The organism is Micromonospora sp. NPDC047548, from assembly GCF_040642975.1.
In the GTDB taxonomy this organism is placed as follows: Bacteria; Actinomycetota; Actinomycetes; order Mycobacteriales; family Micromonosporaceae; genus Micromonospora.
Genome location: NZ_JBEYTI010000005.1, coordinates 224778 through 281943, shown reverse-complemented (window position 1 = coordinate 281943; position 57166 = coordinate 224778). Strand labels below are relative to the sequence as shown.

Here is a 57166-nt window from a genome sequence, read left to right as displayed (position 1 = left end):
CGCCAACCTGTTCGACATCCCCAAGGCCTGACATGGCCGAGTTCTCGCTCGACCTGAACGAGGACCAGCGGGACCTGCGCGACTGGGTGCACGGCTTCGCCGCCGAGATCGTGCGCCCGGCCGCGGCCGAGTGGGACGCCCGGGAGGAGACTCCCTGGCCGATCATCCAGGAAGCGGCGAAGGTCGGTCTGTACGGCTTCGAGTTCCTCGCCACCTGCTGGGCCGACCCCACCGGCCTGTCCCTGCCGATCGCCAGCGAGGAGCTCTTCTGGGGTGACGCCGGCATCGGCCTGAGCATCTTCGGCACCTCTCTCGCGGTCGCCGCCATCTACGGCGCCGGCACCCCCGACCAGATGGTCGAATGGGTGCCGCAGTGCTTCGGCGACGTCGACCAGCCCACCGTCGCCGCGTTCTGCACCAGCGAACCGGAGGCCGGGTCCGACGTCGGCGCGATGCGCACCCGGGCCGTCTACGACGAGGCCACCGACGAGTGGGTGCTGCGCGGGCAGAAGGCGTACGCCACCAACGGCGGGATCGCCGGGGTGCACGTGGTCACCGCCTCGGTCGAGCCCGAGCTGGGCTCGCGCGGGCAGGCGGCGTTCGTCGTACCGCCGGGGACCGCCGGGCTCAGCGCGACCCGCAAGCTACGCAAGCTGGGCCTGCGCGCGTCGCACACCGCCGACGTCTTCCTCGACGACGTACGCGTGCCCGGGCGCTGCCTGCTCGGGGGCCGGGACGCCCTGCTCGAAAGGCTCGACCGGGCCCGCTCCGGGCAGCGCGCCTCGGGGCAGGCCGCGATGCGCACCTTCGAGCTGTCCCGACCCACCGTCGGCGCGCAGGCGCTCGGCGTGGCCCGGGCCGCCTACGAGTACGCCCTGGACTACGCCAGGGACCGGGTCCAGTTCGGACGGCCGATCATCTCCAACCAGGCAATCGCGTTCGCGCTGGCCGACATGAAGATGGAGATCGACGCCGCCCGGCTGCTGGTCTGGCGGGCCTCCTGGATGGGCCGCAACAACCGCCCCTTCACTGCCGGCGAGGGCTCGATGTCCAAGCTCAAGGCGGGCGAGGTGGCCGTCGCGGTCACCGAGAAGGCGGTGCAGCTGCTCGGCGGCGCTGGTTTCCTACGCGACCACCCGGTCGAGCGGTGGTACCGGGACGCCAAGATCTACACCATCTTCGAGGGCACCTCGGAGATCCAGCGGCTGGTCATCTCCCGAGCGATCTCCGGCATGCAGATCCGCTGACCGTCACCCTCGGTGGCGGTGTCCGCGACTCCCGGGTGTCCACCAGGTGGCCGCGGCTCGCACCGGCTGGGCTCCGGAAAGCAACCGGTGCATGATCGAAGGGTGACGTCCCGGTGACGGGCCCCCACGGGGGCCCGTCAGCGCACCCTCGAAGGAGGCCGCCGCATGGACCTGCCGTTCGTCGTGGCCACGCTGACCCGGCGCGGGCTGCTCACCCCGGGCCGGCCGATCCGGGTCGCCTCCCAGCTCGGGGCGCTGCGCAAGTGGGGCTGGAGTCTCGCCGGCGAGCTGCGCCAGGCCGCCGCCCGGGACCCGGACCGGATCGCCGTCATCGACGAGCAGGGCGGCGAACTGACCTACCAGGAACTGCTGGAGCGGGCCGAGCGGCTGGCCCGGGCGATGCGTACCGGGCTCGGCGTGCAGGCCGGCGACCGGGTCGGGGTGCTCTGCCGCAACCACCACGGGCTGATCGAGGCGGTCGTCGCCGCCACCGTGCTCGGCGCCGACGCGGTGCTGGTCAACAGCGGCCTCGCCGCCGCCCAGCTGGCCACCGTGGCCGAGGAGCAGCGGCTGCGGGTGCTGGTGCACGACGACGAGTTCGCCGACCGGCTCCTCGGCCTGCCCGCCGAGGTGAGCCGGGTGGACGAACGCGGCCACGAGGAGCTGATCGCCGGCGCGCTCCCCGGCGAGCTGCAACCGCCCGAGCGCGACGGCCGGACGATCGTGCTCACCTCCGGCACCACCGGCACGCCGAAGGGCGCGCGGCGCCCCACGCCCAATGGCTTCGGCCCGCTGGTGTCCATCATCGACCGCATCCCACTGCACGCCCGGGACACCGTGCTGATCGCCGCGCCGCTCTTCCACACCTGGGGGTACGCCGCCCTCCAGATCGCCTTCGCGCTGCGCGCCACGATCGTGCTGCACCGCCGGTTCGAGCCGACCGCCACGCTGGCCGCGCTCGTGGCGCACCAGTGCCAGGCGCTCTTCGCCGTACCCGTGATGGTGCAGCGACTGCTCGACGTGCCGCCGCCGGACCCGCGGCCGCCGCTGAAGGTGGTCGCGGTCAGCGGCTCGGCGCTGCCCGGCGGGCTGGCGCCGCAGTTCATGGACGTCTACGGCGACGTGGTCTACAACCTGTACGGCTCGACGGAGGTCTCCTGGGCCTCCATCGCCGGCCCCGCCGACCTGCGCGAGGCCCCCACCACCGCCGGCCGGCCGCCGCACGGCACCCGGCTGGAGATCCTGGACGCCGACGGCGAGCCGGTGCCCGAGGGGCGGGTCGGGCGGATCTTCGTGGGTAACGAGATGCTCTTCGAGGGCTACACCTCCGGGGCCCGGCGGGAGACCCACGACGGGCTGCTCGACACCGGCGACCTCGGCCGGATCAACACCGAGGGGCTGCTCTTCGTCGACGGCCGCGCCGACGACATGATCGTCTCGGGTGGCGAGAACGTCTTCCCGTCCGAGGTGGAGGACCTGCTCGCCCGCCTCCCCCAGGTACGCGAGGCCGCCGTACTCGGGGTCCCCGACCCCGAGTACGGCCAGCGACTCGCCGCCTTCCTCGGCCTGCACCCCGGCGAGACCCTCGACCCCGAGGCGGTCCGCGAGTACGTCCGGCACTACCTGGCCCGGTTCTCCGTGCCCCGGGACGTGATCTTCGTGAAGTACCTGCCGCGCAACGCCACCGGCAAGGTGCTCACCCGGGAACTGCGCCGCTACTACGGCTGACCAGGTTTCCCCCGGTCAGCCGATCCGGGTACGCCGAGGGAATCTCCCCGATGCTCCCGGCCGGCGCCGGACGGCAGGCTCGACGTCATGAAGATCATGAATCGCGGTACCGTCCTGGCCGCGACGGCACTCGCCACCGCGCTGACCGTCGCGACCCCCGGCGCGGTCGCCGCCGCACCGCCAGCCCGCTCCACCGCCGACTGCCGCCCCGGCACCCTCGACCCCGGCCCGCTCCGGCAGGAGATCGCCGGATTACCCGACGCCGACGCCACCAGCGCCCAGGTCCGGATAGCCACCCCGGACGGCTGCTGGACCGGCGCCACCGGCGTCCGGGACCTGCACAGCCAGGCCCCCGTGCCGCCGCACGCACGGTTCCGGGTCGGCAGCGTCACCAAGGTCTTCACCGCCGCGCTGGTGCTGCGACTGGCCGCCGAGGGCCGGCTCGACCTGGACGGGTCGGTGCAGAGCCACCTGCCCGGTCTGCTGCCCGACCACCCCACCGTGACGGTCCGCCAGCTGCTCGACCACACCAGCGGGATCCCCAGCCCGACCGTGCCGGACGGGACCGAATGGCAGCTCGCCCACCGGTACGACCGGTGGACCCCGGAGCAGATCGTCCGGCTCGGCCTGCGCAACCCCCGGGAGTTCGAACCCGGGAAGAAGCAGCACTACACCAACATGGGCTACATCGTCGCCGGCCTGCTGATCGAGAAGGTGACCGGCCACTCGTACGCCGAGGAGCTGGACCGGCAGATCGCCCGCCCGCTCGGCCTGGCGGACACGTACGCGCCCGGCGACGACCCGCGCATCCGGGGCCCGCACGCACACGGGTACCAGGCCGTCGTCCGCGACGGGGTGACCGAACTGGTCGACGCGACCACCTGGAGCCAGACCTTCACCCCGGCCGCCGGCGACGTCATCTCCAGCCTCGCCGACCTGGACACCTTCATGACCGCGCTGTTCGCCGGCCGGGTGGTGCCGGAAACCCAGCTGGCCGAGATGTTCACCCTGCCGGCCGTCCCGGACGTCGCGGGCGGACCGGCCCGGCACAGCGCCGGACTCATCGCCTTCCCGCTTCCGGGAGGCGAGACCCTCTGGCTCAAGACCGGTGCCCGGTACGGCTACCTGGCGGGCGTGGCGTCCACCGAGGACGGCCGGTTCCGGGTCGAGTACTCGATCACGGGGACCGACGCCAAGGGTGGAGACCTCAACCGGACCGCCCAGGCCGTCGTCGCCGCCGCGCTCGGCCTGGCCTGACCGCCCGATGGTGGACGGGGCGCGACGGATCGCGCCCCGTCCGCCGTCACGGGTAGAGGCTCAGCCCGGGTGCCCGGGCGATCGCGACGAGCTGGTCCATGGTGAGCAGCGGCGCGTCGGCCGCCGTCGAGGTCTGCACCCGGTTGCCGCCGCGGAAGTTGTTGGTAATGGCCAGCACCGAGGTGCCGCGGCGGCGCCGGCGGCGAGGAGAGCCGTCGTCGGCGCGTACAACCGTTTCCGACCTACCGCCGTCTGTAGGGGGGAACTGACGGAGGTAACCGGATGCCCGACGCATCAGAACAGGAATACGTCGAGTACCTCAGCGGGCGGCTGCCGATGCTGCACCGCTTGGCGTATTCGCTGTGCGGAGACATCGACCAGGCCGACGACCTGGTGCAGGAGACGGCGGTCCGGCTCTTCGAGCGCTGGTCCCGGGCGTCGCGGGCCGACCAGATCGACGCGTACGTCAGGGTGATTCTGGTGCGGCTCTTCCTCGACGGCCGCCGGAAGGGCTGGTGGCGGATCCGGCTCTTCGGCGCGCCGCCGGACGTGCGCCGTACGGAGGACCACGGCACGGAGGACCGGACGGTTCTGCGCGACGCCCTGGCGAAGGTGGCCCCGCGTCAGCGGGCCGTCCTGGTCCTGCGGTTCCTGCACGACCTGCCGGTGGACGAGGTGGCCCGCACCCTGGGCTGCTCGGCCGGCACGGTGAAGAGCCAGACCGCACACGGTCTTGCCGCGATGCGCCGACTGCTCGGCAATCGGGAGTTGATGGAGAGAGGAGCAGTGCGATGACAACCGATGAGGAAGACTTCGCCGGACTGTTGCGGCATCTCGACGACGGCCCCGACCGGCCGTCCCGGGTGGACCTGTCCACGGCGATACGCGAGGCGCGCCGTCGTCGGCGCAACCGCCGGACGCTCACCGCCTCGGTCGCCGGGGTGGCGGCGGTGGCGGCGGTGGCGGTCGTGCCGCTGGCCGTACGGGCCGACCGGCCGGCCGAGCAGGGGCCGCCGATGGCGGCGGGGACGTCGGCCAGCGCCAGCCTTCCGCCGCCGTCGTCCGGGCCGACCACCTGCACGGCCGAGTTGCTACCCATCCCCGGGGGGGCCCACAAGAGCCAGGTCACCGGCGGCGACCCGACCGGCCGGTATCTGCTCGGCCGCTCGTACCCGAGCAGCAGCTTCTCGTACCCGGTGATCATCTGGGACGGCGACCAGGCCCGCGAGGTGCGGCTGCCCGGCTCCAGCCAGCAGTTGGTCGATGTCAGCCCGTCCGGCGTCGCCGTCGGTGAGGCGTATGTCGGTGATCGGCCGCAGCCGTACGTGGTGCGGGCGGGCAAGGCCACCCGGCTGCCCGGGGTGGCGGCGGGCGAGGCCACGGCGATCAGTGACGACGGCCGGATCGTCGGGGCCCGGCAGGACGGCGACCGGCGGCTGCCGGTGCTGTGGTCCGACCCGGAAAAGCCGGCCGTCGATCTGCCGCTGCCCGGCCCGAAGTGGCAAGGGATCGCCATCGGCGTCGACTCCGACGGCACGGTCGTCGGCAAGATCCAGAACGGCCCCCATGAGGCGCTACGGGCGGTCGTCTGGCGGTCCGGCGGAAAGCCCGAGCTGCTGCCGCTGCCGTCGGTCACCGGCGGTACGGCGACCGACTTCGCGCCCAAGTCGTTCCAGGGCGGGTGGATCACCGGAAGGGCGTACCGGCGCGAGGGCGACGGGCCCGTACACGCGGTCCGCTACCACCTGGCCCGCGGCGAGTACGTGCCGTTGCCGGCCGAGCTCAATCCGTCCGCTGGCAACGGTCGAGGATGGATGGTCGGCCTGGTCGACCACACCTGGCGCCCGAGCAGGTCGGCACCGGGGCCGGCCATCGGCACCGGACTGTTGACCGACGACGGGCTGGTGCGACTGCCCGACCTCGACGGGCGCACCGGCCGGTACGGCGCGGACGCGGTGAGCATCAGCGATGACGGGCAGGTGATCGGTGGGGCCCTCGACACGAAGCCCGGCCGGCAGACCATCGACATGCGCGCGGTCCGCTGGCGCTGCCGCTGAGCGGTGCTCCGGCGTTCGGGGTGACACCCGGGCGCCGGAGTCGCGGCGGCGCCGGTCACGCGCCGACGGCGATGGCGATGCCGAGAACGAGCATGCCGACGCCGGTCGCGGCCTGCATGAGACGTACTCGCGGTAACCCTCGATGTCGGCAGGCAATCCCGCCACCTCCTCACCTCACCGTTCAAACGGAGGTGGGAGCGGCGGGGGTTGCCCGTACCCGGGAGATTCCCCGCCGCGACGTCAGGCCCGGTCGACGGCGCGGCCGATCGCCGCCTCCACACCGCCGACCCGGTCGGCCAACAGGCCGAGCGCGCCCACCGCCCGGTCGACCGGGTCGTCGGAGGCGCCACCGAGCGCCCGGGCCCGCAGGTAGCCGACCTTGACCTCGGCCCACCGGCGGGCCTGCTCAGGGGTGAGGCGGCCGCGCAGCTCGGCCAGCTTCAGCAGGTTGGCCTCGGCGCCCGCGGCCAGGGTCTGCGCCTCGCCGAGGTAGTGGTCGTCGATGACCGCCTCCAGCTCCTCGTCGGTGAGCACCGGGACGATCCGCTCGGCCAGCTTGTTCATGTTCCGGTACGACCCCTGGAGCTGGAACGGCGGCTCGGTGCGGGAGGCGTCGGACTGCGCCGCCGAGGCGATGTACGCCTGGTTGTTGGCCAACACGACCTGCTGCACGCGCAGCAGTTTGCGCAGGACCGAGACGATCTGCTCCAGCTCGATCGGCGCGTACGGGTGGGAAAGCTGGTCGGCCCGGACCGAGTCGTCGCCCCGGGCGATGCGGACCAGCAGCTCGACGTCGCCGCGGTCCCGACCGGAGAGCGGTGCCAGCACCGGGTTCGAGGTGAGCGCGTTCTCGATGTAGCTGAGCGCGAACACCTCCACCCGCCCGGAGAGCACGTCACCGAGGTTCCACACGTCGGCCCGGTTGGCGAGCATGTCCGGCACCCGGAACCGCTGCCCCGACTCGGTGTACGGGTTGCCCGCCATGCACACCGCGAACCGCTTGCCCCGCAGGTCGTAGGTGTGGGTCCGGCCCTCCCACACGCCCTCCATCCGGCGCTGCCCGTCGCACAGCGAGATGAACTTCTGCAGCAGCTCCGGGGAGGTGTGCTGAATGTCGTCGAGGTAGAGCAGGACGTTGTTGCCCAGCTCCAACGCGAAGGAGATCTTCTCCACCTCCTGCCGGGCGGTCGCGTCGGGCGCGTCCGCCGGGTCGAGCGAGGTGACCGCCGAGCCCAGGGCCGGCCCGTTGACCTTGACGAAGACCAGGCCGAGCCGGCTGGCCACGTACTCCATCAGGGTGGTCTTGCCGTAGCCGGGCGGGGAGATCAGCAGCAGCAGGCCCATCTGGTCGACCCGCTTGGCGTCGCCGGTCGCGCCGAGCTGGCGGGCCAGGTTGTCGCCGATCAGCGGCAGGTAGACCTCGTCGAGCAGCCGGTTGCGGACGAAGGAGCTCAGCACCCTCGGCCGGTACTCCTCCAGCCGCAGCCGGTCCCGTTCGGCGGCCACCAGGGCGTTGCGCCGCCGCTGGTAGTCCCGGTATGCGGGCACCAGCTCGGTACGGAACCGGCGGGTGCGGGCCAGCGTCTCGTCCAGCCGCAGCGCGATCCCCGCCCCGGCGATCCGGGGGTGCGCACCGAGCAGCCCGCCGACGGTCTCCGACATCGCCGCCGTCGCCTCGTGCCGGGGCAGGTCGGCGCCGCACAGCTCCACCGCCACCGCCTCCGGCAGGTCGTACCCGGAAAGCGTCCCGTCGTCGGCGGCGAGAAACGCAGTCAGCCACGCCTCGACGAGCTGATGACGGCTGGTCAGGTCGCCGTCGAGCGCCCGCAGGTCGGCGTCGAACTCCCGCGCCGACGGCGACCGCGGGCCACCGAGAGCGCGGCGGAACCGGTCGAGCAGCGCCCGGGCCCCGGCGCCGGTGACGAACCCGGCAGGCGGTCGGGACAGCTCCTCGAACAGGTACTCGCCGGCCAGGTCGGCCTCCCCGGCCGGCCCGGGCAGCCCGACGCCGGTCAGGAAGCGACCCACCTCGTCGGCCAGCTCGGCGTACAGCCGGTCGATCGCGTCACCGCCGGCCTCTTCTGGCTGGTCGGCGGAGTCCGGCGACGGCACCGGCCGGCGGTCCGGGCGGCCGAACCGGTCCCGGGCCCGGGCCAGCGAGGCGGCGCGGGCGGTCCAGCCGGCGCGGGCCGCCTGGTCGGCGCCGAACCGCCAGAACAACTGCGCGGCGGCCCGGGCGGCCGGCGGATAACGGAGCAGGCCGGCCCCGGCGTGCAGGCGCAGCAACGCCCGCAGGATCTCGGTGCCGTCGTGGTCGTGCACGCCGCGCTCGTAACCCTCGTCGTAGCGGGCCTCAGCGAACCGGCGGACCAGATCCCGCAAGTCACCGGCGTCGGCCGCCGCCGCCCGCAGCCCGTCCAGGGTCAGCGCGTCCCGGCCCGCCTCGGCGGCGGCCAGGATCGACGTGGCCAGGTACTCCGCCCGGTAGACCTGCGGCGACTCGGAGACCAGCAACTGGTCCCAGAACCGGCGGGTGCGCGCGAACTCCTCGTCCCGGACCGGGGCGCGATAGTCGGTGCCGGTCACCGCGACCGCCATCGACCCGTCGTGCGGCACCACCGTGACGTCGGTCGGCTGGTTGTACACCGCGAACCGGTGCCGGCCCAGCCGGATCGTCTCGCCGCCGTCCGCGTACAGGTCGAGGCGGTCGCGCAGGCCGCGACCGGCCTCCTGGCGCGCGGCCCGGATCCGGCCGTCCAGCTCCTCGGCCCGCACCGGGTCGCCGAGGGTACGCAGCTCGTCGACGACCGCGCGCAGCTTGCCCACCATCGGGTCGGCCGCGAAGTACGTGTTGATCGCGTCCAGCGAGTCCAGCGTGCCGACGCGGCGGTGCACGCCGGCCAGGATGCGGTCCGCCGACGACACCAGCCGGTCGGCCCGCCGGGCCCGCTCGTCGAGCAGCGCCTGCTTGCGGGAGGAGAACGCCTCGTAGATCTCGGTCCGCCGGTTGGTCAGCTCGGTGAGGAAGTCATCGAACTCCCCGAACCGGGACTCCAGGTCCTCCACCCGCAGCAGCAGCCGGCCGAGCTGTTCGTCGCAGCGTTCGGCGGTGTCCGCCGCCGCCAGGGCCCCGGTCACCGCCTGCCCGAGCAGCGCGAACTCGGCCGCGAAGCCGGCCCGCCCCTCCACCTCCAACAGCTTCCGGCGGCGGTTGTCCAGCACCGCCCGCGCCCGGTTGACCCCGCCGAGCACCTCGCCGACCCGGGCCAGGATCCCGGTGCGGACCGTCGCGTCGGCGATGTCCAGCCCGCCGACCACGTCGGTGATGATCTGCAACCCCTCGGCGCGTTCGGCCAGCTCGCCCCGGACCGGGCCGGCCTCGGCCACCGTGCCGATCCCGGCCCCCTGCCCGGCGAGCCGGTCCACCTCGTGTTGGTAGCCGGCGAACGCGTCGTCCCGGCGCAGGAAGTCCACCGCCCGCCGGCCCGCGGCGGTCAGCTCCTCGTCGAGCCGCGCCGCCAGCTCGTCGACCCGGTCCTGATCGACGTACCGGGCTTCGCGCACGGTCTCCAGGTGACCGCGCGCCTGGCGCAGCCCGGCGAGCTGCCTCACCCAGTCGTCGGCGGTCAGCGGCACCTCGCCGCGGGCCCGACGGGCCAGCGAGGCGATCCGCTCGGCGCTCTCGTCCAGCGCCGCGCGCGCCTGCTCGGTGAGGGCACGGACGTTCTCGTACTCGTCGAGGACCGCGACGGCGGCGCGCCGCAGCTCGACCACCGGGGCGAGCAGGTCACCGAGGTCGGCGACGCCGAGCCAGTGGTAGTGGTCGACGATGCGGGCGCAGGCGGCGATCAACGCCTCGTAGACCCCGGCGGTCGGGACGGTGCCGTCGACCGTCCGGGCCACCGACAGGCAGTCGGAGATGCCCCGGACCAGGTCGGCGTTGCCCACCCGTTCCAGCGGGCCGGTGCCCGCCGGCTGCGCCGCCGCGTAGGCGTCGGAGACGAACGGCGTCTGCCAGATCTGCATCGGGTGGACCCGGGTCGGCTCTTCCGAGGTCGCCCGGAACACCACCAGTGTGCCGTCGTCGAACAGGGAGAAGCCATGGCACGGGATCGGCGTCGCCACCTCCTTGCGGATGGCGTTGTACGGCAGCAGCAGCGACCGGCCCTCCGCGCGGGCGTGGAAGACGTAGAGGACGTCCTCCCCGTTCGGGGAACGGACCACCCGCTCGAACTCCAGACTGGACACGTCGGTGTCGAAGGTGCGGGTGACCCCGGTGGCCAGGTGGTAGCCGCCGGGGAAGATGATCCCGTGGTCCTCCGGCAGCCGCTGGCAGGCCGGGCCGATGCCGTCGAGCCGGACGACCTCCCGGGTCAGCGTGTTGAAGACCAGGTGTCGCCACTCGGTCTCCTTGTACGGCCGCAGCCGCAGCAGGATCAGCGGGCCGACCCGGGCCCAGTTCACGTCCGCGTCGGCGAGGCTCTGCAACGGCTCGTCCACCGGCTCGTCGTAGATGCCCTCGCCGACCTCGGTGTTGTTCTCCAGCTTGACGGTCAGGGTCCCGCCGACCGTCTCCACGAAGACCTCGTCGGCGATGGAGATGTGCGGGTGCCGGCCGAGGACGTGGTCCTCCCGGGTCGTCTCGATCCACTCGAAGTCATGGGAGGCCGGGAAGACGTGGTCGCGCTCGCCTCGACTGTCGACGTACCCCACGTCGCCGCCCGAGTCGATGCGCCACCGCAGGACCCGGATGTCGTCGGTGCGCGGGCCGGTCTGGAACACCGCCAGCAGCCGCCCATCGAGCCGGCGCAACTGCAGCAGCCGGGTCTGCCGGTAGTAGCGGTACAGCTCGCCGAAGTCGCGCTGGAACTGGGGGTCGCGCAGCAGGCCGGGCATCTCGTCCGGGCCGACCCGGTCGAAGCGGAACGTGTCACCGCCCTGGCCGCCGGCGGTGTCGTCGCTCTCGTCGCCGGCGGTGTCGTCGGCGCGTTCCCGCGCGAAGTGGTGCAGCGAGAAGACATCGTCGACCGTCGTCTCCGGCTTGAGGCCGATGAAGACGTTGTAGCCGAAGAGCATCAACCCGCCCACCGACACGATGTCCCGGGGCACGCAGTTGTGCTCCGTACGGATCCGCTCGGTGCTGAGCAGCCGCAGTTCGGTGCTGCCGAAGACCTCCAGCCGCCGGGCGTTGAGCCGCTCCGCCCGCCGGGCCAGCTCGGCGGCCTGCCCGACGAGCCGGTTGCGCAGCACCTCGTAGCTGCCCGCGTCCAGCCCGCCCCCGCCCGGGGCCACCGCGCCGTCGGCGGCCGGCCCCGTGTTCCCGTCGGTCACCGGCTCACTCACCGGCACGCTGGCGCGGGCCGGTCAGGGCCCCGACCGGGGTGTCCGCCACGCCGAGCCGCTGCGCGGCCTTCAGCAGCTCCTGGAGCTTGCCCGCGTCGGAGCCGCCGGCCCGCATCTGCTGGAGCAGGAACGCGGAGAGGGTCAGGTTCTGCACGTCACCGGTGTTCAGCGAGGTGAGCATCCGGGTCAGGTCGTCGGTGAAGCTGGCGGTGCCATCCAGCCACGGCTGGGCGAGGCCACGGGCCACGTCGGAGTGCGCGACAAAGCCGTCCACGCTCTTGCCGAACGAGATCGAGCTGAGCAGCCGGTCGAAAAAGACGCTGTCCCCGCCGACGATGTCGATGTTCGCCTTCTCCAGACCGGTGGAGACCAGCTTCGCCTGCGCCTCGGCGACCTGCCGCTGGGCGTCGAGGCCGGCGAGGCGTACCTCCTTCTCCAGCTCCAACCGGAGCCGGTACTCCTCGTGCTCCCGGGTGGCGTCGTCCAGCGCGGCCATCGCCGCGGCCTTGTCGGTGAGGCCCTCGGCCTCGCCCTTCAGCTTCTCGCGGACCGCCTCCGCGGCCAGCAGGGCCTTGTCGCGCTCGACGGCGACCTCCGCGCGGCCGACCTTCTCGATCGCCTCGGCGCCGCGCTCGCGGACCTGCACCTCGGCCAGGCCGGCTGCCGCCGCCTCGGCCTGGAGCCCCTCGGCCAGCCGGATCTTGGCGCGGGTGTCCAGCTCGGCGGCCTGCTGCCGGGCCTCGGCGAGGACCAGCTCCTCACGGGCCTTGAACTTGGCCGCCGCCTCGGCCGCCTCCGCCGCCTTGATGTCCTTGACCAGGTTCTCCTGCGCCTCGGCCTCGGCCTGGATGACCACCGCCTGGCGGGTACGCTCGGCCTCCTCGACCACCCGCAGGCGCTTGATGTTCTCCTCCTGCTCGGCCACGGTCTTCTCCACCGCGATCCGCTCCCGGACGACCTCGGCGATGGCCCGCTTCTCCCCCTCGACCTCCTTGTCCTTGGCGATCGTGCTGAGTTCGGTCTCCCGCTGCCGGCCGATGACCTCCAGGAGGCGGTCCTTCTCGATCCGCTCGGTCTCGATCGCGATGACCCGCTCGCGGTTCTTCTCCGCGACCGCGATCTCCCGGGCCCGGTTCTCGTGCTGGATGCCCAACTGCTCGTCGGTGCGGATGTTCGCCGTCTCCGCGCGCAGCCGCTCCTCCGCCCGGACCCGGGTGATCTCGGCCTCCTCGCGGGCCCGCACCGTCTCGATCTCCCGCCGCTGCTTGGCCTCGGCGTCCGCCTGCCGTCGCTCCAACTCCAGGATCGCCTCCCGGGCGTCGACGTTCTGCCGGGTGATCTCCTTCTCCTCGCCGCGCTGGAACTCGTTGGTACGCACGTGCTCGATCGCGGTCAGCTCGGTGATTTTCCGGATGCCCTGCGCGTCGAGGATGTTCTTGGCGTCCAGCTGGGACAACGGGGTCTGCTCGAGGAAGTCGATCGCCGCGTCCTCCAGGCTGTAGCCGTTGAGATCGGTGCCGATCACCCGGATGATCTGGTCGCGGAACTCGTCGCGCTTGGTGTAGAGGTCGACGAAGTCGAGCTGCTTGCCGACCGTCTTCAGCGCCTCGGAGAACTTGGCGTTGAACAGCTCCTGGAGGGTTTCCCGATCACTCGCCCGGGCGGTACCGATGGCCTGGGCAACCTTGATGACGTCCTCGGTGGTCTTGTTGACCCGGACGAAAAAGGTGATCCGGATGTCGGCCCGGATGTTGTCCCGGCAGATCAGCCCCTCGTTGCCGGTCCGCTCGATGTCGATGGTCTTGACCGAGATGTCCATGATCTCGGCCTTGTGGAGCACGGGCAGCACGACCGCCCCGGTGAAGGTGACGTCGACCTGCCGGACCTTGGACACGATCAACGCCTTGCCCTGCTCCACCTTGCGGAACAGCCGGCTGACGAGCAGGACCACGCCGAGGGCGACGAGGAGCAGGACGGCGAGCAGTACGCCGATCCCGGTGGTGATGACATCCATGGCTGAGCGCGCGGGCCGGTCGGTGTGCTGGTGGACCGGTGGGTGCCGCGCATCCTCCTTTCAGGGGCTGGGGGCAGCGTGGGACGGACCGACGGCGGGGGGACCGTCCGGCCTGGATCGAGGGGTGACCCGCCGTCGCGGGAGGGTCACCGGCGACGGTTACATCGGTAAGTGGCGCGTAGGGTCGAAGGCGACGCCGGCGGGCATGACCCAGAAGAACTCGCCCTCGACGTCGTAGTCGTAGATCAGCGCGGAACTGCCGGCACGCAGCGGCTCGTCGCCGGGCTGGCGTACCTGCACGACCGCGGAGGAGCCGTCGGCCGCGGTCACCTCCGCCTGACCGAAGTCGGCGGTCACCCGGCCGGTGCGGATGGTGCAGAGGCCGCCGACGAAGGCGTGCCGGCTGGACTCCGTACCGGCCGGGAAGAGGCGGGCCAACGGCACGGCGACCAGCCGGGTCGCCAGCCAGGCGCAGAGCACCGCCGCCACCAGCACCCCGACCGACACGGCGATCCGCGCCGCCGCGCCGAGGCCGAGCCCGTCGAGCAGCGCGGTGCCGGCCAGGCTGACGAACCAGGCCACCGCGACGAGCAGGGAGAACACGATGGTGCTGGGCAGGTCGCCGAGCCCGAGACCGGCGAGGACACCACCCGGTACGCCGTCGACGTCGAGGTCGTCCCCGAGATCCAGCACCCCGGTCAGCACCAGCAGCCAGTAGCCGACGACGACCAGCAGCAGGAAGCTGAACAGCACGGTGGGGAAGCTGAGCGCCGTACCGAGGAACCCGGTCACCGCATCCACCTCCCCGTACCCCGGTGAGGCCGCACACCCACCGGCACGATGATCGTGACACGGGCTGTCAACGCCCGACGGCGGCCGAACGGCTGGTTCGCGGCGGCCGGGCGGTGGGGTCAGTCCGGAACGGCGATCCGGCCCTCGACCGCTGCGGCGGCGATGTCGGTGCGGTGGTGCGAGCCGGCCAGCTCGACGCCGCGTACCAGGACGTAGGCGGCGTCCCGCGCGGCGGCCAGGTCGGGGCCGGTGGCCGTACCGCAGAGGACCCGGCCCCCGGCCGAGAGCAACGCGCCGTCGGCGGCCCGGCGCGCGGTGCCGGCATGGATGATCCCGGCGCGCTCCGCGCCGGTGATCACGTCACCGGTACGCGGGGACGCCGGGTAGCCGTCGGCGGCGACCACGACGGTGACGGCGGCTCCGTCGCGCCAGCGCAGCGGCGGGTGCGCCGCCAGCGTGCCGGTGGCCGCGGCGTGCAGCAGCCCGGCCAGCGGGGTCTCCAGCAGGGCAAGGACCACCTGGGTCTCGGGGTCGCCGAAGCGGGCGTTGAACTCGATCACCCGGGGGCCGGCGGCGGTCAGCGCCAGGCCCACGTAGAGCAGCCCGGCGAACGGGGTGCCCCGGCGGCGCATCTCCGCCAGCGTCGGGTGCACGACGTCGGCCATCACCTCGTCGACCAGGCCGGGCGGTGCCCAGGGCAGCGGCGCGTACGCCCCCATGCCGCCGGTGTTCGGGCCGCTGTCGCCGTCGCCGACCCGCTTGAAGTCCTGCGCCGGGAGCAGCGGCAGCGCCGCCTCGCCGTCGGTGACCACGAAGAGCGAGACCTCGGGCCCGGCCAGGTACTCCTCGACGACGACCTGGCCGCACTCCTGTGCGTGCCGCAGGGCGGCGGCCCGGTCCTCGGTGACGACGACGCCCTTGCCGGCGGCGAGCCCGTCGTTCTTCACCACGTACGGCGGGCCGAAGTCGTCCAGGGCCCGGGCGGTGCTCTCGGCGTCCGTGCAGGTGTGGGCGCGCGCGGTCGGCACGCCGGCCGCCATCATGATCTCCTTGGCGAAGGTCTTGGAACCCTCCAGCCGGGCCGCCTCGGCCGACGGCCCGAACGCCGCGACGCCCTTGGCCCGCACCGCGTCGGCGACCCCCGCCACCAGCGGCGCCTCCGGCCCGATCACGACCAGATCGGCGGCCACCTCCACGGCGAGCCCGGCAACCGCCGCCGGATCGCTGGCGGCCACCTCCCGCAGCTCGGCGACCGAGGCGATGCCCGGATTCCCCGGCGCCGCAACCAGCCCCTCAACGGCCGGATCGCTGGCCAACCCGAGCGCGAGCGCATGCTCCCGCCCCCCACCGCCCACAAGAAGAACCCGCACAACCCGGCATCCTACCGACCCCGCCTCCACCCCCGTTGATCAAGAAGCTTGCGTCTCAATTACGGCCCTCAACGGACCGAACCTTCCTGGTCAACAACGGCTGTGGCACGGGTGAGCGGCCAGGATGCCGCCGGGCACCAGGACCCTGGCGATCTCGGGTCCCCGGCGGGTGGGTGGTCAGCGGGGGCGGAGGGCGGCCTTGACCGTCTCGGGGATGTAGTCGGGGCGGAGGGTGTCGGACCAGGTGAAGCGGAGGATCCGCCAGCCGGCGTTGACCAGGCGGTTCTGTCTCGTCCGGTCCTCGTAGACCGCCTGCGGTGTGCGATGGGGGCCCTGCCCGTCCGCCTCGGCGATCACCCTGGCCTTCCGCCAACCGAGATCTCCGATGCCCAGCAGGTAGCCGTCGTCGTCCCGTACCTCCAGCTGGAGGACGTCCGGTGGAACGCCTCCGTCGACACACCGCAGGCGGGCCCGGGTCTCAAGCGGTGACTGTGCGCGACCGTCCGCCTCGGCCAGGTGAGCACGGGCGGCGACAGCTCCCCGGCGGCCGGCGAGGAGGGCAGGGATCATCGACAGGTCGGCCACGGTCACCAGCTGCCGGTTCAGCGCCGAGTCGAGTGCGCAGACCGCCGGATACCGGTCGACCCGGAGGAGGACGTCGGCCAGCGTCCGGACCGGAGTCGTAACGGGTAGACCGCCGACCTCCGCGACATCCGCCGGTGCGACCGAGATCTGGTGCACCACGAGGTCCGGATCCGCCGGACGCTGGGGCCTCGGCCGGTCCGCCGGCACCGACACGTGGATGGCGGAGGTCGGGCGAAGCCCGCCGATCCGGTGCAGTTCGGCGGCCGTGTCGAGGACCACGAACGCCTGGGGGCCGAGACTGGTGACCGCCGCGCGGATGCGAGCGCGGCGCAACGCGAGATCACCCATCTCGGGACGCGGTACGAAGCAGCCCCGCGCCACCCTGACCCAGCGGCCGGAGCGGCACAGGTACCGGATCCGGTCCCGGCTGAGCCCGGCGGCAAGCGCCTGGGCCGTGGTCACCACCCCGTCCTGCCCGACCGCGATCCGGGCGAGGAGATCCGACTCCGCCATCCCCCCAACCTGCCCACCGCCCGTCCCGCCCGCTGCCCCTGTGGACAACCACCCCCACCCTGTGGACAACTCCGTGGCCACTGCTGTTGATCAAGAAGTTTGCGCACGGATTCGGGCTGAATATGTGCGCAAACTTCTTGATCAACCGGGCTGGGGTTGGGGGGTGCCCGGGGGGGTTAGGGGAGGAGGGGGTGGCGGAGGACGTTTTCTTCCCGGCCGGGGCCTACGCCTACGACGCTCACGCGGGTTCCGCAGAGTTCTTCGATGCGGGCGATGTAGCGTCTCGCGTTTTCGGGGAGGTCTTCCTCGGTTCTGGCCTTGGTGATGTCCTCCCACCAGCCGTCGAGCTCTTCGTAGATCGGGGTGGCGTGGTGGAAGTCGGTCTGGGTCATCGGCATGTCGTCGAAGCGCTCGCCGTTGATCTCGTAGCCGACGCAGATCGGGACCTTGGGCAGGCCGGTGAGCACGTCGAGCTTGGTGACCACCAGGTCGGTGACGCCGTTCAGGCGGGACGCGTACCGGGCGACGACGGCGTCGAACCAGCCGCAGCGGCGCTCCCGGCCGGTGGTGGTGCCGTACTCGTGGCCGACCTTGCGCAGGTGCTGGCCGTTGTCGTCGAAGAGCTCGGTCGGGAACGGCCCGGAACCCACCCGGGTGGTGTACGCCTTGCTCACCGCGATCACCCGGTTGATCGCCGTCGGCGGGATGCCCGCGCCCACGCACGCCCCGCCGGCCGTCGGGTTCGACGAGGTCACGAAGGGGTAGGTGCCGTGGTCCATGTCGAGCATGGTGGCCTGGGCGCCCTCCAGCAGCACCGTCTCGCCGCGGTCCAGCGCGTCCCAGAGCATCACCCGGGTCTCGGCGATGTACGGCTTGAGCCGCTCCGCGTACTCCAGGTACTCCTCGATCGTCGCGTCGACGTCGATCGCCTTGCGGTTGTAAATCTTGAACAGCAGCTGGTTCTTCTCGCGCAGCGCGAGCTCCAGCTTCTTGCGCAGGATGCCCGGGTCGAGCAGGTCCTGGAGCCGGATGCCCATCCGGGCGACCTTGTCGCCGTACGCCGGGCCGATGCCCCGGCCGGTGGTGCCGATCCGCGAGCTGCCGAGGTAGCGCTCGACCACCCGGTCCAGCGCCCGGTGGTGCGGCATGATCAGGTGCGCGTCGCCCGAGATGCGCAGCCGGGAGACGTCCACGCCCCGCTCGGCGAGCCCGTCGATCTCGGTGAGCAGCACCTTCGGGTCGACCACCACGCCGTTGCCGATGACGATCTTCGCGTTCGGTGACAGCGCCCCGGACGGCATCAGGTGCAGCGCGTACTTCTGCCCGTCCGGAGTGATCACCGTATGGCCGGCGTTGTTGCCGCCGGAGTAGCGCACCACGTAGTCGACCCGCTCACCCAGCAGGTCGGTAACCTTGCCCTTGCCCTCGTCGCCCCACTGAGCGCCGATGAGCACGATCGCTGGCATCTTCTCCGCCTCCAGAAGGCTCGGGTGCCAGGTGGCGACCGGTTGGCGAGCCCGGGGTGTCAGGCTAACAAGTAGTGGCGGCGGGACCGGCAGGGGTCGCGTCGAGAGGCAGGAGGCTCGGAGTGTACGACGTGGTGCTGCTCACCCTCAGCTCGGAGCGGGACGCTCCCGGTGGGGGCTGCGGCAGCGGCGGGGCCTGCTGCGGCGGCGGGGACACCTCCGACGGCGCGGGACCGCCGAAGCAGACCGAGGAGCGTTGCGACACGCCGCGCGTACCGGTGCTGGCCTGCGCGGACGCGCTGACCGCCCGGGGTGCCCGGGTGGAGACCGTCACCGCCCGCTCCGACGCCGAGATCGACGAGGTGCTGGCCCGGCTCGACGCCCCCGCCCGCCCCGACGGCCTCACCTGGCCCGACCCCGATTCCAAGACCCGGCTGGTCGTCGCCACGGCCAGTGACGCACAGTTGCGCGCCGTCCTGCGCCGGCTGGTCCGGCGGTACGCCCCACCGCCCAGCCGCCGCCCGGCGGAGCTGGCCGGCAACCGTACGGTGCCGGACCTGCCGCCGATCGGCGTACTCCCGCTCGACCCGGCCCGCAGCGGGACCCGGCGTGACCTGCCCGCGCAGCTCGGGCTGCCCCGCGACCCGGCGGCGGTGGCCGCCGCGGTGCTCGACGGCGCTCCCCGCCGGCTCGACCTGCTGCGCAACGACGCCGGCTCGGTGACCCTGGACGGCGCGCTGCTCGGCGCGGCCGACGACGCGGGCCGGCCACTGCACTGGCGCGGGCGGGTCGAGGTGGACGACGCGGTGCTCTCCGACGGCGAGGAACCGATCCTGGCCTGCGCGATCGGCAACGCGGGCGGGTACGCGATCCTGGACGGGCTGCCGCTGCTGACCGGCCCGGACCCGACCGACGGCGTGGTCGAGGTGGCGGTGGCCGTGCCCGTGGTCACCCGGTCGGCGTTGGGCAGGAAGCGGATCCGGTTCGAGGTCCGCCGGGCCCGGGGGCGGGCCGTGGCGGTCGTCCCCCGGGACGAGAAGGTCCCCTTCCTCGACGACGGTGTCGGGGGCGAGCTGAGCCGTAAACGGTCCTGGTGGACCGAGGCGGGCGCCTGGGCGGTCTGGACGGGCTGACCCCGGAACCGCGTTCCACTACGTTCCGTCACCGGAACGGGACGGCCTATCCTCGGCAGGAGGAATGGGGAGGAACCGTGGTGGACGAGAACGCCGACCGGGGCCAACCGCCCGGCCAGCATGCGGTGCCGGAGCGGGACATCGAACCGCTCTGGCCAGCCGACGCGACCGCCCCCGCCCCGGCCTGGGGCGTCCCGCCCTCGCCGCTGTACCCGTCGCTGACGGCCGAGGTCACCGCCGCACCGGTGGGCGACGGCGCTGCCGCACCGGTGGGCGACGGCGCTGCCGCCGGACACGGCGTCCCGGCCACGAACGACACGGCCACCGGCCCGAGCGCCCCGGCCACAAACGGCACGACCGGCGGACACGGCGTTGCGGGGGCCGAGGCGGGAGAAGCCTGGCCGCAGGCCGAGCCGCGGCCGGCGGAGGACGCCGGGCGGCCACAGCGCGTCGTGCCGGCGCCCCGGGTGGGGCAGCCCGCCCCGGTCGACCTCAACCTGCCGTTCACCCTGGACCAGCCGATCGCCGCGCCCGCGCCGCACGCCGCGCCGGGCACCCCGGTCGTACCCGTGGCGAGCACCGCCGAGGCGGGCGGCGGGCGGGCGCAGGGCGAGTCGCCGTGGGCCCAGCCGCCGCAGCGCTCCTCCGCCGGCGGCGACGAGGCGCACGGCGAGGAGACTGTGCGCAACGGCGAGACCACCGGCAGCGGCGCGGCGGTCGGCAGCGCGGCGGTCCCCGGGCAGCCGGCGGAGGCCACGCCCCCGGCGCCGAAGCTGGGTCCGTTCCCGCCCTCGCCCGGGACGCCGCTGGCACCGCGCGGCCCACACCCGCCGACGGAGTACCCGCCGGGGCCCACGCTCGCGGTGCCGCCGCCGCACGCCGGCCCGCCACGGCCCGGGCCGGCGCCGGTCCCGCCCACGCCGCCGGGGCCGCAGGCGCCCGCCGGGTGGTACCAGCCGTCCTGGCAGGAGGGCACCCCGCCGGCCGGGCTGCCCCGGCAGCCGTACCCGGAGCAGGCCGGCTACCCGGACCCGGGGTGGACGCCGGACGGCGGGACCGCGCCGACCGCCGAGGACTTCGCCCGCCGCCGGCAGGCCCGTCCGGCCGACCCGGTCGCCACCATGGGGGTACGGGCGGTGGTCAACCGGATCGGCCTGGTCAAGCTGCCACCGGGACGGCACGAGCAGGAGGTCAAGCGGGACGTCGAGATGGTCCGCCGCAACTTCGGCGGGCTGCGGCAGGTGACCGTGGTCAACCCGAAGGGTGGCGCCGGCAAGACGGTGGCCATCCTGCTGCTCGCGATGACCTTCGGGCAGAAGCGCGGCGGATACGTGCTGGCCTGGGACAACAACGAGACCCAGGGCACCCTGGGCATGCGCGCCCAGCAGGACTTCCACTCCCGTACGGTCCGGGACATGCTGCGCGACCTCGGGCAGTTCCAGGGTGCGCACGGCCGGATCGGCGACCTGTCGCAGTACGTCCGCTCGCAGGGCGAGGGGATGTTCGACGTGCTCGCCTCGGACGAGTCGGCCACCGGCGGCGAGATGCTGACCGCGGCGGCCTTCGCGGAGATCCGCGAGGTGGTCAGCCGGTTCTACAAGCTGATCTTCGTGGACACCGGGAACAACGTCCGGGCGCAGAACTGGCAGGCCGCGATGGACGCGACCGACCAACTGCTGGTCACCATGTCGGCCCGGAACGACTCGGCGGAGACGGCCGCCCGGATGCTCGACCACCTGGAGCAGAGCGGCCGGCAGCGGCTGGTCCGGCAGGCGGTGACGGTGGTGTCGATGCCGCCGTCGCGCAAGGAGATCGACCTGCCGGCGATCCAGGAGCACTTCGCGGCCCGCACCAGGGCGGTGCTGCTCGCCCCGTACGAGCGCCTGATTGACACCGGGGAGCCGATCCGGTATGGCGGGCTCTCCTCGGCCACCCGGGACGCCTGGCTGAAGATCGCCGCCGCGGTGGCTGAGGGGCTGTAGGCGCGACGGCCGGCCCGGTGCCCCCGGACCGGCCGTCGCGACGGTTCACTCGCTGCCGAGGGCGTCCCCGGCGGCCGGGTCGCAGTCGCGCAGGAACTGCGCGCAGCGGGCCGCCTCGTCCGCCTCGCCGATCTCGCCGGCAGCCCGGGAGAGCACGTACAGGCAGCGGAGGAAGCCCTGGTTGGGCCCGTGCGACCAGGGCACCGGGCCGTGACCCTTCCAGCCGCTGCGGCGCAGCTGGTCCAGGCCCCGGTGGTAGCCGGTGCGGGCGTAGGCGTACGCCGGGATGACCTGGCCGGCGTTGAAGGCCCTGGTCGCCAGCGCCGCCCAGGCCGCGCTGTAGGTCGGGAAGCGGGCCGCGACCTCGGCGTTCGCCTCGTCGGTGCCCTTCTCGGCGGCCGCCGCCAGCATGGCGTCGGCCTCTTCGTGCGCGGGCAGGAGGGTGGCCGGTGGCTCAGGCAACAGGTTCTGCATCGCCCCATTCAACCGGCTTCGCCCCGCGTCGCGCGAGAGGATCGGCCCGGCGCGCTGGCTGAACGGGGGAGGCGTCCGTCACGCCTGCAGCCCATGCCGCCGCGAGATGTTTTCCATTACAACTGGTGGTCCGGAGCCTCCCCAGGACCCGGTTACGCAGGAGCCCGGCGGTCCCGACCGCCGGGCTCCTGTCGTGCCGGCCCCGGCTCGGCGGGTTTGCGCCCTTGCCCGGCCCGGGCAGGATGGCCTGGTGCCGACCCCACCTCCCGCGGACGTCATCGCGCCGCACGACACCAGCCACGACGAGATCGAGACGCGCGCCGAGTTCGACCGGCGCCTGGCCACCGGCGGCCTCGCCGGCCTGACCGTGCAGGGGCTCCGCCTCGACCTGGAACCGGTCCCCGACCTCACCCGCACCGAGGTAGCGGGCACCCTCTTCGTCGGCTGCCGGTTCGCCTCCCGCGAGGTCGGCGCCGACCTGGTCCGGCGCGGGGCGAACGTGGTGCCGCCCTTCTCCGGCCTGCCGTACCCGACCCAGCCGTCGCACCTCTACACGCCGGAGGACCTGGCCGCCGGGTTCGCCGAGGGCGGCTTCGCCGGGATGTACGACACCCGGGTGTACGCGCACTTCCGCGAGCACGGCGGCGCGCTGCCGGACGTCCGGGAGGCGCTCGGCCAGCGGCTGCACGACCACGGCGTCGACAACGCCCTGGTCGACGCCACCCGGTCCTGGCTCGCCACGCACGGGCCGCAGTCGGTGGTGGGGGTGATGGGCGGGCACGCCGTGCTGCGCGGCAGCGTGCCGTACCGGATGGCGGCGGTGCTGGGGTGGGAGCTGGCGCGGGCCGACCGGTTGGTGGTGACCGGGGGCGGACCGGGCGTGATGGAGGCGGCCAACCTGGGCGCGTTCCTCGCCGCCTGGCCGGCGGAGGAGCTGACCGCCGCGATCGACCTGCTCGCCGTGGCGCCGGACTTCACCGACCACGACCGCTACACGGCGGCAGCGCTGGCGGTCCGCGAGCGGTACGCGGCCGGGCCGGCCGTCCCGCAGCAGCGCGCGCCGGGGCTGGACTGGGCCCGCTCCGGCGGGCTGGCGATCCCCACCTGGCTGTACGGGCACGAGCCGGCAAACCTCTTCGCCGGGCGGATCGCCAAGTACTTTTCCAACGCCATCCGGGAGGACACCATCCTGCGGTTGGCCCGGGGCGGCATCGTCTTCGCGCCCGGCCGGGCGGGCACCGTGCAGGAGGTGTTCCAGGCGGCGACGAAGACCTACTACGGCACCGACGGGGCGAGCGGGGCGTACGTCTTCCTGGACCGCGCGTACTGGACCCGGGAGCTGCCGATCGAGTCGCTGCTGCGGCCGCTGTTCGCCGCGTCCCCATTCGGCGACCTGTCGACGACCGTGCACCTCACCGACGACGTCCAGGAGGCCGTCCGGGTGCTTACCGCGGCGGTCTGAGACGCCGACGGCCGGCTCCCGATGCGGGGGCCGGCCGTCGTGTGTCGCGGGTGACTACTTCATCGTGGTGCCGGTCGAGCGCAGGTGCTCGCAGGCCTCGACGACGCGGGCGGCCATGCCGGCCTCGCCGGCCTTGCCCCAGACGCGCGGGTCGTACATCTTCTTGTTGCCGACCTCGCCGTCGACCTTCAGCACGCCGTCGTAGTTGCGGAACATGTGGTCCGCGACCGGGCGGGTGAAGGTGTACTGGGTGTCGGTGTCGATGTTCATCTTCACCACGCCGTAGTCCAGCGCCTCGCGGATCTCCGAGAGCAGCGAGCCGGAGCCGCCGTGGAAGACCAGGCTGAGCGGCTTCTCCTTGCCGTACTTGGCGCCGACCGCCATCTGGATGTGGTCGAGGACCTCGGGGCGGAGCTTGACGTTGCCCGGCTTGTAGACGCCGTGCACGTTGCCGAAGGTCAGCGCCGCCATGTAGCGGCCCTTCTCGCCCAGGCCCAGCGCCTCGACCATGGCCAGGCCGTCCTCGACCGTGGTGTAGAGCTTCTCGTTGATGGCGTTCTCGACGCCGTCCTCCTCGCCGCCGACCACGCCGACCTCGATCTCGAGGACGATCTTGCCCTTGGCGGCCTCGTCGAGGAGCTGGGCGGCGATCTCCATGTTCTCCGCCACCGGCACCGCCGAACCGTCCCACATGTGCGACTGGAACAGCGGCTCCTCGCCGCGCTTCACCCGCTCCTGGGAGATCCCCATCAGCGGCCGGACGAACTTGTCCAGCTTGTCCTTCGGGCAGTGGTCGGTGTGCAGGGCGATGTTGACCGGGTAGTTCTTGGCGACCTCGCGGGCGTACGCGGCGAACGCCACCGCACCGGTGACCATGTCCTTGACCGACGGGCCGGAGAGGTACTCCGCGCCGCCGGTGGAGACCTGGATGATGCCGTCGCTCTCCGCGTCGGCGAAGCCCTTCAGCGCCGCGTTCAGGGTCTGCGACGACGTCACGTTGATCGCGGGGTACGCGTACCGGCCGGCCTTGGCCCGGTCCAACATCTCCGCGTAAGCCTCGGGGGAAGCGATGGGCATGTCGAACGCTCCTTACTTACCGCTCTCGGCCGAGCTGGCCGCTGTCTTCCATCGGGTGCGCCGGACCGCGCTGTCCACCGCCGGCAGTATCCCGTAGAAGGTCTCGGCGGGCACCACCGCCTCCCCTCACCGGGCCTCCAACCTGTCCGGTACGGCGACGGTGATCAGCCAGCTCACCACCGCCATCACGATGGCCCCCCAGAAGGCGGCCCAGAAACCGTCCACCTGGAACGGCAGGTCCAGCCCCTGCGCGATCCAGTTCGTCAGCAGGAACAGCAGCGCGTTCACCACCAGCGCGATCAGACCGAGCGTGAGCAGGTAGAACACGCAGCCGAACACCTTGATGACCGGCTTGAGCACGGCGTTGACCACACCGAAGATCAACGCCACCGCGACCAGGGTGAGCGCCGTCTCGGTGCCGTTCCGGCCGGTCACGTGGACCCCGGGCACGATCAGCGTGGTGACCCACAGCGCCACCGCGGTGATCGCCAGTCGAATCAGGAAGGCCACGCCCCCATCCTGGCACCGCCGGGCAGCACCGGTGGGACGATCCACCGAGTCCGCTTCCCCGCCCACCGGGCATCCGTCCCGCACAGCCCGTACGGTGTGGGTGGTAATCCGCCGGAACCAGGGAGGGACGATGGGTCAGCCTGACGAGGACTTCGCCCCGAGCGACCACCTCAGCCCGGAGGAGCGCGACCTCGAGGCCGAGCCGGCCGACGCGGTCGAGCAGGCCGCGGTGGCCGGCCCCGCCGAGGGTGACGCCGAGCCGCACCGCGGCCTGGAGGTCGACGACTGGGACGCGATGGAGCAGGCCCGGGTGGTCACCGCCGACGAGGACGACTACCGCTGACTCCGGTCACCGCCGCCGGGTGACCTGACGGCGGTCGCCGCGGCCGGGTGCCGGCGGCGCTCAGCGCAGCCGGGTGACCCGGTCCGGGTGCGCTGCGGTCCATTCGGCCAGGCGATCGGCGCGCAGCGCGGCGAAGAACGCCGGGGCGTCCTCCGGATCCGGCCGCAGCCGCCAGCCCTGACCCGGTGGTGGGCTCACCGGCACCCCGAGCCCCACCGGTTCGACAGACTTCAGCTCCGGCCCCAGCCGGACCAGTTCCAGCAGGGACGCCCCGGCCACGGTCACGTCCGGCCCCACGGCGGTGAGGATCCGGGACAGTCGCGCCGGGTTGCTCAGCACACCCTGATCGACGGCCCCGCGCACCAGCCCGGCGGCGAAGAGCTGGGCGGTGCGGTCCCGGTCGAGCGCGCCGTCGGGCAGCCCCTGCCGCTGACGGAGCAGGTCGACCGAGGCCGCGCCGCCGAGCCGCTGGCAGCCGGCTGGGAAGACCCGCGAGGTGTGCCGGGAGCGCACCGCGCGGGGCAGGCAGACCTCGACCCCGTCCAGCGCGTCGGTCAGCTTCCGCAGCATCGGGTACGTCAGCACCACCCCGGCGTCGACCCGTACGCCGGTCAGGTCGCTCACCGTCCGGCGGGTCAGCTCGTAGCCGGCGGCCAGGTCCGGCCGCCCCGGGCCGGTGCCGTACCCGAACGCTCTGTTGAGCTTCCCGGTGCCGTGGCCGGGGATCGGCACCTCCATGTCCCGCGGCAGCGAGAGCAGGTAGGGCCGGCTGCGGTCGGCGGGGACGTGCACGAGCAGCACCGAGTCGGCAAACCGGGGCCGTTCCTCCGTCGCCGACCCGTCCAACCCGAGCACCAGCACGTTCACCGCCCCGGTCGGCGCGGCCGCGACCCGGCCGGGCAGCAACGAGGCCTCCATGGCCGGTCGATCCGGCGTGAGCTGCGGGACCGCGAAGCCCAGCAGCCCGAGCACGGCCAGCGCGGCGGCACCGACCCGGACCTTCCGCCGGCGCCGGCGGCGTCCAGCGACCTTCCGGTCGATCGCGGCGCGCAGCGGCCCGGCGGGCGGGGTGAGCGACTCGTGCCGGGCGAAGGCGGCCCGCAGCTCTTCCTCGGTCATGAACAGACCTCCAGGTGTTCGGCGCGCAGGGTGGCCAGCGCCCGGGAGATGGACGAGCGGACGGTGCCGACGGCGCAGCCGAGGATCTCGGCGATCTCCGCGTCCGGCAGGTCCTCGTAGTAGCGGAGCACCAGGCTGGCGCGTTGCCGGCGGGGGAGCCGGGACAGCCAGGACCAGACCTGGTCCCGCTCCACGGCGTCCTGGGCGTGATCGGTGGCCGCCGGCAGCGACTCCTCCGGCTCGCCGCGCAGCAGCACCCGGCGTACCCAGGAGCCCCGCCGCCAGTCGACGTACTGGTTGGTGAGCATCCGGCGGACGTAGCGCTCCGGGGAGTCCGCCCGGGCCACCCTCCGCCAGTTCAGCTGGACCCGGACCATGGTGTCCTGCACCAGGTCCTGCGCCTGGTGCGGATCGCCGGTCAGCATGACCGCGTACCGCAGCAGCGCGGTCAGCCGCGAGTCGGCGAACTCCTCGTACGTCATTGCACCTCCCGATGTCCCGACCCTGATGACGGAGGCGGACGGCCGAAACGTTGCGCTGCCTGGGCGCGTACGGCAGGTGGAGCCGGACCCCGACCCTGTACTACTTCGGGCCGTTACGCCGATCATGCCCAGCCGTTCGGCTCATTCACCTGACACGGGGGCTGTTCGGGGCATCGAAAACCTTAAAGACTCCTTAAGATCCGCAGACTCCACCTGGACACCCCCACGGGAGGAACCCCCATGCTCACGCACTCCACCCGGCGCTGGCTGGCCGGGTTGGGCGTCGCAGGCGCGTTTGTCGCCGCCTCCGCCACCCCCGCCCACGCGGACGATCCCCTGGAGATCGCCGCCTGGGACATCCTCGTCGCTCCGGGCCACACCACGTACAACTTCATCGCCACGTACATCGCGGGCGAGAACGAGCTGAAGAGCGCGACCCTGGACCTGGATCTGTCCGCGGTCAACGACGTCGCCACCTTCGAGCTGGCCTCCTCCGCCTGGAAATGCGTCCCCTCCGGCGAGACGCTGCACTGCGAGGCCGCGGCCGAGGAGTGGGGCGTGCCCAGCCTCGACTACTACCTGACCGGCAAGGCGGACGCGAAGCCCGGCCAGAAGGCCAAGCTGGGCATCAAGGCGACCGGCGGCGGCAAGACCGCCAGCAGCAGCGTCACGGTCACCATCGCAGAGGGCGTCGACCTGCAGTCCGACCCGGAGGCGAGCCTCGACGCCGACCCGGGCGCCACGGTCGGCCTGCCGGCCGACGTGGTCCGCAACTCGGGCGACAACACCGCGCACGGCGCGGTGCTACGTCTGCAGAGCGACTACCGCAGCCCGTACGCCGGCAACTTCAGCAACTGCGAATACCTCGACGGCCTGGCCACCATCTGCACCTTCGACACCGACCTGAAGCCGGGCAAGAGCTACCGCCTGTCCGAGAAGCTCCCGGTCACCCTGGACAAGGGCGCTCGCACCGGCAGCCAACTCGAGAACTACGTCGACTGGTGGACCAAGGACGACTGGGCCATGGTCATCGACGACCCCGGCTTCCCGCTGCCGCCCGGCACCCCGGGCACGGGCGGGAAGCTCAGCCTGGTCGAGGAGCCCGCCGCCCGGCATGCGGCCGTCCCGCAGACCGACGTGGACCAGTGGAACAACTTCACCCTGGTCGACATCAACGTCGGCGGCGACAACCCGGCCGACCTGGCCGCCGTCGGCAGCACCGCCACCGGCAAGGTCGGCGACAAGGTCACGGTGACCGCCGGCTGGACGAACCTGGGTCCCGCCACAGTGGACGCCTGGCGGCTCACCGAGCCGATCGTGACCGTGGAGATCCCGCCGGGCACCGAGGCGGTCGAGGTCTCGGAGGAGTGCGCGCCGTACGACAAGGACAGCGAGGAGCCCTGGAACCCCTGGGACCACGCGGGTGAGCCGGGCGCCGACCTGTACGGCTGCATCGCCGCCGGGGACCCGGAGCCGGGCGTGGGCGGCAAGTACCCGTTCACCCTGCGGATCGACAAGCTGACCGGGCCGACCTCCGGCAAGGTGACCACCCACCTGGACGGCGACCCGAAGGCGGACAACAACGAGGCGGCCGTCGTCGTCAAGCCTGGCAGCGGCAACCCGGGCTCGGGCGACGGTGGCCACGGTGGCGGTGACGGCTCGCTGCCGATCACCGGTGAGAACACCGCCCTGATCGCCGGCATCGGCGGCCTGCTGCTCGCCGCCGGCGTCGGCGGCTACGTGGTGGCCCGCCGCCGCCGAACCCGCTTCGTCGCCTGATTCACCGCACCATCCGGCGCGCCCGCCGACCAGTCGGTCGGTGGGCGCGCCGTCGGGCGCGATCGGCGACACGAGACGCGCCCAAAGATCTTCCGCACCAACTCACGAAAGGAACCCCCCATGCTCAGGCACTCGACCCGGCGCTGGCTCGCCGGGCTGGGCGTGGCTGGCGCGATCGTCGCCGCCGCCGCCACCCCCGCCTCGGCCGAGGAGTCGGCCGTCGACCTCGGCCTCTATTTCAACGACACGACACTGGCCGTCGACTCCGAGGGCAAGGTCGACTCACCCATTCTGTACAGCTCCGAGCCGGTCGTCCTGCATGGCCTGAGCGTGCGCTACGACTACCGTGACCTCGCCGGCAAGGTGACGGTCAAGCCCGAGGGCACGCCGAGCGGGGACTGCGCCTCGCCGGAGGAGAACGTCCTGGTCTGCACCGACCCGTTCGAGGTCGGTCTCGACGACTGGGGCATCGGCGGCTACTTCAGCGTGGTGCTCGCACCGACGGCCGACGCCAAGGACGGCGACACCGGCGCGCTGAAGGTGACCGTCAGCGCGGAGGGTGCCACCTCGGCCAGCCACACCGCCAAGGTGCGGGTCGGCGAGGGTGTGGACCTGGCCGGCGGCCCCGAGGTGAAGCGGCTCGCGGCGCCGGGCGGCACCTTCACCGCGCCGCTGATGGTGCGCAACACCGGAACGACCACCGCCAAGGGCGCCGTGGTCATCTTCGACCACGACCGGGCCATCCGCCCGAGCGAGAAGTACAACAACTGCACCTACGAGGGCGACGAGCTGCGTACCTGCCGCTTCGACAACCTCACCGCGGCACCGGGCGAGAACTGGACTTCGGCGGTGAACTACACCCTGGGCAAGGACACCTACGCCCCGGGCAAGGAGTACGGCTACCACAACTGGATGACCGTGGCCGAGTTCGAGGATTTCGCGACGTACCTCGACAGCCTTGGCATCTCGGTCGGCAAGCCGGGTAACGGAGGCAACCTCACCCTGACCAAGGCCGGGGCCCTCAGCGGTTTGCAGGCCGACACCAACCCGGACAACAACTGGTCCGGCATGGAGGTCTCGGTCACCGGCAAGAACGGCGTGGATCTGGCCGCCATCGGCGACTCGGTCACCGGCAAGGCCGGGGAGGTTGTGAACGCCACCGTCGGCGTTCGGAACAACGGCCCGGCGTCGCTGGACTTCAACCGTTCCGGCACCCCGGTCACGAAGATCGACGTCACCGTGCCGACCGGCACGACCGCGGTCGAGGTGCCGGAGGTCTGCGTGCCGTTCGACGGCGAGCAGGGGGACTGGGAGAACGCCGGCAAGCCGGGCAAGAAGGCGTACCAGTGCTTCCCGGACGTCTACATCGCCGCAGGCGAGGAGCAGGCCGTCGAGTTCGGCCTGCGGATCGACAAGCTCGTGCCGAACGCCACCGGCAAGGTGACGATCAACGCCAAGTGCGAGTGCGAAGGCTTCACCGAGGACATCAAGCCGGCCAACGACACCGCGAAGCTGCTGGTGAACGCGACCGGCGGCAACGGCGGCGGTGACGGCGGCTCCCTGCCGATCACCGGCGAGTCGACCGGCCTGGTCGCCGGCATCGGCGGTCTGCTGCTCGCCGCCGGCGTCGGCGGCTACCTGGTGGCCCGCCGCCGCAAGACCCGCTTCGTAGCCTGATCCACCCCGCACCACCCGGCGCCCCGCCGACCCCGCGGTCGGCGGGGCGCCGCCGTCTTCACACCCGGAAGACCCACCGAATCAGCACGCCGCCCACCACGCGGCACCCCACGCGCCGTCCCCGATCACGGAGGGTCCCGGGGGAGCCCCACCACGACGCAGAAAACGGGACGACGCAAGATCGAGACAGGTGGAAACATGAGCACGTGCTGCTCACCCTGACCACCACTCACCGGCCGGCGTCCGACCTCGGGTACCTGCTGGTCAAGCACCCTGACCGGGTGCAGTCGTTCGAGCTGCCGGCGGGCACCGCGCACGTCTTCTACCCAGAGGCGGGCGAGGAGCGTTGCACCGCCGCCCTGCTGGTCGACATCGACCCGCAGCGGCTCGGCACGGGCCGGGGTCGCGGGCGCCGGCAGGCCACCGCCCCGGACAGCTTCACCCTCGGGCAGTACGTCAACGACCGGGCGTACGCCGCGTCCAGCCTGCTCGCCTCGGCCCTGTCGACGGTGTTCCGGTCGGCGCTGCGCGGCGAGTCCCGGGACCGCCCGGAGCTGGCCGGCACCGCGCTCCCGCTGGAGGTACGGGTGCCTGTGCTGCGCTGCCGGGGCGGCGCCGACGTGGCCGTGCGGCTCTTCGCCCCGCTGGGCTGGACGGTCACCGCCACCCCGATCCCCCTCGACGAGCAGTACCCCGACTGGGGTGACAGCCGGTACGTCGATCTTCTCCTGACCGGCACCCTCCGGGTCGGCGACGCCCTCAACCACCTGTACGTCCTGCTGCCGGTGCTGGACGACGCCAAGCACTACTGGGTGGCGCCGGACGAGATCGACAAGCTGCTCCGCGCCGGCGCGGGCTGGCTGGCCGACCACCCGGAGCGGGCGCTGATCACCCGTCGCTACCTGGCGCACCGCCGGGCGCTGGCCGGGCAGGCCCTGGCGCGCCTCGCCGAGCTGCGGCTGGCCGACGAGCCGCCGGCCGACGACAGCGTCGCCGAGGAGACCCCGGAGACCGTCGAGCCGCGGCGGACGTCGCTGGCGGTACGGCGGCGCGCCGCGGTGCTCGCCGCCCTGGCCGCCAGCGGCGCGACCCGGGTGCTGGACCTGGGCTGCGGTGGCGGCGCGCTGCTCACCGCCCTGGTCGCCGACCGGCGCTACACGGAGGTGGTCGGCACCGACGTCTCCACTCACGCGCTGACGCTGGCCGCTCGCCGGCTGCGCCTGGACCGGCTGCCGGAGCGGCAGCGCGACCGGATCCGGCTCTGGCAGTCCGCCCTCACCTACCGGGACGACCGGCTGCGGGGCTACGACGCGGCGGTGCTGATGGAGGTGATCGAGCACGTCGACCCACCGCGGCTGCCGGCGCTGGAGGACGCCGTGCTGGGCCATGCCCGGCCGGGCACGGTCGTGGTGACCACGCCGAACGCCGAGTACAACGTCCGCTACGACGGGCTGCCGGCGGGGCGGTTCCGGCACGCCGACCACCGCTTCGAGTGGACCCGCGCCGAGTTCGCGGCCTGGGTCGAGCGGGTGGCCGCGACGTACGCCTACACCGCCACCATCGGCGGCGTCGGCGAGGACGACCCCGAGGTGGGCGCCCCCACCCAGCTGGCCGTGTTCACCGCGGCGGAGAAGGGAGCCGCCGCGCAGGCCACGACCGGCGGGAGCACGATCGACAAGAGCACCGACGCCCGGGAGGAGCAGCGCCGATGACCACCCTCGACATCCCCGAGCTGGCCCTGGTGGCGCTGGTCGGCGTCTCCGGCTCGGGCAAGTCCACCTTCGCCCGCCGGCACTTCCTGCCCAGCCAGGTGCTCTCCTCGGACATGTTCCGGGCGATGGTCGCCGACGACGAGAACGACCAGTCCGCCTCCGCCGACGCGTTCGAGGCGCTGCACCACGTCGCCGCCACCCGGCTGCGCCGGGGCCGGCTGACCGTGGTCGACGCGACCAACCTCCAGCCGCACGCCCGGGCCGCGCTGGTGCGGGTGGCCCGCGAGCACGACGTGCTGCCGGTGGCGATCGTGCTGGACATGCCGGAGGCGCTGGCCTGGGAGCGTACCGAGGGGCGGGCCGACCGGACCTTCGGCCGGCAGGTGCTGGCCCGGATGCAGCGTGACCTGCGGCGGACGTACGGGCTGCTGGCCCGGGAAGGCTTCCGTAAGGTGCACGTGCTGCGCGGTGTCGAGGAGATCGAGGCCGCCGAGATCCGCTACGAGCGGCTCTACAACGACCGGCGGGAGCTGACCGGGCCGTTCGACATCGTCGGTGACGTGCACGGCTGCCGCGAGGAGTTGGAGGCGCTGCTGCTCCGGCTGGGCTGGTCGATGCACCGCGATGACGCGGGCCGCCCGGTGGACGCGGTGCATCCGGCTGGTCGTACCGCGGTCTTCGTGGGTGACCTGGTGGACCGCGGCCCGGACTCTCCCGGGGTGCTCCGCCTGGTGATGGGGATGGTGGCGGCCGGGCACGCGATCTGCGTGCCCGGCAACCACGAGCAGAAGCTGCTGCGGAAGCTGCGCGGGCGGGACGTGCGGCTGACCCACGGCCTGGCCGAGACGATGGCCCAGCTGGAGTCGGAGTCGGCGGAGTTCGTCGCGGAGGTCTCCGCCTTCGTCGACGGCCTGGTCAGCCACTTCGTGCTGGACGGCGGCCGGCTGGTGGTCGCGCACGCCGGCCTGAAGGAGGCCTACCAGGGCCGCGCCTCCGGCCGGGTCCGCGCGTTCGCGCTCTTCGGGGAGACCACCGGCGAGACCGACGAGTACGGCCTGCCGGTCCGCTACCCGTGGGCACGCGACTACCGGGGCTCGGCCATGGTCGTGTACGGGCACACGCCGACCCCGGACCCGGAGTGGGTGAACAACACCATCTGCATCGACACCGGCTGCGTCTTCGGCGGCCGGCTCACCGCGCTGCGCTACCCGGAGAAGGAGCTGGTCGCCGTTCCGGCGGTCAAGGAGTGGTACGCCCCGGTCCGCCCGCTGGTCAGCGCGCCGGCCCGGCCGGACACGGTGCTGGACCTGGCGGACGTCACCGGTCGCCGGCACCTCCGGCACGCGTACGGGACGCTGACCGTGCCGGCGGAGAACGCCGCCGCCGCGCTGGAGGTGATGAGCCGGTTCGCGGTCGACCCCGGCCGGCTGGCCTGGCTGCCGCCGACCATGGCGCCCTGCTCGACATCGACGGTCGAAGGCTTCCTGGAACACCCGGCGCAGGCGTTCGAGGACCACCGGGCGGCGGGCGTGGACCGGGTGGTCTGCGAGGAGAAGCACATGGGCTCGCGGGCGGTGGTGCTGGTGGAGCGGGAGCCCAGCGGTGGGCCGTTCGATGGCGGCGTGGTGCACACCCGCACCGGCCGGCCGTTCTTCGGTGCGCCGCTGGACGAGGAGCTGCTGGCGCGGGTGCGCTCGGCGGTGACCGCGGCCGGTCTCTGGGCCGAGCTGGGCACCGACGCGTTGCTGCTCGACTGCGAGCTGCTGCCCTGGTCGGCGAAGGCGGGCGGCCTGATCCGCGAGCAGTACGCCAGCGTCGGCGCGGCCGGCCGGGCCGCGCTGCCGGCCGCGCTCGCCAGCCTGGACGCCGCTGCGGCCCGGGGGCTGCCGGTGGACGGGCTGCGGGAGCGGATGGCCGACCGCCGCGCGGAGGTCGACGGCTACTCGGCGGCCTACCGGGCGTACGTGGCGCCGACCGACGGGCTGCGCGGGGTGACCCTGGCGCCGTTCGCGGTGCTGGCGGGCTCGGGCGTGAGCTTCGCCGACCGGGATCACGGCTGGCACCTCGACCTGGCCGACCGGCTCTGCGCGGCCGACCCGGAATTCTTCACCGCGACCCAGCGGCAGGTGGTCGACCTGGCGGACGCCACGGCGGTGGCGGCGGCCACCGACTGGTGGCTGTCGCTGACGTCGGCCGGCGGCGAGGGCATGGTGGTCAAGCCGTACGCGGGCCTGGCCGCCCGGTCGGCGCGCGGCTCGCTGCTCCAACCGGGGATCAAGTGTCGTGGCCGGGAGTACCTGCGGATCATCTACGGCCCTGGCTACCTGGCCCCCGACCAGCTCGCCGCGCTGCGCCGCCGCTCGCTGGGCCGCAAGCGCGGCCTGGCCCTGCGCGAACACGCCCTCGGCCTGGCCGCCCTCGACGCGTTCGCGGAACACGCCCCCCTCTGGCGCCGCCACGAACTGGTCTTCGCCATCCTCGCCTGCGAGTCCGAACCAGTAGACCCCCGCCTCTAACCCCCACCCCACCCCCAACGGCGCGCACTTTCCTGGAACGAGTGGCTGTCGAACGTCGAACAAGCACTATTTCCGTGAAAGTGCGCGCGGAGGACGGGGGTGGGGGCGGTGGGGGGGGAGGGGTGGGGCGGGGTTCGGTAGCCTGTGTGGCCGTGGACACAGGTGAGAAGAGCCGAGTGGTCGTCGAGACCGTCGCGTTGAATCCGCTCGACCCCAAGGAACTGTTGCAGACCTTCGGGCTGATCGGCGTCTGGGTGATCCTCTTCGCCGAGACCGGCCTGCTGGTCGGCTTCTTCTTCCCGGGCGACTCGCTGCTGTTCCTGGCGGGCGTCGCGGCGTCCCCGGTGGCAGACGCGATCTTCGGCAACGGCACCCGGCTCTCCCTGGTCGGGCTGCTCATCGGCGGGCCGATCTGCGCGATCGCCGGCGCCCAGCTCGGGCACTGGCTCGGCTCCCGGTACGGCCGGCGGATGTTCGATCGCCCCAACTCCCGCCTCTTCAAGAAGGAGTACGTGGAGAAAGCGGAGTACTACTTCCAGAAGTTCGGCCCGGCGAAGGCCGTGGTGCTGGCCCGGTTCATCCCGATCGTGCGGACCTTCCTCAACCCGGTGGCGGGCGTGCTCGGCATGCCGGCCCGGCAGTTCTTCCTCTGGAACGTGGTCGGCGCGATCCTCTGGGTGGACGGCATCCTGCTGATCGGCTACCTGCTCGCCGAGCAGATCTACAACGCGATCGGCGACAAGATCGACCGGTACATCCTGCCGGTGGTCGCGCTGATCATCCTGATCTCGGTGCTGCCGATCTTCATCGAGTTCCTGCGTGACCGGCGGGCCCGCAAGCGCGGCGAGGCCGTCGCGGTGGTGGCGGCGGCCAGCGCGGCCGGCGCCGTGGAGGCCGTGCGGGACGCCGTCGAGCACCCCGACCAGCCGCGGCACCCGTACCAGCAGCAGCAGCCGCCGCAGGATGACCGGCGCTACCCGGAACACGGCCAGGGCCGCTGACCCGCGTAGGCACGAACGGCCGGCCCCGGAAGGGACCGGCCGTTCGTGCCACCGGGAGGACCCGGTGGAACGGATCAGCGAGCTGGCTGGTGACGGACAGGCGTCACCAGCCGATGGCGCCACCCCTGGTATGCCACCGGACGTCGCCCCGAGCGGGGACGACGCGCGGACACCGGGTCAGCGGGCCTTCTTGGTGGCCCGCTTACGCGGCGGGGTCAGCAGGTCCGCGATCGTGGCGATCGCGGACGGCACCAGCCGGTAGTAGGCCCACACACCGCGCTTCTCCCGCTCCAGCAAGCCGGCCTCGGTGAGGATACGCAGGTGGTGACTGACCGTCGGCTGCGAGAGGCCGAGCGGCGCGGTCAGGTCGCAGACGCACGCCTCGCCCTCGGGAGCCGACTGGATCAGGCTGAGCAGCCGGAGCCGGGCGGGGTCGGCAAGGGCCTTGAGGACCCCCGCCAGCCGCTCGGCATCGGCACGTTCGATCGGCTCGCCGGCAAGCGGCGAGATCTGAGGCATGGACATATCAGCCAACGCAGTTCCCACGAATTCCATCCTTCCACCAGCAGCATCGATCCGGCTGCATATCAGCAGATCCGAATCGGCATATTTTTAGGCCACAAGGCCGAGGTCAGCCAACGTATAGGCCGCCCGATACGGCAGCCCGGCGGCTCGTACGGCGTCCCCGGCGCCTCGATCAACAATAACCGCCACACCCACGACCTCCGCCCCGGCCTCGCGCAGCGCCTCGACGGCGGTCAACACGCTGCCGCCCGTCGTCGAGGTGTCCTCCACGGCAAGTACTCGTCGACCGGCCACCTCAGGCCCCTCGATCCGACGTTGCAGACCGTGCGTCTTTCCCGCCTTGCGGACCACGAAGGCGTCCAAGGGTCGGTCGGTCTCCGCCGCGTCGTGCAGCATCGACAGCGCGATCGGATCCGCGCCGAGCGTCAGCCCGCCGACCGCCTCATAGTCCCAGTCCGCGGTCAGCTCGCGCATCACCCGACCGACCAGTGGCGCAGCCTGGTGATGGAGCGTGACGCGGCGCAGATCGACGTACCAGTCCGCTTCGCGGCCCGAGGAGAGCACCACCCGGCCGTGGACCACAGCCAGGTCGGAAATGAATTTACGCAGGTCGTCGCGGTGCCCCATGGCGATAGAGGGTACTGCGCGAGTCTGCACGCCGGATGTGGGGTCCACCCGAGTCAACCTCGTGGGCGACCGATGAGTGGCGATGGACCGCTACGCTGTGCGACTGGCTGGCGAGGCGTACCCTCCCGGGCGTCCCGTCAACCGAAACGGCCGGGGTCGCGGGGTCAGCCGTCGGTGGGCTCGACCCGCCCCCGCCGGTCGCGGTACGCCAGCCGCAGCAGCCGTCGTGGCGCGTGCCGCAGGCCGGCTGCGGCGAGCTTGTACTTCCAGTCCGGGACGCTGATCTGCCGGCCTTTTCGCAGGTCACGCAGGGCCTCGGCGACCACGTCGTCGGCCCGCAGCCACATCCAGCGGGGCGTGCCGGACATGTCGATGCCGTTGCGCTCGTGGTAGCCGGTGTCGGTGTAGCCGGGGCAGAGCGCCATCACCCGTACGCCGAGCGGCCGCACCGACTGGTCGACGGACTCGCTGAAGCTCGTCACCCACGCTTTGCTCGCCGGATAGGTCGAGCCGGGCATCACCGGGCCGAAGCCGGCAACGGAAGAGACATTTATCACTGCCCCGTTCCGGCGAGCCGTCATCGGGCCGAGGGCGGCGAGGGTGAGCCGCATGACCGCGTGCACGTTGAGCCGCAACAACCGCGCCTCGTCGGCCACGGTGGACCGCAGGAAAGGCCGGTTGAGGCTGAGCCCGGCGTTGTTGACCAACAGCTCGACCGGGGCGTTGCGGTCGGCCAGCCGTCGTTCCACGGCCGCGCAGCCGTCGTCGGTGGACAGGTCGGCGGGCAGCGTCTCCACCCGGTGACCGTGCCGGGCGGTCAGCTCGGCGGCCACCTCGGCGAGCCGGGTGGCGGTCCGGGCCACCAGCACCAGCTGCCACCCGTCGGCGGCGAGCCGGCGGGCGAACGCCCCGCCGATGCCGGCGGTGGCGCCGGTGACCAGCGCCCGTCGCTCGGTGGCCGGGGAATCGGACGTCACGGGCGCTCCTCAGCGGGACGGCGGCGGAGCCTGCGGGGGCGGGTAGGGGCCGTACGACGGCGGGGGCGGGTAGGGGCCGTACGACGGCGGGGGCGAGTTGGGGCCGTACGGCGGCGGGGGCGGCGCGGGCCGGGCTCGGCCGAACCAGCCGTTCGCCGCGGGCAGCGCCAGCAGCACGGCCACCACAAGGTAGCCGAGGGCCTGACCCACCGAAAGGGCCGCGTTCACCGGGATCCACCACGACGGATAGGCGTCGCCGAGCAGGCCGAGCAGCTCGGCGGTGGTCTGGTCGGTCCGCAGCGGGCTGGCCCGCTGGCCGACCAGCGCGGCCAGGCCGCAGCAGCCGCAGAGCAAACCCAGCCCGGCGACCACCCAGGTCGCCACCCGGGCGCCCCGGCGACCGGCGAGCAGCCCGGCGGCGAGACCGAGCAGCAGCAGGCCCACCAGGACGGTGAGCACCGCCGAGAGGATCGTGACGACCCGGAGCAGGGCGACCACACCGTCCACGTCGTCCGGGCCGGCGGTCGTACCGGCGGCGGCCGACCGGAGCCGGTCCGCCGTGCCGCCGAGGGCGAGCAGCGCCACGACGGCGTACGCCCCGGCGGCGAGGGCCATCAGCCCCAGCACCGCCGCGGCCAGCGTGACGGCGGCGGGCCGACGCGCCAGCGCCTGATCCGGGTACGACACGACAATTCCCTCCGGTAGGCGTTGGCTTGCAACCTACTCGGAGGGAATCGTCGGCGTCGCTCGTACTCGCCCGTCAGCTACCGGCGGGTCGGTTCGGGTCGTACGGCGGGTTGCCCTCACCCGGCCGGTCCTGGCCCTCCGCCGACGGCGGCTGCCACGGCGAGGCGGCCGGCGGCTGCTCCGGCGTGACCGGGTAGCCCGGGGTGGCCGGATAGCCGGGCGTCGACGGGTAACCGGGCTGACCCGGCGTCGACGGGTAGCCCGGCTGGCCCGGAGCCGAGGGGTAGCCCGGGGCGGGCGGATAGCCCGTCTGCGGGTAGCCCGGCTGGCCGGGGTAGACGGCACCGGGGACCGGCGGCTCCCAGGCCGGCTGCGGCTTGCGGAAGAACTCGTTCGCCTTCGGCAGCGCCAGCAGGATCAGCGCCACCAGCAGGGCGAGCAGAGCGACCACCGAGAGCAGCGTGGTGACCGGGCCGTACCAGGACGGCAGGGCCTCCTCCAGCCGGCGCTGGACCTCCTCGCCGCTCGGCATGCCACCGCTGGTCGTCCCACCGCTGCCAGCGGTGAACCCACCGGCGGCGTTGCTGACCGTGCCGAACCCGCAGCAGCAGAACATCAGGCCGCCGAGCACCCAGGTGGTGATCCGGGTGCCGTTCACGCCCCTGTTGTTAAACAGGCCGAGCACGGCGATCACGATCGCCAGCAGCAGCCCCACGATGGCGCCACCCAGGCTGAACGCAACGGCGAAGTCGGCCACGCCCTGGGTCCCGTTCGCGGCGGTGCCGCGGTAGGCGTCGTCCAGCACCCTGCGGATGGTGCCGATGGTGGAGAGCGCGATGATCAGGTTGATCACCTGGATGAGCGCGAACAGAATCAGCAGATAGCTGGAAATCGTCACCACGGCCGGCCGGACGCGGGCCGGTGTGTGTTGGGAATCGACCACGATTCTCCTTCCCCTAGAACGCGCCCACACCGTATCCACTCCGGCCCAACCTCGCGCGCACCCACGCAGCCCACGAAGGCACGTCGGCGCGGTCGCGGTGTACGGCGGTCCCCACCGCCGGCAGGACGGCGGCGCTAGTAGCCGCGCCACTCCGCACGGGCGTACTCCAGAACCCTGGGCTGGAGCAACGTGGAGGCGGGGACGTCGAGGCGGGCCCGGTCGGCGGGGAAGGCGGCCGCCGCCCGCAGCAGCGGCGGGTCGAGGAAGCGCAGCGGCGGCGCGTCCGCCGGCAGCTCCAGCGCGGGCGGGGTGGCCCCCGGCGCGGCGAGCAGGAAGCCCCAGTCACCGAAGGAGGGCACGTCCACGTGGTACGGCACGGTGGCGAAGCCGGCCTCGCGCACCGACGCCTCGATCGACCAGTACGACCGGGGCGCGAAGTACGGCGACCCGGACTGCACCACCAGCCGGGCGCCCTCGGCGAGCGCCGACCGGACCAGCGCGTAGAACTCGACCGTGTAGAGCTTCGCGGTGGCGGTCTCGTCCGGGTCGGGCAGGTCGGCCACCACCACGTCGAAGCGCTCCGTGGCGGTACGCAGCCAGCCGAACGCGTCGACGTTGACCACCCGCACCCGGGGGTCGGCGAACGCATCGCCGTTGAGCCGGCGCAGCTGCGGTTCGGCGCGGGCCAGCGCCACCACCGCCGGGTCGAGGTCGACCACGGTCACCCGGCGTACGTCGGGGTAGCGCAGGATCTCCCGGACGGCGAGCCCGTCGCCGGCGCCGAGCACCAGCACCTCGCCGCGCGGGCCGCGCAGGGCGGGATGCACCAGCGCCTCGTGGTAGCGGTACTCGTCGACGGAGCTGAACTGGAGGTCGCCGTTGAGGTAGAGGCGCAGGTCGGTGTCGGCGTGCCCGACCTCCCGCACCGACCGGGTGAGCACGATCTCCTGGTAGCGGCTGCGCTCGGCGTGCACCACCGGGTCCCGGTAGAGCTGCTGCCGGGCGGTCAGCTCGAAGTCGGCGGCGGTGATCCAGGCGTACCCCAGGCAGAGGGCGACCACGACGGAGCCGGCGGCGAGCGCGACCCACGCCCGGCGGCTCAGCTCCGCGTGGAACACCGTGCAGACCAGCGCGAGGCCGGCCACCGCGTTCACCGCGCCGACCACCAGCGCGCCCTTGAGCTGGCCGAAGACGGGCATCAGCAGGAACGGGAAGGCGAGCCCGCCGAGCAGCGCCCCGACGTAGTCGGCGGCGAAGAGGTCGGCGACCGCGCTGCCGGCGGACTGCTCCCGGATGCGTTGCAGCATGACCATCAGCAGCGGGATCTCCGCGCCGATCAGCAGGCCGAGCACGAACGCGGTGCCGACCAGCGCCGGGCCGTAGAGGTCCAGCCAGGCGAAGGCGGCGTAGAGGCCGAGCACGGAGAGCCCGCCGAGCAGCGCCAGGGTCAGCTCCACCACGGCGAACGCGGCGGCGGCCCGGGACTGCAACGGCTTCGCGGCGAGCGCGCCGACGCCCATCGCGAAGACCATCACGCCGAGCACGATCGAGGCCTGCCCGACCGTGTCGCCGATCAGGTAGCTGCCGAGGGCGACCAGGGCCAGCTCGTAGACCAGGCCGCAGGCCGCACAGACGAAGACCGCGACCAGGACCGCCGCGCGGGCCAGCCGCCAGCGCGGCCGTGCCGGCGCGTCGGTGGTCAAGCCTTCTCCCGGGTACGCCCGGCGGCTTCTTCCGCCCCGGCGCGCTGCGCGGGCACCACCACCCGAAGCTGCCGGCGGCGCTGCACCACCCCCACGATGACGAAGAGCGCGGCGAAGAGGAGGATTGCGCTCGCGGTGAGCAGCGAACCCCGCCGGTCCCGCCAGATGTCATTGCCGGCGTCCGGCAGCGGGCTGGGCGCGGCAGCCGGAGCGGCGGTCGGGGCGGCGGCCGGCTTCGCGATGCCCACCTCGGCGGCGAGCAGCGGCAGCGTGGTCGCCGCGCGGGTCACCGCCCAGCCCGGATCGTCGAGGAAGACATCATCGCCGAGCCCGAACCGGGGCAGGGCGTTCTCCATCGCGCGCAGGTCGGCCAAGTCGATGTCGCGCGGGCCCTCCACGTTGACAAAGGCAAGGTCGTATTCGTAGGAGACAGCGGCGTCGACCACGATCCAACGCGAGCACCGAGGATCCTCGCTCCAGCCCGTGTCGACCCCATCGCCGAGGTTCGAGCCGACGCTCAGCATGCTGCGGCTGTCGTCCGACTCGTCGCTGTCCCTCAGCCGCCAGCCGTAGCAGATCCCGTGGCTGGTGAAGGCCGCCTGGAGGATCGGCACGGTGCCGGCCCGCTCGTCGGCCGCCGGCGCGGGCACGGTGGTGTCGGAGTCGCTGGCACAGCCGGCGAGGCTGAGGCCGGCGACCCCCAGAACGATCACCCGGACCAGGGCCGCCTTCAGCGACGTCGACTTCATGCCCGTGGACTTGGCGACGGCCGGTCGCTTCCCGCCGGCCATCAGCTGATCGCGGCGGCGATGATCGCGCCGGTAGCGACGTGCACGACGGCGGACACCCACACCGCCGGGTGCGGCTCCGGATCGACCAGCAACTCACCCAACTTGCCCGGAGTGGCCACATCCAACAGCACAAACGCCGCCGCCATGATGACCAGTCCCAGGATCCCGTACGCGGCTGCGCCGATCAGTCCGAGCACGAAGTCGTCGTCGCTGGCGACGATCGCGGCGACCACGATGATCCCCACGCCAGCCAGATTGGAAGCGAGCAGCAACGCGGCATTCCGATTGCGCTCATGCCAGATGAGGTGGTTGAGCCGGCCCGGAGTGGCCAGGTCAACCAATGCGTACCCGATGCCCATCAGGACAACGCCAACCACACCGTAGGCGAGGGTGACCAGCAGATCGGAGACGAGATCCTGCACTTCACGGACTCCAAGGGGTGAGAGGGTCGAACGGGCTACTTGCCGGCGCCGGGGCCGCCGCCCCGGACCGTGGTGCCACGGCCCCAGCCCCAGCCACCGCCGACGACGTGGTGGTAGCGGGGGTAGGCGGTGGTCATCCGCTCCAGCAGGATCAGCGAGCCGGCGGCGACGGGCAGGATCACCACCGAGTCGTCGTCGTAACGCAGGTACACGCCGCTGCCGTCGACGTACTGATCGACGGGCTGCCAGGCGTCCGAGACGTCCTTCGCCACCTGGCTGGGGGGCCTGGTCGAGGTGTAGGCGAGGGCGTCGGAGCCGAGGTCCTGGCCGGACGCCCGGGTGTAGTGGTCCTGCACGTAGCCGCGAGGCGAGAAGTTGCCGTGGAAGATGGCGAAGGCGGCGATCAGGGCGCCGACGACGGCGGACCCCACCCCCACCACGAACCAGCGCCGGTACGTCATCGCAGTGCCACCACCGTCTCGGTCAGGACCAGCTCGTTGGTCTGGGGGTACGCGTGCCAGGTACGCCAGCCGACCGACCCGGCCGGCGGGTCCGGGCGTACGGCGAGCGCGGTGACCGCGTCTGGGTCGCCGGGGAAGACCCCGACCAGCGCGTACGGGTCGTCGGCCAGCTCGGCGCGGAGCGCGCCGACGCGGGCGCGCAGCTCACCGGCGGGCGGCCGGAGCACCGTGGCGGTGAACCGGTAGCCGTTCGGTTCGTCGATCAGCGTGCCGGGCAGGTGCGGCGGCCGGCCCGGCAGGCAGGCCACCGTCTCGGTGAGCCCGCCGAGGACGACCTGGTGGGAGGCGCCGAGCAGGCGTAGCCGCAGCCGTACGCCACCGGGCAGGTCGACCTCGCGTACGGCCAGGGCCGGCAGTTCGGGGCCACCGAGGGCCAGGCCGAGGTCAGCGGCGCTGGTGTCGACGTACGGGGTGTCGATGCTGACCAGCACGGTCAGCCCACCGTGTCCGGGTCGGCCTGCGGGTAGACCATCACCTCAGAGCGGTGCAGCGGCTCGCCCACGGCCACCTCCCAGCCGGCCTCCCCGTACGCCTCGAAGGCGAGCCGGGCCCCACCCTGCGCCCGGTAGTCGTGGTAACGGACGGTGCCGGTCGGGTCGAGGCCGGTGGTGCCGGTGGCCGAGTAGCGAGCCTGCCCGGACTCCTCCCAGGAGTAGCGGCGGCCGGCGAAGTCGAGAGTGGGCGCGCCCGGCGTGACGGTGGCGCCCGGTTCGGCGTTCCAGAGCACCAGCTCCAGGTCCGGGTCCTCCTCGACGGAGAGCCACCGCTTGGCCCCACCGGCGTCGTCCAGCAGGTGCTCGGCCCAGCTCCAGGCGCCCTCGACCAGGTGCACCGAGCCGCGGACCGCGTACGACACCTGCCGGATCTCCACGATGTCACCGGCCTTGAGCTTGCGCGGGTCGCCCCGGAGCGCGTCCGCGTCGGTGTCCCGGAACGGGTCGCCCGATGCCGGCGGCACGGTCTTCCTCCGCTGCCGCGCGAGGGCGACCCCGGCGATCACCACCCCGGCGACCCCGACCAGACACCCCACCGCCGCCACCAGGTACGCCACCGAACCGTTCACCGCGACCGCCTCCCCACGCATCGGCGGAGACGGTAACAACCCCGCGCACCTGGGGAATCACGGCCACACCTGAGTGGCCGAACAGTCACTCACCGTCCGGTGCGGCGGGATGGACCCGGCCGGCGAGGTCAGCTCGGCGGCGGCGTCTCCCCAGCGTCCGGTGTGGGCAGCGGCGGCGTCTCCCGGGTGTCCGGCGCGGGCGGCGGCGCAGCGGGGGCCGGTTGCGGCGGCGCCCCGTGCGCGCGCGGGTCCGGGCAGAGCATGTAGCCGGGCGGCAGCAGGAAGGCGGCCGGGGTGGGCGGGCCGAGCGGTGGCCGGCGGGCGGCATCGGCGCTGCGGGGCACGAACCAGCGGCGTACGGCCGGCAGCACCAGCAGCACCACCACGGTGATGCTCAGGCCGAAGACCAGCAGCGCCCCCAACCCGCCGACGGCGAAGAAGAGATCCCCCGCCGGATCGGGCCCGGTGCCGTAGAGGGCCTCGAGGAACTTCGACTCCTCCGGCATGAACTCGGCAGGGACCCCGGCGTCCCACTCCTCCTCCGGGCCCCCGACGGCGAAGAACAAGGGGATGAGCATCCCCGCGAAGCAGCCCTGCGCGCAGGCGACCAGCAATTCGAGGCCGCCGGCCACGAAGACCAGGATCCGGGCGGTGTTGCTGCCCCGGCGTACGCCGCGTGCGGTCACGCCGAGCCAGCCGGCCAGCAGCAGCGCGGGCACACCGATCACGCAGGACATGAAGACGTTGCCGAACCGTTCGCCGGAGACCTCGTCCGGATCGGCGTCGGGCACCAGCCGCGCCGCGCGGTCGATCTCACCGTTCCACTCGACCGCCTGCCAGAGCACCAGCCCGACCAGGGCGAGCAGCAGGACCGCAGCGGCGATCTGCATCCAGAAGGCGACGGTGACGGCGGTGGGCCGGGGTGGGCGGGCCGGCTCGGCGGCGTGCTGCGTCATGCCCGGGAAGCTACGGGCCGCCGGCCGGTCACCGCAGCCCCGGTCCGGGTGAACTTCCCGCTACATTCCGGCGAGCCGGTCGGTGGCGTACCCGCCCAGGGTGGCGCTGTCCATCAGGCAGCCGGTGAAGGTGGTGAACTCCCCCTCGTCGTCGCGCAGCGACGCCCAGGCCTCCCGGGCCGCCGCCGGGTCGACCCGCTCCAGCAGGGTCGCCGCGTACGCCTTGCCGGCCGGCGAGCCGTGCCGGAGCAGCCGGTCGACCTTTTCGCGCGCCTCGTCCGGGTGCGCGTCGAGCGCCCCCTCGACCCGCCGGTACGCCTCCGTCACCGGCAGCAGCGTGCCCGCGATCCCCACCCCGCCGAAGGCGACGGTGTCCGCCCCGGCGAGCTCCTCGACGGCCGCGTCCAACTCCCGGTCTCTGCTCTTCCCGATCCCGAACATGCCCCCATCCTTTCCCCTTCCCGCCAGCCCTCACCCTGTCGATCAACAGGTTTGCATCGGCGCACCACGGTCGCGCCGACGCAGCTTCTTGATCATCGGATCGCGGCGGGCCCGACCGGGCGGCGGCCCCATCGGAAAGCGGAGCCGATCGGGGCGGAGCCGCCGGGAGGCGGGTCCGCCCCGGAAGCGGGGTGGGTGGGTCAGGCCGGGTTGACCGTGAGGGCGTCCCTGGTGTCGGCGAGGTCGACCCTGACGGTGTCGCCGTCGCGGATCGTGCCCGACAGCAGGGCCCGGGCCAGCTGGTCGCCGATCGCGGACTGGACCAGCCGGCGCAGCGGGCGCGCGCCGTAGATCGGGTCGTAGCCGTGCTCGGCGAGCCAGCCCCGGGCCGCCTCGGTGATCTCCAGGCCGAGCCGCCGGTCGGCGAGCCGCCGGCGCATCCGGGTCAGCTGGATGTCGACGATGGCGCGCAGGTCGTCGCCGCGCAGCGAGGCGAAGACCACGATGTCGTCGAGGCGGTTGAGGAACTCCGGCTTGAAGTGCGAGCGGACCACCGCGAGGACGCCCTCGCGGCGCTGCTCCTCGGCCAGCGTCAGGTCGCTGATCACCGACGACCCGAGGTTGGAGGTGAGGATCAGGATCGCGTTGCGGAAGTCGACCGTACGGCCCTGGCCGTCGGTCAGCCGGCCGTCGTCGAGCACCTGGAGCAGGATGTCGAAGACGTCCGGGTGGGCCTTCTCGACCTCGTCCAGCAGGATCACCGAGTACGGCCGGCGGCGCACCGCCTCGGTGAGCTGACCGCCCTCCTCGTAGCCGACGTACCCGGGCGGGGCGCCGACCAGGCGGGCGACGGAATGCTTCTCGCCGTACTCGCTCATGTCGATGCGGACCATGGCCCGCTCGTCGTCGAAGAGGAACTCGGCGAGCGCCTTGGCCAGCTCGGTCTTGCCGACGCCGGTGGGGCCGAGGAAGAGAAAGCTGCCGGTCGGGCGGTCCGGGTCGGCGACGCCGGCCCGGGCGCGGCGGACCGCGTCGGAGACGGCGGTGACCGCCTCGGCCTGGCCGACCACCCGCGAGCCCAGCGTCTCCTCCATCCGGAGCAGCTTGGCGGTCTCGCCCTCCAGCAGCCGGCCGGCGGGGATGCCGGTCCAGGAGGCGACCACGGCGGCGATGTCGTCCGCGCCGACCTCCTCCTTGAGCATCGCACCGTCGGCCTGGAGCCGGGCCAATTCCTCCTCGGCCTGCTTCAGCTCTGCCTTGAGCGCCGGGATGCGGCCGTAGCGCAGCTCCGCGGCGCGTTCCAGCTCGCCGTCGCGCTCGGCCCGCTCGGCCTCGCCGCCGAGCCGCTCCAGCTCCTCCTTGGCGGTGGAGAGCTTGGTGATGTGGCTCTTCTCCAGCTGCCAGCGCTCCGACAACGCGGTGAGCTGCTCGCGCTTGTCGGCCAGCTCCTTGCGCAGCCGCTCCAGCCGCTCGGCGGAGGCGGCGTCGGGCTCCTTGGCCAGCGCCATCTCCTCGATCTCCAGCCGGCGCACGGCCCGCTCGATCTCGTCCACCTCGACCGGGCGGGAGTCGATCTCCATCCGGAGCCGGGATGCCGACTCGTCGACCAGGTCGATCGCCTTGTCCGGCAGGAAGCGGTCGGTGATGTAACGGTCGGAAAGGCTGGCGGCGGCGACCAGCGCGGCGTCGGTGATCCGTACGCCGTGGTGCACCTCGTAGCGCTCCTTGAGGCCGCGCAGGATGCCGATGGTGTCCTCGATGGTCGGCTCGCCGACCAGCACCGGCTGGAAGCGACGCTCCAGCGCCGGGTCCTTCTCGATGTGCTCGCGGTATTCGTCCAGGGTGGTCGCGCCGACCATCCTCAGCTCGCCGCGGGCCAGCATCGGCTTGAGCATGTTGCCGGCGTCCATCGAACCCTCGCCCTTGCCCGCGCCGACGACGGTGTGCAGCTCGTCGAGGAACGTGATGACCTGACCGTTCGAGTTCTTGATCTCCTCAAGGACGGACTTCAGCCGCTCCTCGAACTGGCCCCGGTACTGCGCGCCGGCGACCATCGCGCCGAGGTCGAGCGAGACCAGCTTTTTGCCCCGCAGCGACTCGGGCACGTCACCGGCGACGATCCGCTGGGCCAGGCCCTCGACGATCGCCGTCTTGCCGACGCCCGGCTCGCCGATCAGCACCGGGTTGTTCTTGGTCCGCCGGGACAGCACCTGGATCACCCGGCGGATCTCCGAGTCCCGGCCGATCACCGGGTCGATCTTGCCGTCCCGGGCGCTGGCGGTCAGGTCGACGCCGTACCTGGCCAGGGCCTGGTAGGTCTGCTCGGGGTCGGCGGTGGTGACCCGGCGGTCGCCGCCCCGGACGGTCGGGAAGGCGGCCACCAGGTTCTCCTCGGTGGCCCCGACGGCCTTCAGCGCGCCGGAGACCGCGCCACCCACCCGGGCCAGGCCGGCGAGCAGGTGCTCGGTCGAGGTGTACTCGTCGCCGAGCGGCCGGGCGATCTGCTCGGCGGCGCCGATGGCGTTGACGAACTCGCGGGCCAGGGTGGGCTCGGCGATGCTGGAACCCCGGGCGGCGGGCAGCGCGTCGATCGCACGCTGGGCGACCCGACGCAGCTCGGCGGGTTCGGCCCCGGCGGCGCGCAGCAGGCCGGCGGCGGTGGAGCCGTCGGTGTCCAGCAGGGCCAGCAGCAGGTGCCAGGGCTCCACGGTGGCGTGACCGCGCTGGTTCGCCAGCGCGACGGCACCGGTGATGGTCTCGCGGCTCTTGGTGGTCAGGCGTTCGGTGTTCATGGGCCCTCCGGATCGGCGTGTCCACTGGGAAGGACACCACCAGACTTGAGCCTATTCCGCTCAACCCCAGTGCTGCGACCCCAGTCACTCGCCGAGCCGTTGGGCGCGGCCCACCTACCCATGATTCATCGCCCGTGCGGTCGTCAGGCGCAGGGGTGCCTGGTCAGCGGGGCAGCCAGGCGGTGCAGGGGGTTTCGTGGTCGGCACGCAGGACGCAGCGGCGGCCGTTGTCGAGGCGCTGGTCGCAGAACACCCGGTGGCGTACCCCCTGGTTGTCCTCGGCGGAGACGGTGGTCTCGCCGGGATCGACGTGGGCGAGGAAGGCCAGCGAGCGGGCGGCGGTCCGGGCGAGGATCTTGGCTCGGGCGAGGTCGGCGGCGGTGACCGGCAGGTGGATGACGTACCGGTTGGTCACGGGCACCGGGCCAGGTCGCGCATGGTGGGGGCCTGACGGGACTGCCACTCGCGGAGGGCATCCTTGATCCTGGCGGCCTCCTCCCGGCTGCGGACCACCTCGGCGTGCGCGGCGGCGAGGTCGCCGGCGACCCGATCGAGGAACGCGGCGACCTCGGCCGGGTCCAGGCCGCGACGGCAGGTGGCAAAGGTCCGGCTGCGCACCTGCCACGGCCGCAGCGGGAGGTACGACGTCGAGCGGTACGCGCCGGCCGGCGACTGGTTGTGCGGGCCGGACCGGATCGCCGGGCCGGCGTTACGTCGCTTCAGGAGCGGCCGCAGGAGGTTACGCACGGTGAACATCCCCTTTTGACAATTGGCGGGCTACCGGGCTGGAAGGAGCGGCCCGGCCTGGCCCCGTTGCTCAGCCGGGCCGCCCCGCCCTGCCGCCGCAGCCCCTATCGGCAGTACGACAGCAGAGCCAACGGCAAGGTCGGGACGGCCCACGGGGGATGCCCGCCCCGACCAGATGAGCGCCCCAAGTGCCATCCGGAGGCGTTCGCAAGGAACCTACAATCGCCACCGGTTGTGGGTCAATGACCAACGAACGATTGCTTGAGGTTGGAGGTCACTACGTGATCGAATGGGCGTGCCATCCGGGGAGTGTGTATGCCCAAGCAGCAGTACCAGGTGCTCGCAGACGAGCTGAAAAGCAAGATCAACTCAGGAGAGTGGCCGCCCGGCACCAAGCTGCCGAGCCGATCGCAACTGTGCAAGGAATACGGCGTGTCGGACACCGTGGTCGGTAAGGCGATGATGATCCTGCGCGCGACCGGCCTCACCGAGACCCTGGAAGGGGTCGGAGTGTTCGTCGCCGAGCCGAGGTAGCAGGGACAGGCCCGGCTCTCGTCCCTACCACTCCGCCACTGTCAACGGCGTGATGACGTAAGCGATTCAGCTCCAAAGGACGCCACCACCACCGACGCTGGTCGACTGAGCGCCGGCAGCACGAGCCGGGCACACGAAATGGGACCAGCGGAGCGCGGCGGTCACTCTCCGGCCAGGACCACCCTGATCCACTGGCGGGCACCGACCGGGCCGACGGCGAGGACGGTCTCGTCCGAGGCGCGGGCCGCCAGCGACAGGATCCGCGATGGACCGGACTCCGCGGGCACCGGCAGCCAGCGCCCCAGGTAGCGCCAGAGCGCCGGGAAGTCCATCCGGTCCGACCGCTCTCCCACCAACCAGACATCGCCGTCGGGCGCGACCCGGACCCGGAGGGTGGACACCGCGCCGTCGGGCGCCGGCACCGGGGTCGACTGCCAGCTCCGACCCCGGTCCGTCGAGACCGCCGCGTACGGCCGATCGTCGGCCGTCCCCGCCGCTACCAGCAGGTCCCCGGCGAGAGCCACGCTGTTCAGACCCCGCACAGGCGGCTGGGCGGCGAGCGGGCGCAGCCGCCGGCCGTCCCACTCGCCCACCTGGTCCGCCCCCTCCACTAGCTGGAACCGTCCCTGCGCGGCCCGCCACGCCGCCGGCTCCCCGGCGGTACGCACGAAGCTCGCGCCGCCGTCCGTGGAGGCGTACCAGCCGTGCGGCTCGGCCCAGAGCACCACCAGCCCCGGCCCGGTGTAGAGCTGCTGGTTGGCGGCCACCGGGCGCGGGTGGCGCACCTGCAGCCAGCTGCGGCCCCCGTCGAGGGTGGAGAAGAGCTGCGCCGGGCAGTTCCGGTCCGGCGGACGGCCGTCGCAGCTGCCGAAGAGCGCCCAGCCGTGCGCGGCGTCGGAGAACTCCACGTACGGGTCGTCGTACCGCTGGGCGACGGCGACCCGGACGGCGCGTACCTCGTCGAAGCCGGCGGACGGCGGCGGGGACGGCGCGGGCGCGGCCGGTGGGGAGGGCGCGGCGGTCCGGGCCGGCGGATCGCGACGGATGTCGCCGATCGCCGAGCAGGCCACCAGCGCCGGGACCACCAGCAGGACGAACACCGGGCGGAGCGCTCGACCGATCATGGACGCCTCCTCGCCAGGGTAGCCTTGCCGGGTGCGAGTACGTGTCGAACAGACTGCCCTACCGGGGATCGGCGTGCGTCACGATCTGGTGACGGAATCCGGTCGCCGGCTGGGCGTGGTTTCCCACCGCAACGGCCGCCGGGACCTCGTCCTGTACGACCCGGACGATCCCGACTCCTGCCAGGCGGACATCCCCCTCAGCGACGACGAGGCGGAGGCGCTCGCCGACATCCTCGGCGCGTCACTTCTGCTCGGCCAGCTCTCCGGCCTGCGCGAGCAGGCGGCCGGGCTGCTCACCGAGCAGATCGCCATCTCGGCGGGGTCGAAGTACGTCAACAAGCGGCTCGGCGACACCAAGGCACGCACCCGTACCGGCGCCTCGATCGTGGCGGTGCTCCGGCAGGGCGAGGTGAACGTCTCGCCCGATCCCACCTTCCGCTTCGCGGCCGGTGACGTGGTGGTCGTGGTCGGTACCCGCCAGGGTCTCGACGGGGTGACCGCCATCCTCGCCGACAGTGACCCGGACGGCTGAGGCGGATGCACGAAACCACCACACTGCTCGTCGAGGTCGGCGCGCTGCTGCTGCTCCTCGGACTCCTGGGTCGGCTCAGTCGGCGGTTCGGGGTGTCCCCGATCCCCCTCTACCTCATCGCCGGCCTGGGCTTCGGCCACGGCGGCGTGCTGCCGCTCGCCGCCAGCAAGGAGTTCTTCGCCGTCGGCGCGGAGATCGGCGTCATCCTGCTGCTGGTCATGCTCGGCCTGGAATACAGCGCCAACGAACTGGTCGGCAACCTGCGCTCGGCCGCGCCGGCCGGGCTGATCGACGCGCTGCTCAACGCGCTGCCCGGCTTCGCGTTCGCGCTGCTGCTCGGCTGGGGCTGGGTGGCCGCCGTGGTGCTCGGCGGCATCACCTGGATCTCGTCCTCCGGCGTGATCGCCAAGGTGCTCGGCGACCTGGGCCGGGTCGGTAACCGGGAGACCCCGGTGATCCTCTCCGTGCTGGTCATCGAAGACCTGGCCATGGCGCTCTACCTGCCGGTGGTGACCGCGCTGCTGGCCGGCGTCGGGCTGGTCACCGGCGGCATCGCCCTCGGCGTCGCCGTGCTCACCGTGGTCGTCGTCCTGGTGGTGGCCATCCGGTACGGCCACCTCATCTCGTCCGCGCTGTCCGCCAAGGACCCCGAGGCGCTGCTGCTCGGCGTGCTCGGGCTGACCCTGCTGGTCGCCGGCGTCGCGGCCAAGCTCCAGGTGTCGGCCGCGGTGGGCGCGTTCCTGGTCGGCATCGCGCTCTCCGGGCCGGTGGCGCACCACGCGACCGAGCTGCTCTCCCCGCTGCGGGACCTCTTCGCGGCGGTCTTCTTCGTCTTCTTCGGCCTGGTCACCGACCCCCGGGACATGCCGCCGGTGCTGCTGCCGGCGTTGCTCCTGGCCGTGGTGACCATGGGGACGAAGCTGCTCACCGGCTACCTCGCGGCCCGCCGGGTGGGCATCGCCGAGCCCGGTCGCTGGCGGGCCGGCTTCGCACTGATGCCGCGCGGGGAGTTCTCCATCGTCATCGCCGGCCTGGCCGTCGCCGCCGGCACCGTCGAACCCCGGCTGGCGGCGCTCGCCACGGCGTACGTGCTGATCACCGTGGTAACCGGGCCGATGCTGGCGCGGCTGCCCGACATGGGCTGGTTCAAGTCCTGGCTACGGCGGCGGGCCGCGGCCCACCGGCCGGAACCGGTGCCGGCCGCCGACTGAACGTGCCCCGGCCGGGTCGGCCGTACGGTCGACCCGGCCGGGCCGGCCGGTGTCGAATTGCTTCCGACAAGCTCTTCCGCCAGCCCGCCGACGACGGTTACCGTTTCGCCGCAGCAGGCCAGGGCCCCGCGGGTGGCCGGTGCGCCCCGCGAGCGCGAACGGAAGGTTGCCGGTGAGCGTGCAGGAATCGACGTTCCACGGCTTTGCCAACCCCGTCGACCCGTCGCCGGCGGAGTTGCGCGCGTGGGCCTACCACCCGGACTCGGTGCCGCTGGCCTCGATGCCGCCCGACTGGGACCTCCTCGTCGCCGGGGACCACCTGGTGCTCACCCTCTTCGACGTGGCGATGGATCCGACCTGCCCGGCCCGCCGGTTCGCCCTGCACTGCCTCTACATCTACGCGGCGGACGGCATCCGGACGAAATTCCGTGCCCACCCGAAGCGCCGCTTCCGCAAGCTGGTCGAGCAGGCCGAGCGGGAGGGCGACGAACTGATGCGCAACTGGGCGCACAACAGCCGGGTGCTGCTGGCCCGGCAGGATCTCTTCGTCTACCACGACTGGTGCGAGGGCGGCCTGGTCCGGGAGAACCGCCAGATCGGCTGAGCCGCCTGGCGGGAAGACGACGTGCGGGCCGGGACCCCCCGTGGGTCCCGGCCCGCACGTCGGCGGATCGTCAGCGTTCCGATCCACCCTGCGCCCGGCGTCTCACTTCGTCGCGTCCCTGGTCGATGCCGTGGTCGACCTGGTCGGCGAACCTGCCGTTCTTGATCTCGTCGGTGAAACGAGCGTTGAGGATCCGCTCGAATCTCTGCCGGACGTTCTCGGCCACCTGGTCGAGCCGGTTCTCCGTCTGCTGGGCAACCTTCTTCGCCGATTCCGTCATGGCTCCCCCTGCCATCGGAGTCCGGATTGAGTTGGTTCGGCCTCATTCTGAGGCTAACGGAACGGCTCCGACCACCGCCGGGAAACCGGGAACCGGGCGCCGGTGGAACGCCCCTGCTGCCACCGGGCCAGTAGAAGGTCAGCGGTCGGGCGTACGGCGCGGACGCCAGACCACCAGCGCCGTCGAGGTGCGGTTGGTCGGCACCAGGTCGCCGCGCGGGAAACCGCCCAGCGACTCCAGTTCGGCGATCCGGCGGTACGCGGCGTCCAGCTCCGCCTCCAGCCGGGCCACCCGCTGCTGTGCCTGCTCCAGCAAACGCTCCAGCCCGATGATCCGCTTGACCCCGGCCAGGTTGATGCCGTCGTCCTGGCTGAGCCGCTGCACCTCGCGCAGCAGCACCACGTCACGCACGCTGTAGCGGCGCCCACCGCCGGTCGCCCGGCCGGGCTGCACCAGGCCCAACCGGTCGTACTGGCGCAGGGTCTGGGGATGCATCCCCGCCATCCGTGCCGCGACCGAGATCATCAGCACCTTGGCCTCGTAGGCAGGGTCACCCGAACCGACGAACTCGCCCGACATGCCGCTCACCTCCGCACCCGATCCACCGGTCAACCGACCCGACGCACCCGCACGTCGAGATGTTCCCGAGCCGCCGGCGGAATCTGCTCGGCGAACGACTCCAGCGTCGCCCGCGCCTCATCCGACACCACCGCCGGCACCACCACGTCCAGCGTGACCAGCAGGTCACCGGCCCGGCCGTCGCTCCGGACCACGCCCTTGCCCCGGGCACGCAGCACCCGCCCGGACGGCGTACCCGGCGGCACCCGCAGGGTCACCGCGCCGTCGAGGGTGGGCACCCGCAGGTCGATGCCGAGCACCGCCTCGGCGAAGGTGATCGGCACGGTCAGGGTCAGGTCGCCCCCGGTACGCCCGAACAGCTCATCGGGGCGGACCTTGACCTGCACGAACAGGTCACCTGCCGGGCCGCCGCGCTCACCCGGCTCGCCGCGCCCGGCGAGCCTGATCCGCTGGCCGTCGGCCACCCCGGCGGGGAAGCGGACGTTGAGCGTGCGGGTCTTGGTCACCCCGCCGGTGCCCTGGCACTCCGGGCACTTCTCCTCCACGACGGTGCCCACGCCCTGACAGCTGCGGCACGGCTCGGAGAAGCTGAACGACCCCTGGTTGCGGGTGGTCACCCCGGCGCCGTGGCAGACCGGACAGGCCTTCGGCCGGGTGCCCGGCTTCGCGCCGTCGCCGTGGCAGGTCTCGCAGACCCCCGGCGCGCGCAGGGTGAGCGGGATGGTCACCCCGCGCACCGCGTCGTCGAAGTCCAGCGCCACCTCGGTCTCCACGTCCCGACCGCGGGCCGGACCGCGGGGACGCGCCGGGCCACCGGCCCCGCCACCGCCGGAGAAGATCGAGCTGAACAGGTCGGTGAAGCCGCCCCCGCCGAACCGGGTCTCCGCGCCACCGGCACCGCCACCGAAGAGGTCGGAGACGTCGAACGGCGCCCCGCCGGGCTGCCCGGCGCCCCGGGCGCCGCGCCGGAACGCGCCCGAGCCGAACAGCGAGCGCATCTCGTCGTACTCGCGGCGCTTGGCCTCGTCGCCGAGCACCGCGTACGCCTCGGAGACGGCCTTGAACCGCTCCTCGGCCTTCGGGTCACCCGGGTTGTGGTCCGGGTGCGACTCTCGGGCCAGCTTCCGGTACGCCTTCTTGATCTCGTCCGAGGAGGCGGACTTCTGCACGCCGAGCGTGGCGTAATAGTCCTTCTCGATCCAGTCCTTGGAACTCACCGGTCCACCCCCTTCCAGGTGATGTGGCCCGGTCGCCCCGCCCGCCGTACGACGGCGGGCGGGGCGACCGGATGGTCGTGCACTATTCCGGGTCGGCGACCGCGACCAGCGCGGGCCGCAGCAGCCGCTCCGCCAGCAGGTAGCCCCGACGCATCACCTGGACGCAGGTCGGCTCGTCCACGTCGGCCGAGGTCTGGTGCGCGACCGCCTCGTGCCGGGTCGGGTCGAACGGGTCGCCCTGCTCCCCGAACGGGGTAAGCCCGAACTTGCCCAGCGCCGTGGTGAGCTGTTCGGCCACCGAGCCGAACGGCCCGACCAGGTCGCCGTGCTCGCGGGCCCGGTCCAGGTCGTCCAGGATCGGCAGCAGCTCGGCGAGCACCGTGCCGATCGCCTGCTCCTGGACCAGACCGCGGTCGCGGTCCACCCGCTTGCGGTAGTTGGCGTACTCCGCCGACACCCGCTGCACGTCCCGGGTCCGCTCGTCGAGCTCGGCCCGGAGGGCCTCCAGCTCGGCGCCGAGCGGGGAGCCGGCCGCGCCGCCGTCAGCCGGCTGCGCGGGGGCGTCCACCACGGTCGGGCCGGCCGGGGGCGGACCGTCGACCGCGTCGGCCTCGACCTCGATCTCGTCGACCACGACCTCGCCCTCCTCCACCAGGCCCTCGGCCGGGACGTCCGCCCCGGCGTCGGCGGCGGCGGGCACCTCCTCGGTCTTGCCGATCTTGCGGTTGTTGCGGATGACGACCCGCGGCTCGTCGCCGGCGGCCGGCTCGGTGGGCGCGGAGCCACCCGGCACCGATCCGGTGGCGCCCGGGTCGGCGGCTCGTGGCTTCTCCGTCATGCGACTACCTCGATTTCTCTGCCGTGAGTCCGAGACCAACCGTCACTTCTTGTCCTCGTCCACGATCTCCGCGTCGACCACGTCGTCGGCGGCCCCGGCCTGCGGGCCACCGGCCGCACCCGCGCCCGCACCGGCCGCGCCCGGCTGCTCGCCCTGCTCAGCCTGCTGCGAGTAGAGCAGCGAACCGGCCTGCTGGGAGACCTGCGCCAGCCGCTCGTGGGCCGCCTTGATCTTCTCGATGTCCTGGCCGCCGAGCGCACCGCGCAGCTCGCCGAGGGCCTCGTTGATCTGGTCGCGGTTCTCGCTGGGCAGCTTGTCGCCGCTCTCGGCGAGGAACTTCTCGGTCTGCCACTGGAGCGCCTCGGCCAGGTTTCGGGCCTCCGCATCGTCGCGCCGACGCTTGTCGTCCTCGGCGTGCTCCTCCGCGTCCCGGCGCATCCGCTCGATGTCGTCCTTCGGCAGCGAGGAGCCGCCGGTGATCGTCATCTTCTGCTCCTTGCCGGTACCCAGGTCCTTGGCGTGCACGTTCACGATGCCGTTGGCGTCGATGTCGAACGTGACCTCGATCTGCGGCACGCCGCGCGGCGCCGGCGGGAGGCCGGTCAGCTCGAAGGTGCCGAGCTTCTTGTTGTAGGCCGCGATCTCCCGCTCGCCCTGGAACACCTGGATCAGCACCGACGGCTGGTTGTCGTCCGCCGTGGTGAAGACCTCGGAGCGCTTGGTCGGGATGGTGGTGTTGCGCTCGATCAGCTTGGTGAAGATGCCGCCCTTGGTCTCGATGCCCAGGCTCAGCGGGGTCACGTCGAGCAGCAGGACGTCCTTGACCTCGCCCTTGAGCACACCGGCCTGCAGGGCGGCGCCGACGGCGACGACCTCGTCCGGGTTGACGCCCTTGTTGGGATCCTTGCCGGTGAGCTGCTTGACCAGGTCGGTCACGGCCGGCATCCGGGTCGAGCCGCCGACCAGGATGACGTGGTCGACGTCCGAGATCTTGATCCCGGCGTCCTTCACGGCCTGCTCGAACGGGCCCTTGCAGCGGTCCAGCAGGTCCTGCGTCATGCGCTGGAACTCGGCGCGGCTGAGCGTCACGTCCAGGTGCAGCGGGCCTGCGGCGCCGGCGGTGATGTACGGCAGGTTGATGTTGGTGGTGGTGGCGGCGGACAGCTCGATCTTGGCCTTCTCGGCGGCCTCGCGGAGCCGCTGCAGGGCCATCTTGTCCTGCCCCAGGTCGATGCCGTGCTCGCCCCGGAAGGTCTTCACCAGGTGGTCGATCACGCGCTGGTCCCAGTCGTCGCCACCGAGGTCGTTGTCACCGCTGGTCGACTTGACCTCGATGACGCCCTCGGCCAGCTCCAGCAGCGACACGTCGAAGGTGCCGCCACCGAGGTCGAAGACCAGGACGGTCTGCTCCTT

At 72.8% G+C, this 57166-nt stretch carries 53 protein-coding genes (2 of these 53 only partly in view); 19 read left to right on the top strand and 34 right to left on the bottom strand.

Annotated features, from left to right (window positions below):
* From ABZ807_RS08115 to ABZ807_RS08100, 4 genes are all read left to right on the top strand, one after another.
* On the top strand, window positions 1-31 hold the final stretch of the coding sequence (locus ABZ807_RS08115) for an SCP2 sterol-binding domain-containing protein (protein WP_357154170.1). The gene continues 422 nt to the left of window position 1, outside the view; 31 of the gene's 453 nt are visible here — the last part of the coding sequence; its start codon lies off the left edge, out of view; its stop codon occupies window positions 29-31.
* A gap of 1 nt (window position 32) precedes the next feature.
* Window positions 33-1247 (top strand): acyl-CoA dehydrogenase family protein, encoded by a 1215-nt coding sequence (locus tag ABZ807_RS08110; RefSeq protein ID WP_357154168.1) that lies wholly within the window; start codon window positions 33-35, stop codon window positions 1245-1247.
* A 165-nt stretch (window positions 1248-1412) separates the two neighbouring features.
* The gene (locus tag ABZ807_RS08105) at window positions 1413-2975 is read left to right on the top strand and encodes an AMP-binding protein (protein ID WP_357154166.1); all 1563 of its coding nucleotides are present in this window, start codon (window positions 1413-1415) and stop codon (window positions 2973-2975) included.
* Window positions 2976-3062: 87 nt separating this feature from the next.
* On the top strand, window positions 3063-4232 hold the full coding sequence (locus ABZ807_RS08100; protein ID WP_357154165.1) for a serine hydrolase domain-containing protein: 1170 nt from the start codon (window positions 3063-3065) through the stop codon (window positions 4230-4232).
* Between the two features lie 46 nt (window positions 4233-4278).
* Here the strand turns inward: ABZ807_RS08100 and ABZ807_RS08095 are convergent, their stop codons facing one another.
* Window positions 4279-4410, bottom strand: a complete 132-nt coding sequence (locus ABZ807_RS08095; protein ID WP_357154163.1) for a hypothetical protein — start codon at window positions 4408-4410, stop codon at window positions 4279-4281.
* Window positions 4411-4514: 104 nt separating this feature from the next.
* Between ABZ807_RS08095 and ABZ807_RS08090 the strand changes: the two genes are divergently transcribed.
* Both ABZ807_RS08090 and ABZ807_RS08085 read left to right on the top strand, forming a co-directional pair.
* The gene (locus ABZ807_RS08090; protein WP_357154161.1) at window positions 4515-5027 is read left to right on the top strand and encodes a SigE family RNA polymerase sigma factor; all 513 of its coding nucleotides are present in this window, start codon (window positions 4515-4517) and stop codon (window positions 5025-5027) included.
* Complete coding sequence (locus tag ABZ807_RS08085) at window positions 5024-6289, top strand: hypothetical protein (protein WP_357154159.1); 1266 nt, start codon at window positions 5024-5026, stop codon at window positions 6287-6289. Before ABZ807_RS08090 ends, ABZ807_RS08085 begins: the two co-directional genes overlap by 4 nt.
* Window positions 6290-6529: 240 nt before the next feature.
* Here ABZ807_RS08085 and ABZ807_RS08080 read toward each other — a convergent pair whose 3' ends face one another.
* The 6 genes from ABZ807_RS08080 to ABZ807_RS08055 form a co-directional block, all read right to left on the bottom strand.
* The gene (locus tag ABZ807_RS08080) at window positions 6530-11620 is read right to left on the bottom strand and encodes a DNA repair ATPase (RefSeq protein ID WP_357154157.1); all 5091 of its coding nucleotides are present in this window, start codon (window positions 11618-11620) and stop codon (window positions 6530-6532) included.
* A 4-nt stretch (window positions 11621-11624) separates the two neighbouring features.
* Complete coding sequence (locus ABZ807_RS08075) at window positions 11625-13646, bottom strand: flotillin family protein (protein WP_357154155.1); 2022 nt, start codon at window positions 13644-13646, stop codon at window positions 11625-11627.
* A gap of 159 nt (window positions 13647-13805) precedes the next feature.
* The gene (locus ABZ807_RS08070) at window positions 13806-14438 is read right to left on the bottom strand and encodes a hypothetical protein (RefSeq protein WP_357154154.1); all 633 of its coding nucleotides are present in this window, start codon (window positions 14436-14438) and stop codon (window positions 13806-13808) included.
* Between the two features lie 119 nt (window positions 14439-14557).
* Window positions 14558-15808: a phosphoribosylamine--glycine ligase gene (purD, locus tag ABZ807_RS08065; RefSeq protein WP_357154152.1), complete on the bottom strand. Its 1251-nt coding sequence runs from the start codon at window positions 15806-15808 to the stop codon at window positions 14558-14560.
* Between the two features lie 177 nt (window positions 15809-15985).
* Window positions 15986-16906: a type IV toxin-antitoxin system AbiEi family antitoxin domain-containing protein gene (locus tag ABZ807_RS08060; protein WP_357154151.1), complete on the bottom strand. Its 921-nt coding sequence runs from the start codon at window positions 16904-16906 to the stop codon at window positions 15986-15988.
* A gap of 176 nt (window positions 16907-17082) precedes the next feature.
* Window positions 17083-18372: an adenylosuccinate synthase gene (locus ABZ807_RS08055; protein WP_357154149.1), complete on the bottom strand. Its 1290-nt coding sequence runs from the start codon at window positions 18370-18372 to the stop codon at window positions 17083-17085.
* A 122-nt stretch (window positions 18373-18494) separates the two neighbouring features.
* Here ABZ807_RS08055 and ABZ807_RS08050 point away from each other — a divergent pair, with 122 nt between their 5' ends.
* Window positions 18495-19505, top strand: coding sequence for a hypothetical protein (locus ABZ807_RS08050; protein WP_357154148.1), 1011 nt, complete (start codon window positions 18495-18497; stop codon window positions 19503-19505).
* A 77-nt stretch (window positions 19506-19582) separates the two neighbouring features.
* Window positions 19583-21487, top strand: coding sequence for a chromosome partitioning protein (locus ABZ807_RS08045; protein WP_357154146.1), 1905 nt, complete (start codon window positions 19583-19585; stop codon window positions 21485-21487).
* A gap of 45 nt (window positions 21488-21532) precedes the next feature.
* On the opposite strand, the gene ABZ807_RS08040 is transcribed toward ABZ807_RS08045, so the two are convergent.
* Window positions 21533-21961, bottom strand: coding sequence for a DUF3151 domain-containing protein (locus ABZ807_RS08040; protein WP_357154145.1), 429 nt, complete (start codon window positions 21959-21961; stop codon window positions 21533-21535).
* 250 nt (window positions 21962-22211) lie between these two features.
* Between ABZ807_RS08040 and ABZ807_RS08035 the strand changes: the two genes are divergently transcribed.
* Window positions 22212-23423, top strand: a complete 1212-nt coding sequence (locus ABZ807_RS08035; protein WP_357154144.1) for a hypothetical protein — start codon at window positions 22212-22214, stop codon at window positions 23421-23423.
* A 54-nt stretch (window positions 23424-23477) separates the two neighbouring features.
* Here ABZ807_RS08035 and fbaA read toward each other — a convergent pair whose 3' ends face one another.
* Together fbaA and ABZ807_RS08025 are read right to left on the bottom strand one after the other, a co-directional pair.
* Window positions 23478-24500 carry a class II fructose-bisphosphate aldolase gene (gene fbaA / locus ABZ807_RS08030; RefSeq protein ID WP_357154142.1) on the bottom strand — a complete coding sequence of 341 codons (1023 nt, stop codon included), beginning with the start codon at window positions 24498-24500 and terminating at the stop codon, window positions 23478-23480.
* Between the two features lie 126 nt (window positions 24501-24626).
* Window positions 24627-25010 (bottom strand): phage holin family protein, encoded by a 384-nt coding sequence (locus ABZ807_RS08025; protein ID WP_357154140.1) that lies wholly within the window; start codon window positions 25008-25010, stop codon window positions 24627-24629.
* A gap of 130 nt (window positions 25011-25140) precedes the next feature.
* Here ABZ807_RS08025 and ABZ807_RS08020 point away from each other — a divergent pair, with 130 nt between their 5' ends.
* Window positions 25141-25353 (top strand): hypothetical protein, encoded by a 213-nt coding sequence (locus tag ABZ807_RS08020; RefSeq protein WP_357154138.1) that lies wholly within the window; start codon window positions 25141-25143, stop codon window positions 25351-25353.
* A gap of 60 nt (window positions 25354-25413) precedes the next feature.
* Here ABZ807_RS08020 and ABZ807_RS08015 read toward each other — a convergent pair whose 3' ends face one another.
* Window positions 25414-26472, bottom strand: a complete 1059-nt coding sequence (locus ABZ807_RS08015; RefSeq protein WP_357154137.1) for an LCP family protein — start codon at window positions 26470-26472, stop codon at window positions 25414-25416.
* Complete coding sequence (locus ABZ807_RS08010; RefSeq protein WP_357154135.1) at window positions 26469-26954, bottom strand: SigE family RNA polymerase sigma factor; 486 nt, start codon at window positions 26952-26954, stop codon at window positions 26469-26471. Before ABZ807_RS08010 ends, ABZ807_RS08015 begins: the two co-directional genes overlap by 4 nt.
* 240 nt (window positions 26955-27194) lie before the next feature.
* Between ABZ807_RS08010 and ABZ807_RS08005 the strand changes: the two genes are divergently transcribed.
* The 5 genes from ABZ807_RS08005 (at window position 27195) to ABZ807_RS07985 (ending at window position 35639) form a co-directional block, all read left to right on the top strand.
* On the top strand, window positions 27195-28733 hold the full coding sequence (locus ABZ807_RS08005) for an LPXTG cell wall anchor domain-containing protein (protein ID WP_357154133.1): 1539 nt from the start codon (window positions 27195-27197) through the stop codon (window positions 28731-28733).
* Window positions 28734-28853: 120 nt separating this feature from the next.
* The gene (locus ABZ807_RS08000) at window positions 28854-30410 is read left to right on the top strand and encodes an LPXTG cell wall anchor domain-containing protein (protein ID WP_357154131.1); all 1557 of its coding nucleotides are present in this window, start codon (window positions 28854-28856) and stop codon (window positions 30408-30410) included.
* A 206-nt stretch (window positions 30411-30616) separates the two neighbouring features.
* The gene (locus ABZ807_RS07995) at window positions 30617-32122 is read left to right on the top strand and encodes a 3' terminal RNA ribose 2'-O-methyltransferase Hen1 (protein ID WP_357154130.1); all 1506 of its coding nucleotides are present in this window, start codon (window positions 30617-30619) and stop codon (window positions 32120-32122) included.
* A complete protein-coding gene (locus ABZ807_RS07990) occupies window positions 32119-34638 on the top strand; it encodes a polynucleotide kinase-phosphatase (protein WP_357154128.1) in 2520 nt (839 codons plus the stop codon). The genes ABZ807_RS07995 and ABZ807_RS07990 overlap by 4 nt, the downstream gene beginning before the upstream one ends.
* A 146-nt stretch (window positions 34639-34784) precedes the next feature.
* A complete protein-coding gene (locus tag ABZ807_RS07985) occupies window positions 34785-35639 on the top strand; it encodes a DedA family protein (protein WP_357154126.1) in 855 nt (284 codons plus the stop codon).
* A gap of 177 nt (window positions 35640-35816) precedes the next feature.
* Here ABZ807_RS07985 and ABZ807_RS07980 read toward each other — a convergent pair whose 3' ends face one another.
* The 16 genes from ABZ807_RS07980 to ABZ807_RS07905 form a co-directional block, all read right to left on the bottom strand.
* Window positions 35817-36194: a metalloregulator ArsR/SmtB family transcription factor gene (locus ABZ807_RS07980; RefSeq protein WP_357154124.1), complete on the bottom strand. Its 378-nt coding sequence runs from the start codon at window positions 36192-36194 to the stop codon at window positions 35817-35819.
* 57 nt (window positions 36195-36251) lie between these two features.
* On the bottom strand, window positions 36252-36791 hold the full coding sequence (gene pyrE / locus ABZ807_RS07975) for an orotate phosphoribosyltransferase (RefSeq protein ID WP_357154121.1): 540 nt from the start codon (window positions 36789-36791) through the stop codon (window positions 36252-36254).
* A 164-nt stretch (window positions 36792-36955) separates the two neighbouring features.
* On the bottom strand, window positions 36956-37768 hold the full coding sequence (locus ABZ807_RS07970) for an SDR family oxidoreductase (RefSeq protein ID WP_357154120.1): 813 nt from the start codon (window positions 37766-37768) through the stop codon (window positions 36956-36958).
* A gap of 9 nt (window positions 37769-37777) precedes the next feature.
* Window positions 37778-38455 (bottom strand): hypothetical protein, encoded by a 678-nt coding sequence (locus ABZ807_RS07965; RefSeq protein WP_357154118.1) that lies wholly within the window; start codon window positions 38453-38455, stop codon window positions 37778-37780.
* Between the two features lie 73 nt (window positions 38456-38528).
* A complete protein-coding gene (locus ABZ807_RS07960; protein WP_357154116.1) occupies window positions 38529-39398 on the bottom strand; it encodes a hypothetical protein in 870 nt (289 codons plus the stop codon).
* 134 nt (window positions 39399-39532) lie between these two features.
* A complete protein-coding gene (locus ABZ807_RS07955) occupies window positions 39533-41101 on the bottom strand; it encodes a polyamine aminopropyltransferase (protein ID WP_357154115.1) in 1569 nt (522 codons plus the stop codon).
* Window positions 41098-41892 (bottom strand): hypothetical protein, encoded by a 795-nt coding sequence (locus tag ABZ807_RS07950; protein WP_357154113.1) that lies wholly within the window; start codon window positions 41890-41892, stop codon window positions 41098-41100. Before ABZ807_RS07950 ends, ABZ807_RS07955 begins: the two co-directional genes overlap by 4 nt.
* Entirely contained in the window at window positions 41892-42314 is a 423-nt protein-coding gene (locus tag ABZ807_RS07945) for a DUF350 domain-containing protein (protein ID WP_357154111.1), read from the bottom strand. The genes ABZ807_RS07950 and ABZ807_RS07945 overlap by 1 nt, the downstream gene beginning before the upstream one ends.
* 35 nt (window positions 42315-42349) lie before the next feature.
* The gene (locus ABZ807_RS07940) at window positions 42350-42775 is read right to left on the bottom strand and encodes a DUF4247 domain-containing protein (RefSeq protein ID WP_357154109.1); all 426 of its coding nucleotides are present in this window, start codon (window positions 42773-42775) and stop codon (window positions 42350-42352) included.
* Window positions 42772-43266, bottom strand: coding sequence for a DUF2617 family protein (locus tag ABZ807_RS07935; protein ID WP_357154107.1), 495 nt, complete (start codon window positions 43264-43266; stop codon window positions 42772-42774). The genes ABZ807_RS07940 and ABZ807_RS07935 overlap by 4 nt, the downstream gene beginning before the upstream one ends.
* 2 nt (window positions 43267-43268) lie before the next feature.
* Window positions 43269-43898: a DUF4178 domain-containing protein gene (locus tag ABZ807_RS07930; protein WP_357154214.1), complete on the bottom strand. Its 630-nt coding sequence runs from the start codon at window positions 43896-43898 to the stop codon at window positions 43269-43271.
* 128 nt (window positions 43899-44026) lie between these two features.
* Window positions 44027-44854, bottom strand: coding sequence for a hypothetical protein (locus tag ABZ807_RS07925; protein WP_357154106.1), 828 nt, complete (start codon window positions 44852-44854; stop codon window positions 44027-44029).
* A 60-nt stretch (window positions 44855-44914) separates the two neighbouring features.
* Window positions 44915-45295, bottom strand: coding sequence for a hypothetical protein (locus ABZ807_RS07920; RefSeq protein WP_357154105.1), 381 nt, complete (start codon window positions 45293-45295; stop codon window positions 44915-44917).
* Between the two features lie 200 nt (window positions 45296-45495).
* The gene (gene clpB, locus ABZ807_RS07915; protein ID WP_357154103.1) at window positions 45496-48087 is read right to left on the bottom strand and encodes an ATP-dependent chaperone ClpB; all 2592 of its coding nucleotides are present in this window, start codon (window positions 48085-48087) and stop codon (window positions 45496-45498) included.
* A 163-nt stretch (window positions 48088-48250) separates the two neighbouring features.
* Window positions 48251-48502 (bottom strand): hypothetical protein, encoded by a 252-nt coding sequence (locus ABZ807_RS07910; RefSeq protein ID WP_357154212.1) that lies wholly within the window; start codon window positions 48500-48502, stop codon window positions 48251-48253.
* The gene (locus ABZ807_RS07905; RefSeq protein WP_357154101.1) at window positions 48499-48834 is read right to left on the bottom strand and encodes a DivIVA domain-containing protein; all 336 of its coding nucleotides are present in this window, start codon (window positions 48832-48834) and stop codon (window positions 48499-48501) included. Before ABZ807_RS07905 ends, ABZ807_RS07910 begins: the two co-directional genes overlap by 4 nt.
* Window positions 48835-49149: 315 nt before the next feature.
* On the opposite strand from ABZ807_RS07905, the gene ABZ807_RS07900 reads away from it, so the two are divergent.
* On the top strand, window positions 49150-49368 hold the full coding sequence (locus ABZ807_RS07900) for a winged helix-turn-helix domain-containing protein (protein WP_357154099.1): 219 nt from the start codon (window positions 49150-49152) through the stop codon (window positions 49366-49368).
* 161 nt (window positions 49369-49529) lie between these two features.
* Here ABZ807_RS07900 and ABZ807_RS07895 read toward each other — a convergent pair whose 3' ends face one another.
* A complete protein-coding gene (locus ABZ807_RS07895) occupies window positions 49530-50492 on the bottom strand; it encodes a hypothetical protein (RefSeq protein WP_357154097.1) in 963 nt (320 codons plus the stop codon).
* A 31-nt stretch (window positions 50493-50523) separates the two neighbouring features.
* Between ABZ807_RS07895 and ABZ807_RS07890 the strand changes: the two genes are divergently transcribed.
* From ABZ807_RS07890 to ABZ807_RS07880, 3 genes are all read left to right on the top strand, one after another.
* On the top strand, window positions 50524-51024 hold the full coding sequence (locus tag ABZ807_RS07890; protein WP_357154095.1) for a TrkA C-terminal domain-containing protein: 501 nt from the start codon (window positions 50524-50526) through the stop codon (window positions 51022-51024).
* Window positions 51025-51029: 5 nt separating this feature from the next.
* The gene (locus tag ABZ807_RS07885; RefSeq protein WP_357154093.1) at window positions 51030-52235 is read left to right on the top strand and encodes a cation:proton antiporter; all 1206 of its coding nucleotides are present in this window, start codon (window positions 51030-51032) and stop codon (window positions 52233-52235) included.
* 172 nt (window positions 52236-52407) lie between these two features.
* On the top strand, window positions 52408-52839 hold the full coding sequence (locus ABZ807_RS07880) for a hypothetical protein (RefSeq protein ID WP_357154091.1): 432 nt from the start codon (window positions 52408-52410) through the stop codon (window positions 52837-52839).
* Window positions 52840-52909: 70 nt separating this feature from the next.
* On the opposite strand, the gene ABZ807_RS07875 is transcribed toward ABZ807_RS07880, so the two are convergent.
* The 5 genes from ABZ807_RS07875 to dnaK form a co-directional block, all read right to left on the bottom strand.
* Window positions 52910-53119, bottom strand: coding sequence for a hypothetical protein (locus ABZ807_RS07875; RefSeq protein WP_357154089.1), 210 nt, complete (start codon window positions 53117-53119; stop codon window positions 52910-52912).
* Between the two features lie 138 nt (window positions 53120-53257).
* The gene (locus ABZ807_RS07870; protein ID WP_357154087.1) at window positions 53258-53698 is read right to left on the bottom strand and encodes a helix-turn-helix transcriptional regulator; all 441 of its coding nucleotides are present in this window, start codon (window positions 53696-53698) and stop codon (window positions 53258-53260) included.
* Between the two features lie 29 nt (window positions 53699-53727).
* Window positions 53728-54915: a molecular chaperone DnaJ gene (gene dnaJ / locus ABZ807_RS07865; RefSeq protein WP_357154086.1), complete on the bottom strand. Its 1188-nt coding sequence runs from the start codon at window positions 54913-54915 to the stop codon at window positions 53728-53730.
* 82 nt (window positions 54916-54997) lie between these two features.
* Entirely contained in the window at window positions 54998-55753 is a 756-nt protein-coding gene (gene grpE / locus ABZ807_RS07860; protein ID WP_357154084.1) for a nucleotide exchange factor GrpE, read from the bottom strand.
* Window positions 55754-55795: 42 nt separating this feature from the next.
* Window positions 55796-57166 carry the 3' portion of a molecular chaperone DnaK gene (gene dnaK, locus ABZ807_RS07855; protein WP_357154082.1) on the bottom strand. 483 nt of this gene lie beyond the right edge of the window, so the window shows 1371 of its 1854 coding nt (coding positions 484-1854); the start codon falls outside the window, past its right edge; it ends in the stop codon at window positions 55796-55798.

Bases quoted from the DNA above. Each gene is read 5' to 3' on its own strand.
- ABZ807_RS07925 (WP_357154106.1), bottom strand. From the start codon at position 44,854: ATGACGCAGCACGCCGCCGAGCCGGCCCGCCCACCCCGGCCCACCGCC.
- ABZ807_RS07940 (WP_357154109.1), bottom strand. From the start codon at position 42,775: ATGACGTACCGGCGCTGGTTCGTGGTGGGGGTGGGGTCCGCCGTCGTC.
- ABZ807_RS08055 (WP_357154149.1), bottom strand. From the start codon at position 18,372: ATGCCAGCGATCGTGCTCATCGGCGCTCAGTGGGGCGACGAGGGCAAG.
- ABZ807_RS08085 (WP_357154159.1), top strand. From the start codon at position 5,024: ATGACAACCGATGAGGAAGACTTCGCCGGACTGTTGCGGCATCTCGAC.
- ABZ807_RS08090 (WP_357154161.1), top strand. From the start codon at position 4,515: ATGCCCGACGCATCAGAACAGGAATACGTCGAGTACCTCAGCGGGCGG.
- fbaA (WP_357154142.1), bottom strand. From the start codon at position 24,500: ATGCCCATCGCTTCCCCCGAGGCTTACGCGGAGATGTTGGACCGGGCC.
- ABZ807_RS07900 (WP_357154099.1), top strand. From the start codon at position 49,150: ATGCCCAAGCAGCAGTACCAGGTGCTCGCAGACGAGCTGAAAAGCAAG.
- ABZ807_RS07870 (WP_357154087.1), bottom strand. From the start codon at position 53,698: ATGTCGGGCGAGTTCGTCGGTTCGGGTGACCCTGCCTACGAGGCCAAG.
- ABZ807_RS08060 (WP_357154151.1), bottom strand. From the start codon at position 16,906: ATGGCGGAGTCGGATCTCCTCGCCCGGATCGCGGTCGGGCAGGACGGG.
- ABZ807_RS07950 (WP_357154113.1), bottom strand. From the start codon at position 41,892: ATGGCCGGCGGGAAGCGACCGGCCGTCGCCAAGTCCACGGGCATGAAG.
- clpB (WP_357154103.1), bottom strand. From the start codon at position 48,087: ATGAACACCGAACGCCTGACCACCAAGAGCCGCGAGACCATCACCGGT.
- ABZ807_RS08005 (WP_357154133.1), top strand. From the start codon at position 27,195: ATGCTCACGCACTCCACCCGGCGCTGGCTGGCCGGGTTGGGCGTCGCA.
- ABZ807_RS07895 (WP_357154097.1), bottom strand. From the start codon at position 50,492: ATGATCGGTCGAGCGCTCCGCCCGGTGTTCGTCCTGCTGGTGGTCCCG.
- ABZ807_RS07990 (WP_357154128.1), top strand. From the start codon at position 32,119: ATGACCACCCTCGACATCCCCGAGCTGGCCCTGGTGGCGCTGGTCGGC.
- ABZ807_RS07920 (WP_357154105.1), bottom strand. From the start codon at position 45,295: ATGTTCGGGATCGGGAAGAGCAGAGACCGGGAGTTGGACGCGGCCGTC.
- ABZ807_RS08100 (WP_357154165.1), top strand. From the start codon at position 3,063: ATGAAGATCATGAATCGCGGTACCGTCCTGGCCGCGACGGCACTCGCC.
- ABZ807_RS07980 (WP_357154124.1), bottom strand. From the start codon at position 36,194: ATGGAATTCGTGGGAACTGCGTTGGCTGATATGTCCATGCCTCAGATC.
- ABZ807_RS08020 (WP_357154138.1), top strand. From the start codon at position 25,141: ATGGGTCAGCCTGACGAGGACTTCGCCCCGAGCGACCACCTCAGCCCG.
- ABZ807_RS08110 (WP_357154168.1), top strand. From the start codon at position 33: ATGGCCGAGTTCTCGCTCGACCTGAACGAGGACCAGCGGGACCTGCGC.
- ABZ807_RS08000 (WP_357154131.1), top strand. From the start codon at position 28,854: ATGCTCAGGCACTCGACCCGGCGCTGGCTCGCCGGGCTGGGCGTGGCT.
- ABZ807_RS07885 (WP_357154093.1), top strand. From the start codon at position 51,030: ATGCACGAAACCACCACACTGCTCGTCGAGGTCGGCGCGCTGCTGCTG.
- ABZ807_RS08010 (WP_357154135.1), bottom strand. From the start codon at position 26,954: ATGACGTACGAGGAGTTCGCCGACTCGCGGCTGACCGCGCTGCTGCGG.
- ABZ807_RS08075 (WP_357154155.1), bottom strand. From the start codon at position 13,646: ATGGATGTCATCACCACCGGGATCGGCGTACTGCTCGCCGTCCTGCTC.
- ABZ807_RS07875 (WP_357154089.1), bottom strand. From the start codon at position 53,119: ATGACGGAATCGGCGAAGAAGGTTGCCCAGCAGACGGAGAACCGGCTC.
- grpE (WP_357154084.1), bottom strand. From the start codon at position 55,753: ATGACGGAGAAGCCACGAGCCGCCGACCCGGGCGCCACCGGATCGGTG.
- pyrE (WP_357154121.1), bottom strand. From the start codon at position 36,791: ATGGGGCACCGCGACGACCTGCGTAAATTCATTTCCGACCTGGCTGTG.
- ABZ807_RS08105 (WP_357154166.1), top strand. From the start codon at position 1,413: ATGGACCTGCCGTTCGTCGTGGCCACGCTGACCCGGCGCGGGCTGCTC.
- ABZ807_RS08040 (WP_357154145.1), bottom strand. From the start codon at position 21,961: ATGCAGAACCTGTTGCCTGAGCCACCGGCCACCCTCCTGCCCGCGCAC.
- ABZ807_RS08015 (WP_357154137.1), bottom strand. From the start codon at position 26,472: ATGACCGAGGAAGAGCTGCGGGCCGCCTTCGCCCGGCACGAGTCGCTC.